52 protein-coding genes and 1 pseudogene (2 of these 53 only partly in view) are annotated in these 57671 nt (G+C 40.2%); 16 read left to right on the top strand and 37 right to left on the bottom strand.

Annotation, left to right across the window (positions count from 1 at the left end; genetic code table 11):
• On the bottom strand, positions 1-33 hold the start of the coding sequence (locus tag FC90_RS04020) for a hypothetical protein (RefSeq protein WP_226789465.1). It extends 516 nt beyond the left edge of the window; only the first 33 of its 549 coding nucleotides appear in the window; it begins with the start codon at positions 31-33; the stop codon falls past the left edge of the window.
• Positions 1-1321: the 5' portion of a glycosyltransferase family 2 protein gene (locus FC90_RS04015; RefSeq protein ID WP_057908019.1), read on the bottom strand. It extends 5 nt beyond the left edge of the window; 1321 of the gene's 1326 nt are visible here — the first part of the coding sequence; it begins with the start codon at positions 1319-1321; its stop codon lies beyond the left edge, outside the window. Before FC90_RS04015 ends, FC90_RS04020 begins: the two co-directional genes overlap by 38 nt.
• A 264-nt stretch (positions 1322-1585) precedes the next feature.
• On the opposite strand from FC90_RS04015, the pseudogene FC90_RS04010 reads away from it, so the two are divergent.
• A pseudogene (locus FC90_RS04010) lies at positions 1586-2035 on the top strand (MarR family winged helix-turn-helix transcriptional regulator); the annotation flags it as partial.
• A 15-nt stretch (positions 2036-2050) separates the two neighbouring features.
• Positions 2051-2563 carry a GNAT family N-acetyltransferase gene (locus tag FC90_RS04005; RefSeq protein ID WP_057908030.1) on the top strand — a complete coding sequence of 171 codons (513 nt, stop codon included), beginning with the start codon at positions 2051-2053 and terminating at the stop codon, positions 2561-2563.
• Between the two features lie 140 nt (positions 2564-2703).
• On the opposite strand, the gene FC90_RS04000 is transcribed toward FC90_RS04005, so the two are convergent.
• Both FC90_RS04000 and FC90_RS03995 read right to left on the bottom strand, forming a co-directional pair.
• Positions 2704-4794, bottom strand: a complete 2091-nt coding sequence (locus tag FC90_RS04000) for a cation:proton antiporter (RefSeq protein ID WP_057908018.1) — start codon at positions 4792-4794, stop codon at positions 2704-2706.
• A gap of 344 nt (positions 4795-5138) precedes the next feature.
• Positions 5139-6722, bottom strand: a complete 1584-nt coding sequence (locus FC90_RS03995; RefSeq protein WP_057908017.1) for a cation:proton antiporter — start codon at positions 6720-6722, stop codon at positions 5139-5141.
• A gap of 265 nt (positions 6723-6987) precedes the next feature.
• Here FC90_RS03995 and FC90_RS03990 point away from each other — a divergent pair, with 265 nt between their 5' ends.
• The 3 genes from FC90_RS03990 (at position 6988) to FC90_RS03980 (ending at position 11379) form a co-directional block, all read left to right on the top strand.
• The gene (locus FC90_RS03990) at positions 6988-7845 is read left to right on the top strand and encodes a PRD domain-containing protein (protein ID WP_057908016.1); all 858 of its coding nucleotides are present in this window, start codon (positions 6988-6990) and stop codon (positions 7843-7845) included.
• 119 nt (positions 7846-7964) lie between these two features.
• Positions 7965-9908, top strand: a complete 1944-nt coding sequence (locus tag FC90_RS03985; RefSeq protein ID WP_057908015.1) for a beta-glucoside-specific PTS transporter subunit IIABC — start codon at positions 7965-7967, stop codon at positions 9906-9908.
• A 19-nt stretch (positions 9909-9927) separates the two neighbouring features.
• A complete protein-coding gene (locus FC90_RS03980; RefSeq protein WP_057908014.1) occupies positions 9928-11379 on the top strand; it encodes a 6-phospho-beta-glucosidase in 1452 nt (483 codons plus the stop codon).
• A gap of 95 nt (positions 11380-11474) precedes the next feature.
• Here the strand turns inward: FC90_RS03980 and FC90_RS03975 are convergent, their stop codons facing one another.
• The 4 genes from FC90_RS03975 to FC90_RS03960 form a co-directional block, all read right to left on the bottom strand.
• The gene (locus FC90_RS03975) at positions 11475-12290 is read right to left on the bottom strand and encodes a Cof-type HAD-IIB family hydrolase (protein ID WP_057908013.1); all 816 of its coding nucleotides are present in this window, start codon (positions 12288-12290) and stop codon (positions 11475-11477) included.
• A gap of 22 nt (positions 12291-12312) precedes the next feature.
• Positions 12313-14847 (bottom strand): M1 family metallopeptidase, encoded by a 2535-nt coding sequence (locus tag FC90_RS03970; protein ID WP_057908012.1) that lies wholly within the window; start codon positions 14845-14847, stop codon positions 12313-12315.
• A 119-nt stretch (positions 14848-14966) separates the two neighbouring features.
• The gene (locus tag FC90_RS03965; RefSeq protein WP_057908011.1) at positions 14967-15713 is read right to left on the bottom strand and encodes an SDR family oxidoreductase; all 747 of its coding nucleotides are present in this window, start codon (positions 15711-15713) and stop codon (positions 14967-14969) included.
• 1 nt (position 15714) lies between these two features.
• Positions 15715-16296: a DapH/DapD/GlmU-related protein gene (locus FC90_RS03960; RefSeq protein WP_057908010.1), complete on the bottom strand. Its 582-nt coding sequence runs from the start codon at positions 16294-16296 to the stop codon at positions 15715-15717.
• Positions 16297-16405: 109 nt separating this feature from the next.
• Here FC90_RS03960 and FC90_RS03955 point away from each other — a divergent pair, with 109 nt between their 5' ends.
• On the top strand, positions 16406-17281 hold the full coding sequence (locus tag FC90_RS03955; RefSeq protein WP_057908009.1) for a LysR family transcriptional regulator: 876 nt from the start codon (positions 16406-16408) through the stop codon (positions 17279-17281).
• A gap of 253 nt (positions 17282-17534) precedes the next feature.
• On the top strand, positions 17535-18764 hold the full coding sequence (locus FC90_RS03950) for an ArgE/DapE family deacylase (protein ID WP_057908008.1): 1230 nt from the start codon (positions 17535-17537) through the stop codon (positions 18762-18764).
• A gap of 286 nt (positions 18765-19050) precedes the next feature.
• Here FC90_RS03950 and trxA read toward each other — a convergent pair whose 3' ends face one another.
• Both trxA and FC90_RS03940 read right to left on the bottom strand, forming a co-directional pair.
• Entirely contained in the window at positions 19051-19368 is a 318-nt protein-coding gene (gene trxA, locus FC90_RS03945) for a thioredoxin (RefSeq protein ID WP_057908029.1), read from the bottom strand.
• Positions 19369-19466: 98 nt separating this feature from the next.
• The gene (locus tag FC90_RS03940; protein ID WP_057908007.1) at positions 19467-20129 is read right to left on the bottom strand and encodes an ArsR/SmtB family transcription factor; all 663 of its coding nucleotides are present in this window, start codon (positions 20127-20129) and stop codon (positions 19467-19469) included.
• Positions 20130-20375: 246 nt separating this feature from the next.
• On the opposite strand from FC90_RS03940, the gene FC90_RS03935 reads away from it, so the two are divergent.
• Positions 20376-21380: an alpha/beta hydrolase gene (locus FC90_RS03935; protein WP_057908006.1), complete on the top strand. Its 1005-nt coding sequence runs from the start codon at positions 20376-20378 to the stop codon at positions 21378-21380.
• A 307-nt stretch (positions 21381-21687) separates the two neighbouring features.
• Positions 21688-22176: a DUF2798 domain-containing protein gene (locus FC90_RS03930; protein ID WP_057908005.1), complete on the top strand. Its 489-nt coding sequence runs from the start codon at positions 21688-21690 to the stop codon at positions 22174-22176.
• Positions 22177-22521: 345 nt separating this feature from the next.
• On the opposite strand, the gene FC90_RS03925 is transcribed toward FC90_RS03930, so the two are convergent.
• Positions 22522-23082, bottom strand: a complete 561-nt coding sequence (locus FC90_RS03925; protein WP_235804313.1) for an MBL fold metallo-hydrolase — start codon at positions 23080-23082, stop codon at positions 22522-22524.
• 339 nt (positions 23083-23421) lie between these two features.
• Here FC90_RS03925 and FC90_RS03920 point away from each other — a divergent pair, with 339 nt between their 5' ends.
• Positions 23422-24057 (top strand): DUF1361 domain-containing protein, encoded by a 636-nt coding sequence (locus FC90_RS03920; RefSeq protein WP_057908004.1) that lies wholly within the window; start codon positions 23422-23424, stop codon positions 24055-24057.
• A gap of 52 nt (positions 24058-24109) precedes the next feature.
• Here the strand turns inward: FC90_RS03920 and FC90_RS03915 are convergent, their stop codons facing one another.
• Positions 24110-26443 carry an ABC transporter ATP-binding protein/permease gene (locus FC90_RS03915; RefSeq protein ID WP_057908003.1) on the bottom strand — a complete coding sequence of 778 codons (2334 nt, stop codon included), beginning with the start codon at positions 26441-26443 and terminating at the stop codon, positions 24110-24112.
• A gap of 123 nt (positions 26444-26566) precedes the next feature.
• Here FC90_RS03915 and FC90_RS03910 point away from each other — a divergent pair, with 123 nt between their 5' ends.
• On the top strand, positions 26567-27061 hold the full coding sequence (locus tag FC90_RS03910) for a MarR family winged helix-turn-helix transcriptional regulator (protein ID WP_057908002.1): 495 nt from the start codon (positions 26567-26569) through the stop codon (positions 27059-27061).
• A gap of 308 nt (positions 27062-27369) precedes the next feature.
• Here FC90_RS03910 and FC90_RS03905 read toward each other — a convergent pair whose 3' ends face one another.
• The 3 genes from FC90_RS03905 to FC90_RS03895 form a co-directional block, all read right to left on the bottom strand.
• The gene (locus FC90_RS03905) at positions 27370-28095 is read right to left on the bottom strand and encodes an alpha/beta fold hydrolase (protein ID WP_057908001.1); all 726 of its coding nucleotides are present in this window, start codon (positions 28093-28095) and stop codon (positions 27370-27372) included.
• Between the two features lie 134 nt (positions 28096-28229).
• Positions 28230-30008: an adenine deaminase C-terminal domain-containing protein gene (locus tag FC90_RS03900; protein WP_057908000.1), complete on the bottom strand. Its 1779-nt coding sequence runs from the start codon at positions 30006-30008 to the stop codon at positions 28230-28232.
• Positions 30009-30022: 14 nt separating this feature from the next.
• The gene (locus FC90_RS03895; RefSeq protein ID WP_057907999.1) at positions 30023-31366 is read right to left on the bottom strand and encodes an NCS2 family permease; all 1344 of its coding nucleotides are present in this window, start codon (positions 31364-31366) and stop codon (positions 30023-30025) included.
• Positions 31367-31535: 169 nt separating this feature from the next.
• Here FC90_RS03895 and add point away from each other — a divergent pair, with 169 nt between their 5' ends.
• Positions 31536-32561 (top strand): adenosine deaminase, encoded by a 1026-nt coding sequence (add, locus tag FC90_RS03890; protein WP_057907998.1) that lies wholly within the window; start codon positions 31536-31538, stop codon positions 32559-32561.
• 76 nt (positions 32562-32637) lie between these two features.
• Here add and larE read toward each other — a convergent pair whose 3' ends face one another.
• The 4 genes from larE to larA are packed head-to-tail and all read right to left on the bottom strand — an operon-like array spanning position 32638 to position 36729.
• Positions 32638-33468: an ATP-dependent sacrificial sulfur transferase LarE gene (gene larE / locus FC90_RS03885; protein WP_057907997.1), complete on the bottom strand. Its 831-nt coding sequence runs from the start codon at positions 33466-33468 to the stop codon at positions 32638-32640.
• Positions 33468-34694 (bottom strand): nickel pincer cofactor biosynthesis protein LarC, encoded by a 1227-nt coding sequence (larC, locus tag FC90_RS03880; RefSeq protein ID WP_057907996.1) that lies wholly within the window; start codon positions 34692-34694, stop codon positions 33468-33470. The genes larE and larC overlap by 1 nt, the downstream gene beginning before the upstream one ends.
• Positions 34691-35446 (bottom strand): nickel pincer cofactor biosynthesis protein LarB, encoded by a 756-nt coding sequence (larB, locus tag FC90_RS03875; protein ID WP_057907995.1) that lies wholly within the window; start codon positions 35444-35446, stop codon positions 34691-34693. The genes larC and larB overlap by 4 nt, the downstream gene beginning before the upstream one ends.
• Before the next feature lie 5 nt (positions 35447-35451).
• Positions 35452-36729 (bottom strand): nickel-dependent lactate racemase, encoded by a 1278-nt coding sequence (gene larA, locus FC90_RS03870; RefSeq protein ID WP_057907994.1) that lies wholly within the window; start codon positions 36727-36729, stop codon positions 35452-35454.
• Positions 36730-36915: 186 nt separating this feature from the next.
• Between larA and FC90_RS03865 the strand changes: the two genes are divergently transcribed.
• The gene (locus FC90_RS03865; RefSeq protein WP_057907993.1) at positions 36916-37602 is read left to right on the top strand and encodes a Crp/Fnr family transcriptional regulator; all 687 of its coding nucleotides are present in this window, start codon (positions 36916-36918) and stop codon (positions 37600-37602) included.
• 102 nt (positions 37603-37704) lie between these two features.
• Here the strand turns inward: FC90_RS03865 and FC90_RS03860 are convergent, their stop codons facing one another.
• Complete coding sequence (locus FC90_RS03860) at positions 37705-38178, bottom strand: helix-turn-helix domain-containing protein (RefSeq protein ID WP_057907992.1); 474 nt, start codon at positions 38176-38178, stop codon at positions 37705-37707.
• A 346-nt stretch (positions 38179-38524) separates the two neighbouring features.
• Here FC90_RS03860 and FC90_RS03855 point away from each other — a divergent pair, with 346 nt between their 5' ends.
• Positions 38525-39487, top strand: a complete 963-nt coding sequence (locus tag FC90_RS03855; protein WP_057907991.1) for a zinc-binding dehydrogenase — start codon at positions 38525-38527, stop codon at positions 39485-39487.
• A 355-nt stretch (positions 39488-39842) separates the two neighbouring features.
• On the opposite strand, the gene FC90_RS03850 is transcribed toward FC90_RS03855, so the two are convergent.
• From FC90_RS03850 to FC90_RS03800, 11 genes are all read right to left on the bottom strand, one after another.
• Positions 39843-40532 (bottom strand): 2,3-diphosphoglycerate-dependent phosphoglycerate mutase, encoded by a 690-nt coding sequence (locus FC90_RS03850; protein WP_057907990.1) that lies wholly within the window; start codon positions 40530-40532, stop codon positions 39843-39845.
• A 227-nt stretch (positions 40533-40759) separates the two neighbouring features.
• Complete coding sequence (rbsK, locus tag FC90_RS03845) at positions 40760-41668, bottom strand: ribokinase (protein ID WP_057907989.1); 909 nt, start codon at positions 41666-41668, stop codon at positions 40760-40762.
• A gap of 137 nt (positions 41669-41805) precedes the next feature.
• Positions 41806-42759, bottom strand: coding sequence for a D-ribose ABC transporter substrate-binding protein (locus tag FC90_RS03840; RefSeq protein WP_057907988.1), 954 nt, complete (start codon positions 42757-42759; stop codon positions 41806-41808).
• A 14-nt stretch (positions 42760-42773) separates the two neighbouring features.
• A complete protein-coding gene (locus tag FC90_RS03835) occupies positions 42774-43748 on the bottom strand; it encodes an ABC transporter permease (protein WP_057907987.1) in 975 nt (324 codons plus the stop codon).
• Complete coding sequence (locus FC90_RS03830; RefSeq protein WP_057907986.1) at positions 43741-45231, bottom strand: sugar ABC transporter ATP-binding protein; 1491 nt, start codon at positions 45229-45231, stop codon at positions 43741-43743. The genes FC90_RS03835 and FC90_RS03830 overlap by 8 nt, the downstream gene beginning before the upstream one ends.
• 30 nt (positions 45232-45261) lie before the next feature.
• Positions 45262-45654, bottom strand: coding sequence for a D-ribose pyranase (gene rbsD / locus FC90_RS03825; RefSeq protein WP_057907985.1), 393 nt, complete (start codon positions 45652-45654; stop codon positions 45262-45264).
• Positions 45654-46670 carry a ribose utilization transcriptional repressor RbsR gene (gene rbsR / locus FC90_RS03820; protein ID WP_057907984.1) on the bottom strand — a complete coding sequence of 339 codons (1017 nt, stop codon included), beginning with the start codon at positions 46668-46670 and terminating at the stop codon, positions 45654-45656. Before rbsR ends, rbsD begins: the two co-directional genes overlap by 1 nt.
• 195 nt (positions 46671-46865) lie before the next feature.
• A complete protein-coding gene (locus FC90_RS03815; RefSeq protein ID WP_057907983.1) occupies positions 46866-47111 on the bottom strand; it encodes a YdeI/OmpD-associated family protein in 246 nt (81 codons plus the stop codon).
• 14 nt (positions 47112-47125) lie between these two features.
• On the bottom strand, positions 47126-48310 hold the full coding sequence (locus FC90_RS03810; protein ID WP_057907982.1) for an acetate/propionate family kinase: 1185 nt from the start codon (positions 48308-48310) through the stop codon (positions 47126-47128).
• Positions 48311-48452: 142 nt separating this feature from the next.
• Positions 48453-48980, bottom strand: a complete 528-nt coding sequence (locus FC90_RS03805) for a MarR family winged helix-turn-helix transcriptional regulator (protein ID WP_057907981.1) — start codon at positions 48978-48980, stop codon at positions 48453-48455.
• Between the two features lie 263 nt (positions 48981-49243).
• Positions 49244-50662 carry a C69 family dipeptidase gene (locus FC90_RS03800; RefSeq protein WP_057907980.1) on the bottom strand — a complete coding sequence of 473 codons (1419 nt, stop codon included), beginning with the start codon at positions 50660-50662 and terminating at the stop codon, positions 49244-49246.
• Between the two features lie 279 nt (positions 50663-50941).
• Here FC90_RS03800 and FC90_RS03795 point away from each other — a divergent pair, with 279 nt between their 5' ends.
• The gene (locus tag FC90_RS03795) at positions 50942-51784 is read left to right on the top strand and encodes a toxin Cry1Ac domain D-VI-related protein (RefSeq protein WP_057907979.1); all 843 of its coding nucleotides are present in this window, start codon (positions 50942-50944) and stop codon (positions 51782-51784) included.
• A 226-nt stretch (positions 51785-52010) separates the two neighbouring features.
• Positions 52011-53189 carry a C40 family peptidase gene (locus FC90_RS03790; protein ID WP_057907978.1) on the top strand — a complete coding sequence of 393 codons (1179 nt, stop codon included), beginning with the start codon at positions 52011-52013 and terminating at the stop codon, positions 53187-53189.
• A gap of 350 nt (positions 53190-53539) precedes the next feature.
• On the opposite strand, the gene FC90_RS03785 is transcribed toward FC90_RS03790, so the two are convergent.
• From FC90_RS03785 to FC90_RS03760, 6 genes are all read right to left on the bottom strand, one after another.
• Positions 53540-54163 (bottom strand): ATP-binding cassette domain-containing protein, encoded by a 624-nt coding sequence (locus tag FC90_RS03785; protein WP_057907977.1) that lies wholly within the window; start codon positions 54161-54163, stop codon positions 53540-53542.
• Positions 54157-55131: a hypothetical protein gene (locus tag FC90_RS03780; RefSeq protein WP_057907976.1), complete on the bottom strand. Its 975-nt coding sequence runs from the start codon at positions 55129-55131 to the stop codon at positions 54157-54159. Before FC90_RS03780 ends, FC90_RS03785 begins: the two co-directional genes overlap by 7 nt.
• Before the next feature lie 120 nt (positions 55132-55251).
• Complete coding sequence (locus tag FC90_RS03775) at positions 55252-56169, bottom strand: hypothetical protein (protein WP_057907975.1); 918 nt, start codon at positions 56167-56169, stop codon at positions 55252-55254.
• Between the two features lie 73 nt (positions 56170-56242).
• Entirely contained in the window at positions 56243-56557 is a 315-nt protein-coding gene (locus FC90_RS03770) for a lactococcin 972 family bacteriocin (protein ID WP_057907974.1), read from the bottom strand.
• 339 nt (positions 56558-56896) lie between these two features.
• On the bottom strand, positions 56897-57220 hold the full coding sequence (locus FC90_RS03765) for a hypothetical protein (RefSeq protein WP_057907973.1): 324 nt from the start codon (positions 57218-57220) through the stop codon (positions 56897-56899).
• 1 nt (position 57221) lies between these two features.
• Positions 57222-57572 carry a hypothetical protein gene (locus FC90_RS03760; RefSeq protein WP_057907972.1) on the bottom strand — a complete coding sequence of 117 codons (351 nt, stop codon included), beginning with the start codon at positions 57570-57572 and terminating at the stop codon, positions 57222-57224.
• Positions 57573-57671 lie beyond the last annotated feature (99 nt).

The raw sequence follows: 57671 nt of genomic DNA, 5'->3' as shown, positions 1-57671 counted from the left end.
TATCTTGATCAGTCCCCTCTTTTGACTTAGCAACAACGTCCACTGAACGTTTAGGCGATTTCCAAACACCAGCATCCTCACCCTTGATAATTTTAATCATCGTTGGCAGAATTTCGACAGCCACAGTGAAGGTGTTCACCATCCAATAAATTAAGATATACCAGGGTGCAAACGCAATATATTTCAACGAACGGCCTTGGTCATTGAAGTACGATGCCATCACTAATTGAATCAATCCCACCACAATTTCGATAGCAATAAAAATCGCTGCAAAACAGAAATTGGTAATTAGACCCACCCAGTCACCACGAATCACACAAACTGCCTGAATAATAATAAAAGCGCCCATACTCAACCAGAAAAATAATGACCAGACAACACTTAAACTGTAATCAACAATGATTGGGACCATTGCTAAATGTTTGATTGGATGCTTAAAAACATCCATTGACTTAGTCAACAACACATGGATCCCACCAGCTGTCCAACGGCGACGTTGTTTCACCAACTCATATAACGTTTCAGGTACATCCATAAAAAAGCGGATATGGGGTGCAAAATAGGCCTGCCAACCATGGGTCTGCATGTCCCAAGAAATTGCAATATCTTCCGTTGGTTGTTCGGCTTGCCATCCACCAACATCAACAACAGCTTGCTTGCGATACATCGTATTAGCACCAGAAAATGCAAATAAGCCACCATATGAAAGTTGTGATCGCTTGATTAATCCGATGATTGAGTTCAACTCATTTTGTTGTGCCTCGGCCACTAGTGACGTCTTATTAATTGACAGCATGTTCCCAGTAATCGCACCAAGTCGCTTACCGCCTTCACGCTCAAAGTAATACATATATTTCCATAATGCATCCACTTCTGGTTTAGAATCCGCATCATTCGATAATAGAAAATCTCCCCTTGAAAAACCAAGGGCAATATTAAAGCCGGCCGCTTTACCACGATTGTTAACGATAGTAATAATACGTAACCGTTCTTTACCATATCGAATCTGTAATTGATCAAGGATGGCCCCTGTTTGATCCGTTGAACCATCATTGACGACAATCACTTCATACTGGTCTGTTGGGTAATTCATCTGCTCTTCCAGATGTACAATTGTTGATTCAATCGATGCTTCTTCATTATGTGCTGGTACTAAGATGGTGATGAACGGTGTTCCCTCTTCTAAATAGTGCGGCATATCCTTTCGCTCTAAAAATAACCAGTAATATAGACTAGAAACAATGAAGGACAACCCACCAACAATTGGGTACGACACGATCGTATAAATTAAGATCTTTGTTATGTCATCCGCTAAGCTCATGTACGCCTCCCCATATATTGATTAATTTATTGATTATTGGCCTTTAATTTTATAACGCCCCTGCTTTTTCATCCAAGTAATTATTTGAATGCTACGACTAATACGATAACACACTAACTGGCGTTTATTAAATACATTGTTTGATCCTTTTTTGAAATTAAATGAAAACACCTATTTCGAATTCACAATATAATTCTAAGCAATTTTTGTTGCAAATTCAACAAAATTAAACTACACTAACCTTATTGAAATGAGGTCTTTTTTATGTCAGAGATTCTACAACCAATTGGTGTGATTGCACGTGCTCTGGAATCAATCGCCAATATTGAATTCCAACAATATCATTTAACCCGCGGTCAGTACTTATATTTAGTCCGGATTGCCGAAAATCCAGGCATCATTCAGGAACGATTGGGCGAAGTATTAAAGGTCGATCGTACAAGCGTTACCCGTGCAGTTCAAAAATTGATTAAAAATGGGTTGGTTGAACGTCAACCGGATGAACAAAATCGAAAAATTAAGCATCTCCAGTTAACGCAGGCGGGCCACGCAATTTACCCTACTATTAAGGCAGAAAATCGTTATTCCAATCAAATGGCACTGGCAGGCTTGTCGATTAGTCAGGCCGAGACACTTGAACAACTACTAATCAAAGTAAGTACTAATGTCGCTCAAGACTGGGATTTTGTCAAAAAAGGCAACATCCGTCATTATCAAGGAGGCTCATTGATGCCAATTCAACCTGTTACTACAAACCAACTCGCAGTACTCCAAGCCATCAGTCGTGAAACCTTCAGTGCCACTTTTGGCGCCGATAATTCCCCAACAGATCTTAACGACTATTTAGATCAGGCCTATAGCACGACTCAATTAACAGCTGAACTTGAACAACCGGATTCCTTCTTTTATTTCATTTATCATCATAACGATATCGCTGGTTATTTAAAGCTCAATATCAACAAGGCCCAAACAGAAGGTGCTGCCACTGATACATTAGAAATCGAACGAATTTATATCCGCGGTCCTTTTAAACGCCTTGGTTTAGGGACCCAATTGATTAACCATGCACTGACAATTGCCGCGCAAAACCATAAGACAAAGGTTTGGCTCGGTGTCTGGGAACATAATACCGCTGCATTGCACTTCTATACCAATTTGGGTTTCAAGCAAATTGGCGAGCATGTCTTTCAACTTGGGACAGACGCTCAACGGGATTTAATTATGCAAAAAACACTCCGCTAAAAATACCCCTAATATCACTGCTGATTTGATTAAAATCAAAAGACGCCTAGTTTGTTAGATTTTAACTAACAAACTAGGCGTCTTTTAGAATGTTCGCTTTCGAACCAATCCTAAATTTTTCAATCCCTCTTGGTCTCTGCCTAATTTTCAATCAATGTACTGTCGTTTGCTTGGAACTGTTGCAGTTGTAATAATTGGGCTTGGTTAATTTCAGTGTACAGTACCCCCGCAATCGATTGATTAATATAACCAGCATTAATTCCCTGTTGTACAAAATCATATTCATGTTGGAAAGCTTGAATATATAAACCATCTGGAACTGTTGTGGCACCTTTTTGATAATCATGCTTAATATGGGCACAAAAATGATTCATCGTCCGTCGAACAAGATAAACAAAATCATTATCACTATGCTTTTGCTTTAAGCGATTCGTCAAAACGGTATCCAGATATTGATCAATAACCCCCGTAATCTCCTCGTTAAGACCTAAAAGAGCGTTACGCATCACTTCACGTTGTTTAATTTGTTTAGATAATTCTGGATTTTCAGTAATTTTAGTCTCTCGAAAATACCGCTGTTGTTTACGTGAAATCACCAGATGACTAGCATGCCAAAGAACTTCTTTTTGCCAGTGCTTAATTGCGTGCTTCAGCCGTAGTCCAAAGTGGTCGCGTTTGGATTCGACTAGTACGCGCTGTAAAATTTTATCGTAGAGATTAACAATTTCTGGGCTATAGCGTTCATTAACCGCATCACAATGCAGAAAGTTATCAACGACTGCTTTGGTCTCACTCAAGAGCAGATTATAGTTAGCCGTTGCTTGAACCCGATCAACCGTTAATCGATTGCGCTTTTGTGATTGTAATTGGTCTGTCAAAGCTTCGCGGACAGCATAGTCTTCGATTTGTGGCCGCATTTGTAAAATCACGTAATCAACCATCTTGTTCCGAATATGATCTAAATCAGCTATTGTATAGGCTTCTTTTTTTTGTGGTAATTTACGTGGTAAAACCAGTGCGCTGACAATCATACTGATTAATATCACGAAGGTCGCAATCGCAATTAATTCATCGCGATAGGGAAAGGGATGTCCAGCAATCTGGTTAGGTAGCGAAAAGGCCATTGCCAAGGTAACTGCCCCATGAATCCCACTAACTGCGAATAATCTGGCAAAAAACGGCCGTTGATCATCTTGAGGATCACCAAAAAATGCCGTAATCCACGGACTATCACCATGTAGTACCCAAATATAGCGCACAATCCACATTGCCAAATAAATTAATCCACTGACCCCGAGCATCGCTACTGCCCCGCGCCACCCCATTTGAGTTACATTACGCGCGACTTGCGGTAGCGAAATCCCTAAGATGAGAAAGACAAAGTCATTGAGAATATCCGTTAAAATATTCCAAATCGTTCGTGAGGTCAGTTGTACATTAGTGGACGTTAAGCGAAGCCGATCAGCTTCCCAGTTATGTTCAATCCCAGTCGCCACAACAGCTAGAATTCCGGAAACGCCGAAATGTTCCGCGAATAAATAAACCGCAAACGGTGTCAATAGACTAATTGGAATCGTTGTTAATTCTGGGTTTTTACCATGCTGATTTAAGTTGAAGCGTAGCATTACTAAAAGCACTCCACCGACAATCCCCACGACAACGCCACCAATTGCAACAAACAGAAAATGCCCAATACCTGCAACCACCGAAAACGTCCCTTTTGAGAGCACTGACAAGGCAAAATCTAGCAACACTAAACCCGTCGCATCATTGAATAGCGATTCAAGTTCTAAGGCTTCACCGACCCCTTTAGGCATCTCATTATTCCCAGTCATCGATTTTACCGCTACTGCATCAGTGGGGGTGACAATGGCTGCTAATGCAAGTGCTAACGGAAATGTCCACTGTGCCTCAATTTGTTTTGTAATTAAGCCAACAACCACTGCCGTAACGACTGCAAGGACTACCGAAAGTAAGAAAATCCCCTGAAATCTTTTGCGAATGTTGGCAAATGATTGCTTTTGTCCATCAATAAACATTAACGGTGCAATAATTAGTAGCATGAAAAACTCAGGTTCTAATTTAAAATTGTGGAATACTGATATGAAGGATAAGCCCCATCCCATCGCAATTAGTAAGAAAGCTTCCGGTATACGTGGGACAAGTTGTTTAATTACGTTAACTACGATGACCCCGACTAATAGCAGTGCTACTAAATAAAATTCATTCATTTTCTAATCTCCAATAATCAAATCTTGACAGTTTCATTGGCCGACTTTGCACCAACTGATTACTATTTACTACTATTATAACCTAAAACACTAAATCACGTAGCGCTCGAATTAATTGGACGCTACTCTATTTTTAAATATGTTTCTTCGTTTCCAAGGCAGATCCATTATTTTGATAAATTAACCCTGAACAGCATCATCATTGATAACGCCAGCTAAGTTCTTTTTTAATTCATAATTTTTCCGCCACTCAGTTCGATGTTCTGCTTTAGCAGCGCCAACTTCAATAGCGGTAGATCTATAACAAAAGCACGATAACGACTAGCTGTTATCGTGCTTTTGCCTTATATCATCTGATTGCGTGGATCTAATACCAATGATTCCGCCAATAATATTTCACTATAAAGTTCATACACATAGTCGGAACTAACGACATGATTTTTCGCTAAATTATACAAGTAATTTCGTTCAGTATCAAAGGCCTGCATCAATGCCCGCCGCTGTTCAACACTTTGTAAATTCGTCATCATTGTTTTGTTAGCAGTAAAAATACGCCATTGTTTAAAGAATGAACGTAACGAATTTTTACGAATTTGATCGCGTAAATCATAAATAACACTCGCTTTAACAGTTGGCGATAGTGATAAATTATTCAGGCTCTTAATACCAACAGTAACCATCGCGGTCCGCATTTTTATCAACTGTTTTTCCCGAATCGCTTCATCCCCATCAATTGGTAATAACCATTTAAATAGCAGTGTTGGCACGACCATACTTAAGATAATGACCACTGTTTCAACAATAATCACAAAGTTAAACAATTGCGGGGTAATTCGATTAGCAATCGAGAACGTCATTGCTAACGTAACCGTCCCATGCACCCCACCGAGTGCAAATAAAATTGCGGTTTTGGGTTGATGATTACCAACGAATATACGAGCATAGCCATAACGGACAATTAACAATAATCCATAGACCGTTACGCCCACTATCAACCATTTAGCGGAGCCGAATAAAATCGGCGCTTGACTTCTAAAAATCCGTACTAAGCTAATCCCTAGAATGACAAAAACCGCACCATTCAAAATTTCCGTCCCAAAGCGGCCTAATTGAATCCCCAAATGCATCTGGCGCGGTGATGAAAAGCGACTTCGATTGGCTTCACTATTATGCACTAACCCGGCAATTACAACCGCAATAATCCCTGAAACCCCAACTTCTTCTGCGATAAAATAAACACAAAATGGAGTCAATAAATAAAATAGGGTTTGCGATGAAATCACATTATTAGCTGAACGAACAAAAAATTGCCGGCAGGCCATGATGAGCAAGGCAAAAACCGCCCCAATTACTAGACCGCCCACTGCTGATTTTAGTAAGGCTACCAAATTCTGTCCCAAAGACAGCTGGCCTGTTATTAACCACAGTACGCCGGCTTGTAGTAAAATAATTCCGGTCGCATCATTAAACAGGGATTCCATCTTCAAAATATTCCGGAGTGGTTGTGATATTTTTCGGCCTTCTACCACCGCTTCAAATGCGGTCGCATCGGTCGGAGTCGCAATTGCCACAATAATCAACATGCTAGGTAACGTAATCATCAATAGCTGACTGGCAAGGATTGTTACCAAGCCAGCCGAAATAACTACTAAAATCAACGCAACCCCAATAATCCGCTTGATTCTTTTTCCGACCATTAATAAAGGGGTCGTCTGCCCTTCAAAAAATAGCAACGGCGCTAAAATTAAAATCATAAAAATTTCATTATTAAATGCCAACACTAAATGGTTCGTCCACGGAATTAAAGCCACTAGTACGCCCATTAATGAATTAATGTATGGACTTGCAATCCCGCTAATATAGCGATCAATAATATTACTGCAAGCAACTGTAATCGTAATGACCAATGTCGAAATTAAAATATTCATCTAAAACTCCTCATATTCCTTACTAATTAATAGTATATCTTATTGTGTTTAAGGCAATCAATTAATCCCTGAAAAATCTTCCCAATGTTCATTGAAAAGAGCATTATTATATTTGTTGACAGCGCTTACGCAAATCGTTTATATTAATCATATCAATAGCGTGTTACTGATTCGATCAGGCATGACCTACTATCTCTTCACATCCTGATACTGTGATGGGTTTTAGTGGGCCTTTTTCATGTCATATTAAAAAAGAGGCGTCGAAATGAAATTTCAAAAAAATTTTAATAATAATGCAGCCCTTGTTGAAGATGAACAGGCGCTTGAATGGATTGTGATTGGTAATGGTGTTGGTTTTGGTAAGCATCTTGGCGATTTAATTGACGAAACAAAAATCGAACGCCGCTTTATCGCAACCGGTCCGAAGGGCTTCGATACAACACAAATCCAAGCACTAACCACAATTAACGCTAAGTTGTTAGCAATCATGGCTGAGATGGTCACCTTAGTGGAGTCAGCACTTAATACTCAGATTACCGATCACCAATATTTAATTCTCGCGGATCATCTCCAGTTTGCAATCAAGCGTACTGATGCTCAAGCGATGTTAACTGATCAATCACTTTTCTGGGAATTACGTAGTCTATTTCCCACTGAATATCAAGTGGCCCAGCGCATAATCCAATTAATTAATCAAAAATTAGCTTTACAGCTACCGGATGATGAAACCGTACCGCTCACCTATCACTTGGTAAATATTAAAAACGGCGATAGCGCAATCGAAGATACGATGATTATGACGAAGTTGGTCGCTAATATCATTAGCATTGTCCAAAAAAATTACGGTATTATACTTGATGAAACCTCTTTTAACGCCAGCCGTTTCATCTCACATCTACGCTATTTCATCATTCGGCGTTTAAAGCAATCCCCTGCGGTCAATGCGCAACTTGATCCAGAATTACTCGCCATGATGATTACTCGTTATCCACAGGCTTATCACGTTGTCCAGCAAATTACTACCTTTTTGAATCACGAAAGGGCTTGGGTTTTACAACCCGATGAAGCAGTTTACTTGCTCCTACATATCTGGCGCGTTACTCACTATCAACAATCCGAATAACCGGTGTGTTACTGATTCGATCAGGCATTAACCCAGTTAACGAATGCTGACTATTATTAGTCACCATTCATTAGCTGGGTTTTTGTTTTACTAATTATTTAATCTAAGGAGGTACTACTATGGCTTACGAACAACTTGCAACAGACATCCTGGTAAACGTCGGGGGGCCTGAGAATATCCGCAGCATTGTCCACTGCACGACGCGCTTACGGTTTAAATTGAAGGACGAAAAAAAAGCCCATACCGATATCTTAAAAAATATGGACGGTGTGGTAACTGTAGTCCAAAGTGGCGGTCAATACCAAGTCGTCATCGGTAATCAAGTCGCTGATGTTTATGATTCCCTTTTAAAGGTCGGTAACATTGCTGGTGAGGGCATTGTCCCTGACGATGATGAGCAACAACCCAAGATGAGTCTTCTTGATCAATTTATTGATTTAATTTCCGGAATCTTTGCCCCAACCCTTGGCGTCTTGGCCGCTACTGGGATGATTAAAGGACTCGTCGCGCTCTTTGTTGCAGTCGGTTGGCTCACAACTCAATCTGGCACTTATCAAATTTTATTTGCCCTTGGCGATACCTTCTTTTATTTTTTCCCAATTATGTTGGGTTACAGCGCTAGTAAAAAATTCAGAGTCAATCCATTCTTGGGCATGGTAATTGGCGCTTCATTAGTTTATCCGACAATCGTCGGGCTAGTCCCTGCAACACTAGCCCAAACAGGAGCTAAACCGCTCTACACTTTATTTGCCGGCACATTGTTCGAATCTCCCATCTATACAACATTTCTGGGTATTCCAGTGATTATGATGAGTTATGCATCCTCTGTAATCCCAATTGTCGTTGCCATTTGGTTTACTTCTAAGGTGGAACCATTCTTCAAGAAAATCCTCCCCGAAGTTATTCGCACGTTCTTAGTACCATTTTGCACGGCGCTCGTTGTTGTTCCGGTAACATTCTTAGTTATCGGCCCCTTATCAACTTGGCTCGGTAACTTATTAGGGGCCGGTAGCAATGCCCTTTATCAATTCAGCCCAGTCATCACAGGCGCTGTCCTTGGCGGTCTCTGGCAAGTACTAGTGATTTTTGGTTTGCATTGGGGTCTGATTCCATTGGCACTGCTCAATATTTCAACGCTTGGCTATGATACCATTTTAACCCTCGTCTTTGCCGCATCTTTTGCACAAATCGGCGCGGTCTTAGCAATTACCTTACGAACTAAAGATAAAAAGCTTAAAGGATTAGGTTGGTCATCATTTATCTCTGGCATTTTTGGTGTCACCGAACCAGCAATTTACGGGATTACACTTCCTCGTAAAAAACCATTTATCTTCAGCTGTATTGGTGGCGCAATTGGGGGGTTATTGATTGGGGCATTTGGTACGCGCGGTTACCTCGTTGGTGGTCTGGGAGTCTTTGGAATCCCCAATTTTATCAACCCCAAAACTGGCCTTGACATGACTGTTTATGGGGCATTGATTGCTGTTACCATCGCATTCATCGTTGCCTTATTCTTAACGTTTTTCTTCGGTAATTCTAAGGCTGACCAAATCAGCCCAGTCGAAACCAGTGTACCAAACGCGCCAACGCCACCCCCAGCTAAAGTGACTCCCGAAATCATTACCAGTCCGCTCAACGGGACTGTACACCCACTTTCAGATTTAAAGGATCCTGTCTTTTCATCAGCGGTCATGGGACAAGGAGTCGCGATTACTCCTATCGACGGGCAGCTCTTTGCCCCAGTTGCCGGTACAGTTAGTCTCGTTTTTCCAACCGGTCACGCAATTGGTATTAACTCCGAACACGGTGCTGAGCTCTTAATGCATGTTGGCATGGATACCGTTCAACTTGAAGGAAAACCATTCACGGTTCACGTAAAGCAAGGACAACCCGTCCTCCCCGGCGACTTATTACTAACCTTCGATATTGAAGCGATTCAAGCCGCTGGTTATGAAATTGCAACGCCCGTCATTATTACCAACAGTAATTTATACAATACCGTTGAACCCTTAATAACGACTGGCCGGGTCACAACCAACGATAAGCTTTTAAAGCTTAAATAACATTCAAAGGAGACACATAATGACAACCCACACACCATTTCCAAACGACTTTCTCTGGGGCGGCGCAACGGCTGCCAATCAATACGAAGGTGCCTATCTAAGCGATGGTAAAGGCTTATCACTAGTCGATATCTTGCCAGATGCGCACCATGGCCGCTGGGCGGCATTGACACACCCTAAAGAGGCTCAGGCCACGCAATATGATTTTTATCCTAGTCATGAGTCCGTAGATTTCTACCATCATTACGAAGAAGACTTACGACTAATGGCCGAGATGGGTTTTAAAACTTATCGGTTCTCAATCAGTTGGCCCCGCATTTTCCCAAATGGTGACGACCTAACACCCAATGAAGCTGGGCTCGCTTTTTACGACCGTATCATCGATCTTTGCCGCGCACTCCAAATTGAACCACTCGTGACCATCAACCATTTTGACACTCCTTTGGCGATGCTGAACAAGTGCAATGGTTGGGCAGACCGTCAAATGATTGACCACTATCTTCGTTTTTGTGATGTCCTTTTTAAGCACTACAAGGGCAAGGTTCACTATTGGTTAACGTTTAACGAAATTAATATGATTTTGCATATTCCATTTTTAGGTGGCGGCATGGATGTCTCAGATGCCGCTCATCCGGATCAAATTAAATACCAAGCTTCCCATCATCAACTGGTGGCTTCGGCATTGGCGACCAAACTTGCGCATGACATTGATCCAGACAATCAAATCGGTTGTATGCTAGCCGCTGGTGAAACTTATCCCAATACACCGAACCCCGATGACGTCTTCAAAGCACTCGAAACCAATCGTGAAGGCTACTTCTTCATTGACGTTCAATCACGCGGTACCTATCCCAACTATGCCAAACGGCTCTTTAAAGCTAAAGAGATCGTCTTAGAAATGGCGCCCGACGATGAAGCAATCCTGAAGGCCAACACGGTCGATTTTATCTCGTTTAGTTATTATTCATCTCGTTTAACCAGCGCGGACCCAGCCGTCAACAACCAAACTGAAGGCAACGTCTTTGCCTCCCTTAAAAACCCTTATCTTAAAACCAGCGAATGGGGTTGGCAAACTGATGGCCTCGGTTTACGCATTACGATGAATCAGCTTTATGATCGCTATCAAAAGCCACTGTTCATCGTTGAAAATGGCCTGGGCGCACGCGATACAGTCACTGCGGACGGTCAGATTCACGACGACTACCGGATCGCTTATCTGCAAGAAAATATCACCGCAATGGGCCAAGCAATTGCTGATGGCGTGCCTTGTATCGGCTACACCTCATGGGGTTGTATCGATTTAATCAGCGCCGGCTCTGGTGAGATGGCGAAACGCTACGGCTATGTATACGTCGATCGCGATAACGACGGAAACGGTACCTTAGCCCGCACGCCCAAAGATTCTTTCTACTGGTATCAAAAGGTCATTAAAACCAACGGAAGCGTGTTATATAAGGCAGAAACCTTTTAATTTTGGCACGCAATATTCGATTAAAGCCCCCCCCAAAGCTTGCTGGTCTTTAAACGCATCAACGCCCCTGACTTTTAGGTCAGGGGCGTTTTTAGCTATGCTTTAAAAATAAACTGGTCAAACGCTTGAGCAATCCCGTTTGAATCGTTATCAGCAGTGATAAAATCAACATGGGCTTTCGCTTCATCTGAACCGTTGCCCATTGCTACTGCGGTGCCGGCAAATTGGAACATTGGGATATCATTCCTTTCATCCCCAATTGCCATGACTTCATTCGGCGCAAATCCTAACACATTCGCGAGATATTGCACTGCTTGGCCTTTATTCACATCGGCATGCATCACTTCTAAAAAACGATCGGCAGCTCGCACAACGTAGTTATCTATCCCAAACTGCGCACGCACTTGTGGTTCATGTGCATCCAACTGTTTGCTGGTCCCCGTAAAGACCGCTTTTACCATCTGGATGGTCGACTCAACTGCGCTCGGTTTGCGAATATGAATACCAGCTTCATTTTCCCAGGCTTGTACCACTGTAATGGGATCAACGTCCAAATTACTGGTATAGATCGCACTATTTTGATCAAGCACATTATACGGTAACCCGGTTGCTTGGGAATAATCATCAATTGCTTGGTACGTTTCGCGGCTGATACCGGCTTCTTTTAAAATTTTGCCAGCCGCCGTTTCAATAACACTCCCATTAAACGTAATCACGTATTGGTCGTCACCAGTAATCCCCAATTGATTTAAAAAAGGGGTCACACCCGCTAATGGTCGCCCAGAACACAAGACAACTTTTACACCTTGTTCAAGGGCCCGCGCAACTTGTTGTTTCGTACTGACTAGCAGTTGGTGTTGTGAACTCAATAATGTATCATCAATATCAATTGCAACTAATTTAATCGTCATCTCAAAACTCCTCAAATTGAATTTAACCTACTAACTTTAAGATCACAGCATTGACTGCTGCCTTTTGATCTTCAATCAATGCAACCCGACTTTCGATGATTTTAATGTCCATCGTAATTTCCCGGGTTAAGCCTGGGGTGTTGAGCTTAGGTTCAAAGAAGGCTTTGAACTCTGCCAAACGTTCTGGGGTCTTAAAGATTGTGGCAATCGAGGTAATGTACGTTGTAAATTCCATATCACCGCCGACTGTCTCTTCTAGCCATTGCCAATCGTTGCGAATCCAATCCCAGGTTGCTTGTTGGCTCTTGTCATTGGCGAGTAAGCCGCGGAACCAAGCCCGCAAATCTTGTGGTTTGATTGTGCTGGCATCTTCAAATTTGCTAATTAAAGTGGCAATTAATTCAGGATCAGATGTGCGGGTTAAGGCCGTACTTAAGTCATTCTTATAGCTAGCATCACTCGTTTGGCGATAAGCTTCTAAAAATTGGCTGTAAAGGACAGTATTTCCAAAGTTTTGGACCTCATTCATCAAGACCAGTACCCGAATTGCGGCTGGTAAGGTGCCTAGTTTTTCTTGGTTAGCTTGGAATAAAGTATGTGCAGCATCAATGGCTGCTTGATTTTTAGCGTATAAGGCTGCGCTTAAAACAGTTGGGCGCATTAACTGATCGTCATTGCTATCAGTCGGTTGAATCATCCAACCTAAGCGCGCAACTTGTGCTTTACTCAATTGGTCGAAGAACCGACGCAGGTGTTGTTCGCTCTCTTCACTTGGTGTGACGAATTTCTTCAAGTTGCCAGCAACGGTATAGAGTGCTTCAGCGACCACATTTGAATCACTAGTAGCAAATGGGGCTAAAACAGGCACAATATCTGCGTACGAAATTTGACGCCCTTCAGCTAATAAGCGTAGGTCTTGCAGTAATTGTAGTTGTCCAATCGGTGCCATATCAGCACTATTATCCAAAATATCATCTAATAACGTTTGATCGTAATTAACAATGAAATGCGATTCGTTCCCCACATTTAAGCGGAATGGTTGCCCATTATCGGCGCGTAATTGGGCATAATCACCAAGTACCAATTCGTGGTCGGTCATCAATAATGGTGCTACCGGATAGTTGCTCTTCAATGGAATCTGCCATTTTCGCCCGACTTCTTGACCCTCACCGATAAAGAATTGTTGTTGACTAAGTGTTAATTGTCCATCAACAATTTTGGCCGTCACAACTGGATAACCCGGTTGTTCGAGCCATGAATGCATGATGGCCCCGACATCTAAGTTAGCAGCTTTACCCAGTGCTGCCCATAAGTCAGCCCCGGTAGCGTTATCAAATTGATGGGCGGCAAAATAAGCCTTCAAACCTGCACGTAGGGCATCGTCCCCGATTAAAGCGCGGACCATCACGAGCATCCGGGCCCCCTTAGCATAGACGATTGCCCCATCAAATAACGCATCGATTTCAGCTGGATTGTTGACTTGCACATGTACCGATTGGACCCCATCAGTCGCATCCCGTTGTAAGGCTGAAGCTGCTTCTGAGGTTTGGAAACTTTCCCAGATATGCCAGTCCGGTTGCAATGCATCGATTGCGACGTATTCCATCATATTGGCAAAACTTTCGTTCAACCAAAGATCGTCCCACCATTGCATCGTTACTAAATCACCGAACCATTGATGTGCTAATTCGTGTGCAATCACAGTTGCGACGCGGTGTTTCGTATCCAAGGCAGTATTATCAGGATCGAGTAATAAATAAGCTTCCCGATAAGTGACTAAGCCCCAGTTTTCCATCGCGCCGGCTGAAAAGTCGGGCAATGCCAACTGCCATGAATGGGGTAATGGATATGGTGTTTGGTAGAAGTCTTCAAAGAATTCGATTGATCGTTTAGCAATGTCCAACGCAAAATCGAGTTCGTTTGCTTGATGTGCCTTAGTAGCAAAAACGCCAACTTGCACACCGCTCTCCGTTTTTGTTTGAACCCCTTGCAACTCACCAAAGGCAAAGGCCACAAGGTACGTTGACATCCGGACCGTTGTGTCAAAGTGGTGAACACCATCGATGACTTCTTTTTCAGGCATGTTGCTAAGAATCGTTTCGCCTTCATGCTCATCGAATTTAATCGCTAAATCAAAAGTCGCTTTGGCTTCTGGTTCATCAACACATGGGAAAGCTTGACGTGCAAAATTGGTTTCAAATTGCGTCCCAATTAATTCTTTTTGCACCCCATTAACTTCATAATAAGAAGGATAGATTCCCATCATCGAATCTGTTAAAGCTGCGGTATACGAAATGACCAATGTCACTTCACCAAGCTGACCGACTTCGACGCTCAAGGTATCCGCGTCATTGTCAATTATAAATGGCACGTTCTTACCCGCGGCCGTCACTGTTTCAATCACTAGCCCCTTCTGATGGATCAAGACAACCTTCTCTTGTGCAACCCCACTAATTGTTGTCTGGCCCCTAAATTGTTTTTGGGTTCGATTAATATCGAGATACACAGCATAATGTTCGGGGCGAAAACTTTGATAAAAACGTCGTAATTCTGCCATACTCACCGCTCCAATTCAGTTTAGAATATTGTCATTATACGACTTTCCCGCCAAAAAAGCTGTTGCCATCCATTTACCAAATAAAAAAAGCCGTCCTAAAGACGACTACTTCAAACTAATTAAACTTGTTGTTTAGTGGGCCGAATCAAAACCTCACTAATTGTTACATGTTGCGGCTGGTTAATCGCGTACAAAACAGCATTGGCAATGTCTTCTGGATTTAATGCTAATGCGGATTCTTCTGGTGCGTCCATTAATTGCTTAACACCTTGGTAAACAGCGGTATTCCCAATTGTATTCACTAACTCGGTTTTAACCGCGCCTGGTGAAATGATTGTCGAACGAATACCATTGTCTTTTTCTTCTTGACGCAAACCTTCCATGATTGCACGAACAGCATATTTGGTGCCGTTGTAAACAGCCGATGCTGGATAAACAACATGGCCCGCCACCGAATCTGTCGTGATAATCAAGCCAGCTTGTTGAGCTTGCATCGTTGGTAAAACCGCTCCAATTCCATTTAGAACGCCCATGATATTAATATCAAGCATCTTTTGCCATTGATCATAATCACGTTCACTAAGATTGCCTTGTGGCATGACGCCCGCGTTATTATATAAAACATCGACCCGACCAAAATGATCAAGAGCTAATTGGACTAAATTAGCCATTTGTGCTCGATTAGTCACATCAGTTACTTGATAAATTGCGTTTGCACCGATTTCGGCCACCAAAGCTTGCAACCGCTCCTGACGCCGCGCAGCAAGAACGACTTTAGCACCTTGAGCAGCTAATAATTTGGCTGTTGCAGCCCCAATACCTGATGAGGCACCGGTGATAATTACTACTTTGTCTTGAATTGACATTTTAAAGCTCCTTTTCTAAATTAATTTTAATTTTACGAATGACCTTTGCAGGGGTCCCGGCAACAATCATATTATCTGGTACATCTTTAGTCACGGTGGCATTAGCGGCCACAATGGCATTTTCACCAACTGTCACACCTGGCAAGATGGTCGCTCCCGCCCCAATCCACGCATTTCTTTTAATATGGACCGGTTTAACAAATAATCCGCGCCGATCAGCAGGGTTTTCTAAATGATTAACAGTAATTAATGAAGCACGCGGCCCGATCAGCACATGATCATCAATCGTAATCCCACCTAAATCGACGAACAAGACATTATTATTAATAAAAATATGTTTACCAAACGTGATGTGCTTACCGTAATCTGTATAAAATGGCAAGGAAACAGTCACTGTTTCATCAATAGCTTGGTCCGTAATACTTTTTAAATATGCCCGAACTGCAGCCACATCGTGATAGCCAGTATTCATCTCCATCACTAACCGCTCATTGTTGCCTTTAACCAGGTCAATTTCTTTCATTAATTCCGAATCTGCATAGATTGGTCGTTCAGCAATTCTTGTTTGTAATGCGTAGTCCATTTCAACACCCTTTCTGAACTTGATGTTTTCAGTATAGTGCGCTACGCTATCAATAGCTAATACTTATATTGAATAGTTGTTTATAATTTATATCTATAGGAGATAAATCATGGAACTTCGTGTTTTACACTACTTTTTAACCGTGGCGCGGGAGAAAACAATTAGCAAGGCAGCCACCGTCCTACACCTCTCACAACCAACCCTTTCGAAACAATTAAAAGATTTAGAAACCGAATTGGGTACGCAACTTTTTACTCGCGGAAATCGTGAAATTACACTGACGCCGGATGGCAGCTATTTTCAAAAACGAGGCGCTGAAATCTTAGCCTTGGTGGATACCACCATTGGTAACCTCACCCAAAATACCATTGTCAGTGGCACCATTAGCATTGGGGCTGGTGAAACACAAGCTTTTCAATTAATTGCGGTAATTATCAATGATTTACAACAGCGTTATCCCGATATCAACCTGCAACTGTACAGCGGTTCTGCTGATGAGGTTAAAGAACGAATCGATCAAGGCCTACTCGATTTTGGCCTCGTGATTGACCCAGTTGAAAAGCAACGCTATGAATATGTTCGTTTACCTCTATCTGATCGCTGGGGCGTACTCGTAGCTGACGATCATCCCTTAGCTACTCAAACGACCGTTAATCCGACCACCTTGGCCACATATCCATTACTGATCTCCAGTCAGTCACTCGTCCATCAACAAATCAGTGACTGGTTTGGCATGCATCTCGAGCAGCTCGATATTATCGGCACGTATACCCTCCTATATAACGCTTCATTACTCGTTAAAACTGGTAAAAGCGCCGCGTTGTGCATCGATGGGATTATTAACACTCAAGATAATGGTCTCAAATTCATCCCCTTAGATCCTCCGCTAACCGTCAACACTAACATCATCTGGAAAAAAGACCAAGTTTTCTCAAGTGCAAGTCAAGCCTTTCATGATGCATTAGTGCCGGCCAACAAAAAATAATGTCTGCGTTCACCCCTGTTGATGCATAAATTCACAATCTTGAATTTCATAGCACTGGTTGCTAATAAGCAAGTTATTACTTCTCTTAAACATCAATCACCCATAGTGAACATCTAATCCCTTGTTACCACCTTGTAAAACAACGTTTGGCCTGTTGCAACAGATCATTTATCGAACATCACCACATATCCGCTTGCATTCTTCGGTCAGACGCTTATAATCAGATTAAATCTTATCTGGAGGTCGTTTGACAATGGAAAAAAATGAAAAAATTGCAATTTTAGAAAAACTCGTATCCGTTGATACTACAGATCAAGCAGAAAGTGTTATCGCTGATTATTTAGCCGATCTATTAGCTCAACACGGTATTCGGAGCGAAAAAGTTACTTCAAAACCTGGTCGGGAAAACTTAGTTGCCTATTTGGGTGAAGCAACCAATAAAGTGCTCGGTGTTACGGGGCATATGGACGTCGTCAGCATTGGCGACCGCACCAAATGGACCAGTGATCCATTCACCCTTACAGCGCGCGACGGCAAACTCTTTGGCCGGGGTACAAGCGATATGAAATCGGGTCTTGCAGCATTGGTGATTGCAATGATCGAATTGCATGATGAACAAGTCCCACTTTCTGGTCAAATTAAACTGCTTGCCACAGTGGATGAAGAAAAAAACGAAACTGGCGCCCAAACGTTAACTGCTCAAGGATACGCTGATGATTTAACCGCCTTACTCGTTGCTGAACCATCTGGCGTAGATAAACAAGTGTTGCACAATGATGCCCTCCCATTTCCGCAGGAAAGCATACAAAAACTACTTGCAGCCAATCAAACAAATGAACAACATTTCTTGGTTTTTGCGCACAACGGATCGCTCGATTTTAAAGTCACTGCGACCGGCAAAACGGCGCACAGTTCCATGCCGCAACTAGGCATTAATGCAATTGACCATCTATTAACCTATTACAATCGCCAAAAGGAATACTTCGCACAAGCCCATCCTACCGATGACGTCCTCGGCGATATTGTCCCCGTCACCACACTGATTAACGGCGGTGAACAAATTAATTCAGTTCCTGGTCAAGCTGAACTGACCTGTCGAGTCCGCACGACACCCGCACTCACGCCTGAACAAGTTATTGAAGACCTGAACGCCATCATTACTGAACTCAACCAACAACCTGATATGCAGCTTCAACTCACAGTGATTAATCAGCAAGCATCTGTCAAAAGCGATCCCCAATCACCTTTCATTCAACTGGTTCAAAAGATTGGCCAAGAAAAATTAGCACAAGCATATCCATTGATGCATGTTGCTGGCGGAACAGATGCCGCCCATTTTACCCAAGGCCATGCGAGTCTCCCAGTTGCAGTGGTTGGCCCTGGTAACGATTCAAGTCACATGATTGATGAATACGTTGATACTCAAATGTACCTCAAACATATTGACTTCTTCAAAGCCATCATGACTGACTATCTAAAGTAATCCCTTATAACTTCAGTGTGATACACCCAAAAGTTAAAATAAATATTTAGTCGTCTTTACTAGGCGGTACATTGTCGATTTTTGATTGATGATGTATCGCCTATTTTCATCGAATCCGTTTTGAATGGTCATAAGTTATCCTCTCTTCAACGAATGTCTTTATTTTAATTTACTTTGCAATTTTAGGCACAAAAGCCCCAATCATTAAAGGTTTTACTTTAACAATTGGGGTGTCACAGCATAAGAATTTTTAGAGTATCTTATCTATCGCTTTTACCAGTTTAAATTAAGCCAAAGCCGCATCTAATTGACTAGCCAAAACTTCTTTTCTTTGTAGACCAATCATTTGATCAACTAGTTGTCCATCTTTCATAACCAATAAAGTTGGAATTGATTGAATCCCAAATTCGGCTGCTAAATTTTGATTTTGATCAACATCAACTTTAGCAATCTTAGCTTTACCAGCATAATCGGCAGCTAAAGTTTCAACGATTGGCCCTTGCATCCGACAAGGTGGACACCATGTTGCCCAAAAATCGACTAATGTTACGCCATCTTGGACTTCCTTTTTAAAGTTTGATTCCGTTAAAATTTGTGTTGCCATAACAATCAACCTTTCTTTCAAATAATAATTCAACGATTCCATTGAATTATTATTAATATAACATCCTTTTCCATTGGGGTCAAAAATAAGCGCCCGGTTTAGCGTGTTGCAGAGCTAATCGCTGACCATTCCCAAACTGTTTGATTAAAAGTTGCCACATTAAAGCCAGCATCATGGAGTTGTTGGCTAGCGACATTCGCATAGGCACATAATCGTCCGCGACAATATACAACAATTTCTTTGTCTTTTGGTAACTCACTCTGGCGGCGTTCGAGTTGGTCGTATGGCACGTTGCGGGCCCCAGGTAAATGGCGACTCGCAAATTCATCTGCTGGTCGCAAATCAATCAAGCAGACATCCTCAGACATTAGCTTACCCCTTAAGTCTTCAATTGTTAAAGCCTTAGGCGAACCGGTTTCGGCCGTCAGTGTTTTTTGTAGTGTCGTCATTTCTGGCAATACTTCTTCGCAAATATCCACTAGCATCGTCATCAATTGTTTAACCCGCTCTGAATTCACGCGATACGTTATAAAATTCTTATCCCGTTCTATGCCAACTAAGTTAGCCTGCTTTAGAATTTGCAAATTACGCGAAGTGGTCGCAACACTTAAGTTGGCTGTACTGGCCAGCACCTCGACTGTTTTAGGCCCTTGTGCCAATAAATTTAATAGCTGTAAGCGGGTTACGTTACCAAGCGACTTACCAACTTTTACCACTTGCTCATAGACAGCATCTCGATATTGTGTAATCCGTTCATCCAAATTAGCCCACTCCTAACAAATCAATACTCTTATTGAATAGGATTAATTTAACACTTCATCTCAAAGCGGTCAACTAATAACCACTTACTTGACTGCCAACACACTAATTACCCATTAATACTATTTTACGTAGGCCGATACTAATTATATTTGTGAATTTAATATTAATTAACATTATAAAGTAGTATTTTTGATTCTTATATTTTATAATAAATATAAGTAATTAATTGTGCAGGAGGGATTCATATGCAAGATAAACGGCCGCTTTATTCAGCCGGTAAGATCAACGAACGCCGTCGCAATCCAGAATTAGCCCACGGTGATTCTCGCCATGGTGCAGACAACTGGTTCCGTAGTTCCGCGACTAAGCAGTACACCGTCACCTTCAAAAACATTTTTGAAATGCAGTTAGCTGCGAACGTTTTCGTCCCCCAAGAACCAGCTGAACAAGCTTTACCGGCACTAATTATTGGCGCACCAATCGGAGCCGTTAAAGAACAAGCTGCCAATCTTTATGCCATCAAAATGGCCGAGTACGGCTTTGTAACCCTAACCTTCGATCAATCCGCTTGGGGTAACAGCAATGGCGCATTGCGCAATGCAATCGCCCCCACATTATATGCCGAGAATTTTTCTGCCGCGGTAGATTATTTAACTACTTTAGATTTGGTTGACAACCGTCGAATCGGCGTGCTTGCGATTAGCTCCGCAGGCGGTTTTGCCCTCAACGCACTTAAATTAGAAGTGCGTATTAAAGCCCTCGCAACGATTAATCTCATTGATTTAGGCGCCATTGCCCGCCAGAAACGCACTGAATTAGGCGGAAATGTCATGCTCAATGAAACCGCCCAGTTACGCACACTGGAAATTGCCGGTCAATCAACTAGCTACACTCAAGGCGTACCAGAAGCCATTGATTCAAATGCGACCACGATTGATCGCGAATTCTACGACTTCTACCGTACTCAGCGCGGTGCTGCCAATACAACGACCCACCCCACCCGCACAACATTCACTAAGTTATTGAACTTCTATCCTTTACGTGATCTCGACACTATCACAGAGCGCGCATTACTATTCGTGACTGGTGCGCAGGCTTGGTCGCGCCACTTCAGCGAGACCGCCTTTGCTAGCGTTACTACATCTAAACAGTTACTAACTGTTCCAGCAGCCGGCCACGTTGATTTGTACGACCGTACCACCTTAATTCCATTTGAGACCTTAAATCAATTTTTTACTGCCAACCTATAACATCAGCCAAAACACCACTGACAATTTTAGTCAGTGGTGTTTTTAATATTTAGTCTTAATTAAGCAATTTTCGATATTTATAATCAATTAACCACCCCCGACAATTCAAGGGTTATTCCGTCAATTAAAAAAAATCGTATAATTTATAAACTTTTTACTTACACGTTTTTCTTTTTTTTGCTAGACTTATTAATTGACGCTTCTTAGTTGTTTAATTTAGTTCTTTTTGATGGACTATAATTATTTAGAAATTTATTATCTAATCCAAAGTAAGAAGTTCCACAAAAAATTTTTTAGGAGTGATTTAATGCCACGGAATTTAAAAGAAGAAGTGATTTTTACTGCAATCATGGCAGGATTGATGGTATTGGGCATGACTGCCTATAACGTTAGTCTTTCTGAAGGGTTTAGCAGTGGTTTAGCGTTATCAATTTTGAAAGGATATCCGCTCGGATTATTAGTTGCCATTATTTTAGATCTGATTGTGGTTGGCCCGATCGCCAAGCGCGTCGCATTTAAATACATTATTAACGATTATATCCGGAACCACGGTGCTTTAATTGGAATCACAATCTCCGTATTGATGATTCTTGGCATGGTGACATTCATGTCATTATTTGGGATTGCGGTTGAAGGCGAATTATCTGGTAATCATATATTAGCAATCTATGGTCACACTTGGTTATTTAATATCTTGATGGCCTTACCACTACAGCTATTAATTGTTGGTCCAATCGCACGTGGGGTACTTGGTAAAGTCCAAGGGTCCTCAGCTGACGTTGAAGCCGAAGATTAATAGTTAAATCAGCTGGCTTTTATTTTTAGCTGATTCTAGTAGTGCTTAAACTGCTAGATAAATTTTATATTATTAATAGGGTAGTAAGGATTTGGGAATATTCCCGAATCCTTACTACCCTATTTTGATATACTTATCTTAATTTCAATCTATGTTAACGGAAAATAAATTACCATCATCGTGGTCGATGATTAATCTCACCTGCCACATATGCCTTGATGTATTTATTAGTAAGGCAAAGTAATTACTTCTGGATGTGTATCGACATCGTGATTCACAATCGTCCGCATTACATTTGGTGAGTGTGCCATCTGATTGGCCCAACCAACCGAAATATAAGACCATTTACGATTGATTGATTGAAATGCCTTGCGTCTTACGTTCTTCAATTGATGATTGGGCATACCCCGTGTCAGATGCTAATAAGACGGATTTACCATCAGCCCCCGTAATTAATGTTGATGATAAGCCAGCGCTATGCCCTGGTGTCCAAATCATTTGAATTGAACCATCATTAAATAAATCAAACGAACGATGAAAAGGTCCTAATTGGCTATTAACATACTGGAAGGGTGTCAAAGTCACATCACGCCACATTTTGGGAATATAACGTAATTTATCTTTGCGGCCAGCTTCAAATTCTTCTTCACTGACCAGGAACTTTTTAGCATGCTTGACTAACGGTAATCCACTAGCATGGTCCGAATGCAAATGACTTAACAAAACAACCTCTAAATCAGCATCTGAATAACCAAGTTCAGCTAATTGTTCCTTAATTGACCAGCCAGCTGGCAGGTAGGCTTTATTAATCTGTACTTGCAAGCCCAATTCAGCCCATTGGCTTTTCCGCACAAGATCATTCCAACCAGTATCTAATAGAACTAAGCCCTTGGGATGTTCAATCAAGTAGCTAGATACCGGTAACAGGATCTGATTTTTATGACTCCGAAAAAGACCGGTAAAAGCTAATGGATTACGAAAATCATCATGAAACGGTAAGCCTTTATCAACTTTGACAAGCCCCGTATGTAGAATATGAATTTCAAAGGGTATCAGTCATTATTATGCCTCACTTTTGTATTTTATATCGCTCATTATAACATAATCGTTTTTTATGCACTTAAAAGCTGAGCTTTCAAGCCAGTGCCATCATCCGATTTGGACACGCTCTTAATTAAAGCTTAACGTTTAATCCCCATCTTTCACGTTATACTATTCATATTTAGGTATCCGGAGGTCCTTTTATTGAAACGAAAAATTCTACTGATTCATGCTATCATTTGTGTGTTTTTCGCCTTGATTCTGCTCTATCAAAGTCGCTTTGCCTTTTTGATTTGGAACATTATCCTAGCGTTAATCCCATTTGATCTCAGTTTACTTTGTCGCTTATTCAAAGCTCGTCCCTGGCGGTATTTAATTGCCGCGGTTTGGCTCCTCTTTTTCCCAAACGCGCTCTACATGATTACAGATTTTAGCCATCTTTCATCGATTGGAGTCGGATTGAATACTGCCTTTCAATTTGTGGAATACGCGATTCTAGCAGGCGGTGTTTTTAGCGGCGTTGGATTGGGACTTGCAAGTCTATTCATTCTCTATCCCCTGTTAATTTCCAATCATCACCACTTAATAAATCAAACGGTAACTTTTAGTATCTTAAGCGTCTGTTCCTCAATTGCCATTTATCTGGGCCGTTTTTTGCGGATCAATTCTTGGGATGTTTTCTACCAATTGCAGACAACCGTTAACAGGGTATTTAGTATCTTAAATCAGCCCGATTTTTGGATTTTTGTGCTTGCTTTTTCAATTCTCCAACTCGGTTTGATGCTCGTTGGCTACCAGTTATATTTACTCCTAAATCAGCCCTTGGATATCAAGAACTAATAAAAGCCACGATAAACAACATTATCGTGGCTTTATTTTGCATTTTTCAATTTTATTCTGAGCGTAGCGCAATGGCGGCATCTTTCTTCGCTGCCATTTTTGCTGGAATATGCCCACCTAGGATCGTTAAGACCGTACTAATAATAACAAGCACAATTGCATGAACTGGGTTTAACTGTGAGACGTTAGTAAGGTCAGTCAATGATTCTAGAATATGATTAATGGGGAAGGTTGCTAACCATGCAACCGCAACCCCAAAAATTCCTGAACCAAGTCCTAAGATCGCCGTTTCAGCATCGAATACGCGCGTAATATCTTTCTTACGCGCCCCCAAGGCTTTTAATACACCAATTTCTTTAGTTCTTTCTAGAACTGAAGTATACGTGATGATGGCAATCATAATCATTGAAGTGACTAATGATATCCCTGCAAATGCGACTAAGACATAAGTAATCGCATCCATCATCCCACCGGTTAATTTCGATACTTGCCCAGCCATATCAGTATAGATAATCTTTGCAGACTTTTGCTTACCATTATTATATTGATCTAAATATTTTAACACATTATCTTTTTTCTTAAAGTTGCTTGGATAAATCTGAATGGTACTGGCAGTTTTATCACCACCTAAAGCCGTTAATAATTGTGCCCGCGTTGCTGGATCAATTGTGGCTCCAGTGATCACATTTATGGGACTCACAGCTTGGGCTTTGACGATATCAGAATCTTTGTTAGTGTTGTAAACCGTTTTAGTTAATTGGTCACTATATGCGATACCATTAGCTAACAAGCCATCACTATTTTTTCCTTTAACGCGTAAAATACCAACGACCTTGAGAGTTTGCGTATCTTGCGCGTGCGCCATCTTATTGAAATCGGGATTAGGTAAGAAGTGCCCGTTGATTTGCTTTTGATAAAAACGGTTATTCGGAATTAATTTAACTGAAGTCCCAACCAATTCATCATAATCGAATTTCTGATTCGCTTTGGCTTTAATGCCGAGATTTTTCAATGCAGACACATTAACTTTATTATCCCGATCAGCAATCAAAACGATGTCCGTCTTTTTAGTTGGATAACTACCGGCTAAAACTTTATAATTTTTCTTTAGAAAACTCTGTTTTCCGTTACGATCAATTGGGTATACAGAACCACCAACCCCAGTCACTGATGACATCATCCCCATTGTATCCATCGTCTGGCTGTCTGGATTAACATTACTAAACTTAACCGTTCCCCACTTACCATCATTTTCTTTAATCAAGTTCATCCCGGTCCCGTAGGTTATCGCGATATTTTGCGCATCTTTTTGCGAAATATTTTTAACGTACTTAAGATAGTTATTATCAAGTTGATTAATATGTTGTGCTTTTTCTGCCTGGCTTGTATCCGCTTCTACATAATGATGCTTCGAAAAACCCTTGCTAGCACTCAACGCCGATTGAGCACCCGATGTGTCTGAAGCAACGGTGCTAATTGTAATCGGCATCGATGCCATGGTATCACTTTGTGTTTTATCAATTTGTTTTTGGAATCCATTTGATAATGCCAAAACGATGGCTATACTAATTATCCCAATTGAGGAGGCAAAAACGGTTAAGAATGTGCGCCCCTTTTTAGTCATGATGTTCTTAAATGATAATTTGAGCGCAGTTAAATAGCTCATTTTAGTATGTTTTAACTTGAAACTAGCTTCTTCATCATGTCCATTGTAAGGATTGCTGTCATTTTGAATCTTACCATCAGCAAATTCGATAATCCTGTCCGCATAACGATGCGCGAGTTCTGGATTATGGGTAACCATAATGACTAACCGTTCACGTGATAGTTCTTGTATTAACTGCATGATTTCATCAGATGTTTCTGAATCCAGCGCACCGGTTGGTTCATCAGCGAGCAATATCTCTGGATCATTAGCAATCGCCCGAGCAATTGCCACCCGTTGCATCTGCCCACCTGAAAGTTGATTAGGCCGTTTGTGCATGTGATCTTTTAGGCCGACCCGAATTAAGGCTTCTTCGGCTTTTTGTTTTTTAACAACTGTACTAACACCTGAAAGGGTCATCCCCATTTCAACGTTATCAATAATCGAAAGGTGTCCAATGATATTATAGGATTGAAAAATAAAACCAACCGAATTATTACGATAGGCATCCCAATCCGAATCTTTAAACGTATCAGTTGATTTTCCTTCAATAATTAGATTGCCAGAATCATATCGATCCAAGCCCCCAATCATATTGAGCATGGTTGTTTTACCAGAACCAGATGGGCCTAATATGGCAACGAATTCTTGCTTTCTAAACGCAATTGAGACATCATCCAGGGCTTTAGTTGTGTTCTCACCAACTGTATAATATTTTTTTAAATGTTGTAATTCAAGCAATAGTTGCCACCTCTTTCAAAAGTTACCCCAATTATAAATAATATTTAACATTTGTCAACGATTGATTAATGAAAACTTTACTGCTAAAATAGCGATATTCAATCACTAGAAAGGACGGCCTACATGTCTAATCATGAATTTCCACCTGAATTAGAAAAAATTCCTAGTAATATTCGCACAGTCGTCACCTTATTTGGCACACTAGGCCAGACTATCTTTCACTATATTAATACTGAATCAAACAAATTAACGCCATTAAATTCATTAATTGTTTTTACTGTGGCCACAAACCCCGGCATTTCGATGTCCAACTTGGCCGAAGAACTTGGCGCGGCCAAGTCCCAACTGAGTAGAAACGTTACTACTTTAGAAAATCTCGAGTTAGTTGAACGGCGACATAACCGCGAAAATCGCCGAATTGTTAATGTCTATCCCAGTGAATCCGGTTTAGCATTCATTACCGAACAGTTTAAAAAAATCGGTGAGCGCCTCGAAGATACCCTATCGGTTCTTTCACCTACCGACCGCCGCAAGCTTGATCAATCAATGGCCGTCTCCTTAACGATCCTAGCGAAAGCTGATATTGTACCCTCACCACCTAAGCATTTAGATTACTAATTGCACCTTATGTGGTACAAAAACGTCAAAGGACATGTCAGCATACAAACATTAGCTTTATCTTTTTATTTCAGATTGATGTGGGCGGTTGTATAGTGTATCTATCGGGAACTGATTAACCATGCTGAAAATGCAAAACTTCAATGGTCGAAACCAATCTCTGAAGGTCACTCTAACTTTTGCATGCTAAATATGAATATATTAGCTTAATTTAAAGTCAACCATCCTTTTCCAATCCCCAAGACAAAAAAGACAAAGTGTTACTGCGCTTATCAAGCAGTAACACTTTGTCTTTTTTTGTGTCTAAATTAGGCATGGTTTTTTGCGTTCAACCAATTACTAATTTGTTCAGCAATTATAGTTTGTTGTTTTTGATTACTAATTTTGGGCTGATGATCACCTTTTTGATGACCGTAACTACCAAATCCACCATGATTACCGCCTTTAATACTAATATATTCAGTCTGCTGCGGTAATAATTTTTTGGCTTTGGCATATTGGCTTTGATTTAAAACCCCATCGCGACTTGCAGTTAACGATAAAACGGGGATCCCGGTGTTCTTTAATGTGCCTTTTTTATCGGGGTAACTTGCTAAATAAATCATCCCCGCTACCTGGTGTGGATGTTGCGCGGCAAAGCGACTTGCCATAACGCCTCCTAAAGAATGGCCTGCTAAAACATATTCTTCATGTGGATGTTGGCTGATAATTTTTTGTGCTTTATTGGGCGCAAAAATCGCCATATTTAGCGGTAATTTCAAAATATATACTTGATAGCCATTATTTGCTAATTTTTTAGCCCACAAACTGTAGCTTTGTGGCGTCACTAATGCCCCTGGATAAAAGATCAACTTACCCTTATTAGCATTTTTACTAGATATTAAATAATAATCCTTTGTTTCTTGACTTGTTTGCGCAACTAGCTTGGCATTGACGGTTGGTTGATAAGCACTAGCTTTAAAAAAAGCACCGATTCCAACTACCACAATAACTACCAATAAGCTAATGGTGATCACTATGTTTTTCTTTTTCATGAATTCTTCCTCAATCTATAGTTGATAATTAATTTTAGCACATAAAAAACACGACGACACGTTATCAATTAAAGATCAACCACGTGCTGCCTCCAAAAACCAACTAACGATTTATTTTAGTGAGACCGTTATTGTTATTGAATGTTCAAAATTGGATCGAATAATGCTAGCGCATTACAATCAACGTTGCCCAAATCTGTGATTGCCAAATCTGGAATCGCTGTAATTGGTAAGAACGTCATGTAAAACATTGGATCGACGACCTCACTACCGATTTCCTGGCTAGCTTTTAAGATATTTTTTTCCTGAACTGCAAGTTCAGCCGGAGTTACATCGCTAACAATCCCGGCGATTGGTAAGGGTAAAAAGCTCAGAATCTGGCCGTCAGCAACTACCACTTGTCCCCCATTATGTGCGATTAATGTGTTAACCGCCAAGGCCATGTCATCCGGATTAACACCCATCACGATAAGATTGTTATCATCTGGGGCTGCAGTTGAGGCCATTGCGCCTTTTTTAAGGGTCCAGCCAGAGGTAAAACCTAATGATTGATTACCATTTTTTCCAAAACGTTCTAAAACAGAAATTAATGCAACATCTTGAGTTGGATCAATCTGAACAATCCCTTTTTTAACTGCTAATTCTTTAGTCATAGCACGCCGTACAAACGGGCCTTCACTGGCAATTGTTTGCACCGTCACGCGACTCGCATCAGGTGCTACCCGATATTCAAATTGACTAGCTTGAGTCGTTTCTCTAATAACTGTATTGGTTAAACTAGCTGGGCGTACTGGACGTTCAATAGCATGATCAATTTGTCCATCAGTAGCAACCGGTTCACCTTTAGCCAAGACACGAGTAATCTTAAAGGCTTCCAAATCAGAAACCAATAAGATATCTGCATGACGTCCGGGGGCAATTAGACCAACTTGATCATCAATCCGGTAAGCTTCGGCACTGTTAATTGTTGCCATTTGAATCGCTGTTATGGGCGCGACTCCGGCTGCAATCGCTAATCGGACTAAATGATCAAGATGTCCCAGATGCATGAGGTCCATTGCATTAACATCATCAGTACAAAAACTAACATGCCGGGCAATCTGACCCTTATTTTCAGTAATTGCACGGATATTTTCCGCCAAGAAATGTGTCACTGATGATTCCCGAATCATCACATTGACACCTTTGCGAACCTTCTCTAATAACTCTTGGTGATCGTAGCTTTCGTGATCGACGCGCACGCCACTCATCAAGTATTCATTTAATTTAGTCCCGGTCGTCATTGGGGCGCACCCCCAAATTGGTACATGATTATCTTGCGCACTCAATAATGTCTTTAACGTATCTTCGTCTAACGTTTCTACTGCTTCGCGAACCGTCTCCCAAACACCATAAACTTCAGCACGTTTTTGCAGTTGTGCTTGAACCGTTGAATCAATATTATCTGCAATTGTCGAAGCGGGAATGGTATAGGGTGTTTTAAATGGCGCTCCCCAAAATACCCGCATCGGTAATTGATCAACTTCTTTAAAGATTTCTGACAGGCCTTTTACACCAATCACTGAAATATACTCGTCCAATCCAGAAATAATACTGGTTGTTCCGTGAGGCACCACTGCTTCAGCAAAACTGGTCATACTCAATTTGCTACACTCCACATGAATGTGGCCATCAATCAAGCCCGGTACAATGTATTGTTGTTTGGCATCAATTATACGAGTTTCGGCGCCTTGATAGACCGTAACGTCAGAATCGACGGCCACAATTTTACCTTGATAAACAGCCACTTCAGCGGGATAAATTTCAGCCGTCATCACATTGACTAATTGGCCGTTTTTAATAATCAGATCTGCGGGGCGTTTAGCGCCCCCAGCTTGAATTAATGCTTTAAAAGTTGTTAATCGGTCTGACATAATTAGCGTCTCCTTTATTTCGGTAAGATATTAATGACATACAACAGGATAAGAAAAACAACGAATAAAATATACATAGCCGGATGAATCTCCCTACGCCGACCTGCAGCTAACATGGTAACCGGATAGATTAAAAACCCAAAAGCAATTCCGTAGGCAATATTGTAAGTTAACGGCATTGCAATAATCGTTAAAAAGCTTGGTAGTGCCACCTCAAAATGATGCCAATCAATCTTACTTAATGAGCTAGCCATTAAAACCCCAACGATAATTAAAACGGGGGCTGTTACTTGTGAAGTAACGACTGTTAATAACGGTGAGAACAACATTGAAAACCCGAACAATACACTAACCACTAAACTCGTTAAGCCTGTTTTACCACCCATTGCAATTCCAGCTGATGATTCAACATATGCCGCTGTCGGTGTGGTTCCCATTACCGAACCGGCCATCATTGAAACAGAATCGGCTATCAACGCTTGCCCAATGCGTGGCATTTTGCCGTTCTTCATAAAACCCGCTTGTTCTGCCAATCCAATTAAAGTCCCTGCTGTATCAAAAAATGCAACCAACAAAAAAATCAAAACAACTGCCCACAGTTGTGGTTGATTAATATCACCCAAATGTTGAATCCCCACACCAAACGTTGGTTTCATACTTGGGGCGACTGACATCAATTGTGCTGGTAATGGAATCAATTTAGTCACCAGACCTAAAATCGTTGTAGCAATCATCCCAATAAAGATGGCACCGTTAATCTTTTTCGCCATTAAAACACCAGTGACCACTAATCCAAAAATCGTCAACCAAGTCGTGGGAACGGTAAACGAGCCCATTTGAACTAAAGTTGATTTGCTAGCCACAACCAATCCGCCGCCTTGTAAACCGACAAATGCGATGAACAAGCCAATCCCGGCGGCCATCGCCAATTTTAAATCCCGCGGAATTGCATCAATAATATATTCACGCACCTTGAATAAAGTAATAACCATAAAAATTAGGGAAGCAAGCACAATCCCGGCCATTGCAGTTTGCCAAGAAATCCCCATCGCAATCACCACCGAATACGTGAAAAATGCATTGTCGCCTAATCCGGGTGCGATGGCAATTGGATAATTAGCTAAAAAAGCCATTAGTAATGAACCGATAATCGCCGACAAAGCTGTCGCGGTAAAAACGGCCCCTCGATCCATTCCAGCTTCACCTAAAACCTGTGGATTAACAAATAAAATGTAAGCCATCGACACAAATGTCGTCAATCCCGCAAATATTTCTCGTTTGAGCGTTGTCCCCGACTCTTGTAGTTTAAATATCCGATCTGTACCGATTTGTATCTTTGATTGTTCTATTGGTGCCATTCCCAATCACTCCCGTCCATCGTTAATAACACTAGTATGGCAAATTAAATCTGATTATTCAAGAACATTTTTGTATAATTAATTAAAATAGTTCGTTTTTAGCTTGAAATCTAAATTTTTTTAGGCTATGCTAGGATCACGTTATTAATTCACTAGGAGGCAGATTTTTATGACGCAATTGGCGACACGCGAGTTTATTAATGGTTTACCTAAAGCAGAATTACATCTTCATTTGGAAGGCACCCTCGAGCCTGAACTTAAATTAGCGCTTGCGCAAAAAAACGGTATTGACATTGGCCAAAGTACAATTGCTGAAATTCGAGCAAGTTACCAATTTGACTCACTCGCATCATTTCTAGCGGTTTATTACCCTGCTATGGACGTCTTACAAACAGAAGATGATTTCTATCATCTCGCTTTTACTTATTTACAAAAAGCACACCAGGAAAATGTCCGCTATGCTGAACTATTCTTCGATCCTCAAGCCCATATGGCACGGGGGATTGCTTTCGAGACCGTTGTGAATGGCTTTCATCGTGCCTGTACCGATGCTCATGCATTCAATCTTGATGCCCATTTAATTATGTGTTTTCTCCGTGACCTTTCCGCAGAATCAGCACGTCAACTGTTGGCAATTGCCAAACCTTACCAAACCAAAATTCTCGGCATCGGGTTGGACTCCGATGAACATCACAACCCACCATTGAAGTTTCTTCGAGAATATGGCGAGGCAGTGGCCCAAGGTTATCGAATTACTATGCACGCTGATATTGATCAAGTTGATGCTATTCAACATATTCAACAGGCACTTGAAATCATCCGTGTTGAACGCCTCGATCACGGAACCAATATTGTTGAAAATCCAGACTTAGTTGATTGGGTCGCCCAACTTAGAATCGGTCTCACTGCATGCCCACTCTCTAACCGTCTTGTTGCTGATGATATGCAAGATCAGGAAATTCTCCAATTAATGGATCACAATGTTAAAGTGTCAATTAATTCCGACGATCCAGCATACTTCGGCGGTTACATCAACGATAACTACGCAGCAATCGCCGTTAAGAATGGTTTAACGATTGAACAAATCGTTCAGTTCGCCAAAAACTCATTTGAAACAGCCTGGATTAGTGATGCCCAAAAGCAGGTCTACCTCGCTGAAATAGATACCTATGTAGCCGATTATTTTAAAAAATAGTCCGCTAAAAAAACCTGTTAAGCTAAATTAGCTTAACAGGTTTTTTTAATTTTAGCCTACCAATGATTGCAATTTTTTATCCGACTAATGCCCTGCTTTTTTCAGTTTCTGATAATGTTTGGTTCATTCTACCGCTTTCAAAGCCTTGCAAATCAAGGGTTACATGTTGATAACCAATTGCTTGAAGTTTTTGGAAGACAGTTGTGCTTTGTGCCACCAATGAACTTAATTGTTCAATCGGCACTTCGATGTCAGCAATATCATTATAGACACGTACGCGTACCGTTAAGTATCCAATTGAGCGCAGATATGCTTCAGCAGTCATAACTTTTTTAATTTTTTCGGAGGTTAACTCTGTATAATACGGAAATCTAGATGAGACAGAACATGATGCAACTTTATTCCAGTTGGTTAAGTTTAATTTTTGCGCTATTTGACGGACCTCATCTTTGTATAAATCCGCTTGTTGTAAGACTGAAATAGCACCTTCTTCATCACGTGCTCGTAACCCAGGCCGGAAATCACTAACGTCATCCATAATCATCCCGTCTAAAACAACGGCATCCTTGTGTTGGGCGGCAATTTGATTTAAAGCTTGGTAAAATATTTTTTTCATGGCGTACCACGAATTAGGAGTATTATTGGCAATGTCTGTTTCACTTAAGTAATCTAGGCGAACGCCTTCAACAGCTACACCGAGTTCTTTAGCTAATGCAACAGCACGTTCATATTCAGCATCTGCAAATAATTCAGAATTAGCAACTACTGCTAAAACATTCTCGCGACCTAAGACTTGAACAGCCTCAGCTAATACGACTGTCGAATCAATACCGCCTGAAAATCCAACAATCACTTGTTGATATTCGGCTAGTTTAGCCCGTAATTTCTTTTCTTTTTCATTCATCATTATATATCCTGCTCCTTAATATCGGTTAAAATATTGTTTTGAATTTCGTTAATAGAGATTTGATGGGTGACTGCTAACTCGTGCAATTCAGCATGTTCGAACGTTACTTTTTCAACGCCTTGATACCGCAATGCTTTCAGATGAACACTCCCATAGCGCGTAGATACCTGTTTAATATTTCTTTGCATCACCGTGCGCTTCATCAATTGATGCCGAACGCCGATCACTGAAGTATTGGTAAAGAGAGCCCGTTCGACGGCTGCTTGCTGCTGCAAGTCAATTAAGATGCAAAGCTTGTAGGCAGGGCGTCCTTTTTTCATCAAGATCGGTTCAACCCATGCATCTTTAGCGCCTAGCGTTATCATTTCTGTTACTACATCCGCCAATTGTTCCCCCGTCATATCATCAATATTCGTTGCTAGCAACATCACTTGATCTTGTTCCTGAGTAACATCTTGCTGACTAAGCAGTGAATTATAAAGACTGGCTCTTAAAGCGTTTAAACTCCCGGTTTCCCGCTGACCAAAGCCATAACCAACCTTTTCAAGTACGCCCGTAACAGAACGATCATAGGCATTCGCTAAACATTTTACGATGGCCATCCCAGTCGGCGTAATTAGTTCGGTTTTTACGTCAAACCGTTGGCGAATTGGAATCTGAGTACCGACTTGCATTTGCGCCACAGCTGGAACCGGAACTGGGACAACACCGTGGGCAATCTTAATTGTCCCACTACCGTCGGTTAATTCGTTAACAATCATCTGATCAATGCCTAATAAATCTAAACCAATTGCTGCGCCGATTAAATCGATAATTGAATCTAGCGCACCAACCTCGTGAAATTGGACCTCCGCCACTGATTGACGATGCACAACCGCTTCGGCCTCCGCCACTTGCGTAAAAAGAGCAAGAGCATTCTTTTTAACAGTTGGACTTAAAGCACTATCTTCAATGATTCCCTGAATCTCGTGAAAATTGCGCCCATGCTGGTGGTGACCTTCTAAAATCCCAATATCCTTGAGCTGATGCTGTGCTAAATGCACTTCAAAACTGATACCTTGAATACTGGAGCATGTTTTTTCTTGAACTTCAAGCTGATAACCATGTAATCCCAGTTTTTCCAATTCTGTTTCCAACGCTTCTTTGGATAAGCCCACTGCACATAAGGCGCCTAAAAACATGTCGCCGCTAATCCCTGAAAACGCGTTTAAGACGAGGGTCTTCATTGGTTAGCCCCCTGTGCTAAATGATTAATCATACTTGCGTTATAGCCAGCTCCAAAACCATTATCAATATTAACGACACTTACTCCGGCCGCGCAACTATTGAGCATGGCTAGTAATGGTGTTAGGCCATTTAGATGGCTGCCATAACCAACACTGGTTGGCACAGCAATGATTGGCTGACTAATTAAGCCACCCACCACACTGACCAAAGCCCCTTCCATCCCAGCAATCACAATCACTACATTTGCCCGGCGAATTGCAGGTAGTTGCTTAAATAATCGGTGAATCCCAGCAACCCCCACATCATAAATTCGCGTGACCTGATTTCCAAAGAACTCAGCCGTCACTGCAGCTTCTTCCGCAACGTTTAAGTCTGACGTTCCCGCGGTGACAATTGCAATTTCTCCGATCGCCGAGCCTTTATCAACTGATAAACTTAATAGCCGTGCTTGCTCGTGATAATGGAGCACTGGGATTGCTGCTTGCACTTGTTCTGCTTTAGTAGCGCCGATTCGCGTGGCTAAAACTGGTTGTTGCTCAGCTTGTAGCCGTTTAATGATCGCAATAACTTGCTTAGCCGTTTTATTTTCACCATAAATGACTTCCGGATAACCGGTTCTGGCTTGCCGTGCCAGATCAACCTTTGCATATGCTAATTCAGCATCTTCAACTTGTAATTTGCCAATCGCTTGCTCAGGCGTTAATTCATGCTTTGCCACCTGTTTTAAAAATTCTAAGTTATTATTTATCATTTTTATTAATCCTCCACAATGACGCCAAGACCATCTGGAATCACTGTAACTTTCGCCAAAGCCCCTTCTCTTGCGTAAGCTAGTTTCAATGCTTCATCAATCGTAGTGGCCAATGTCATATGCATGTCAGTCACTAATTTAGGCTCTACTAGGTCAGAGACTAAAATCACATGATGATGGACTAAAATACGGGCAAAGATTTGCGCTGTCCATTGATCCGGAATCGTTTTTAACCGTGGCGTATGAATCGCTTTTTCCAAAAAAGCTTTGGGATCATCAACATCAGCTAAATTATGATAAAAACCTTCGCCACCATGGCCATCGCGACATCCGGCAACCATAATAATCGTACCGCCTTCAGCATTGCTGGCTTCTGCTGCAGTCATCCCTTTAACCGCTTGATAAATATTTTGATCTAGCGGATAGCCACTGTTCGTGGCAATTGTAATCGGACTCTTAATCGCCTTGACACCTGCTAACTCGGAGACAAATTCAGTTCCTTTTTTGTGTGCTAATTCTAAATCACCAGCAAAAGAACCGATGATTTGTTTTTCTTCATCTAACACAACGTTCAAAATAAATTGTAAGTTTGCCTTTCTGGCGGCATAGACCATATCTTCATGAATCAAATTATGGTCTAAATTACCGGTTCTTGAATGATGATCATTAATAAATTCACCAGAATGATTCGCCATAATTGTTTTATAGGACGAAATCCCAGGTAACACTGATTTGCGTCCACCTGAAAAACCGGCAAAGAAGTGCGATTCAATAAACCCCTCTGAAATTAATAAATCGGCTTCAGCCGCGACTTTATTAATGATTAAATCGCCACCTGAGGGGAGTTTACCAATTTTAACCATATCTTCATCTTTTTCTGAAAAGTGCATCACGATTTCTTCGTTAGCAACAATCTCAGCCCCATATTTCGCAACTAATTCTGCATGTGTTGATGGCCGATGAAAGCCGGTTGCGATCAAAATCCGAATTCGTGCATCGGGTGCCACCGCTTTTAAATGTTTTAACAGAATTGGTGTAATGATGTGTGATGGAACAGGTCGCGTATGGTCTGAACTAATAATCACAATATTCTTTTTGCCCTTAGCCAGCGTTGTTAATGATTCGCTGCCAATTGGATGTGCTAATGACTCCTCAACCAATTCTTTTTCTGACATTGTTGCTTGATATGTAGCCGCTTTTGACACTAAAGATCCCACAAAATTTTTCGCTTGAATCTCGGCGGTTAACACAGATTTATCATATGGTAATTTTATTTCGACGATACGCCATCACTCTTTCTTACTTTCTTTTACAACAATCACATATTAATCCTTTAGTAACCTGAATAACTTGCCATTTCCCCCTAATAAAAGTAAAAAGAAAATGCTATAATCAATTGGCATTATCATTTGGTAATGCCAATTGTCTAAAACCATGCGTTAATAGAGTGTAACCAGGAGGCGAATTATTTGTCTAATCAAGAAACAGATTATCTCGTACATTTTTTAAAAGATAAAAAAATTCCGATTATTACCAAGGATTATCATACCTATTTAACTTTCCACGGATTAAAAGACGCCAACGTCTTTATTTTAAAGGAAGGTACCATTAAGACATCCGTTATTTTACAAGACGGGCGTGAATTCAATATCTCCTACATCAATCAACCTGACGTCATTTCTTTACTCCATGACGAAGCACTCCAATATGACGAACAGCCTTTCAATGTACGAATTGAATCTAACATAGCTACTTTTTATCAGATTAATCGTGTTAAATTCTGGCACTACGTCAACCATGATCCGCAACTGCAAAATTATATTAAGCAATATTACCGTCACCGTCTATCTGAAGCCCTCTCGCGGCTGCAACGACTGACAATGAATGGCCGAGTTGGGGCCCTAGCAAGCTTTTTGCGCGAAATGTCCATAAATTTCGGTGTGCCTGTGCCTAATAGCTCATCCATCCTAATTGATTTCAACGTTACCAATGAAGATCTTGCCGGTTTTTGTAGTATCGCCAACTATACTAGTGTTAGTCGCATGCTCCGCAAATTAAAAACCGAAAACGTGATTGCGTTTGATACTAGCGACCAAAATAAAAGACGGATTATTATTACAAATAGTCATAAATTGGATGACTACATTGCCTACTAATCATCAACTCCGTTTTTTATCATTTGCTCAGCTAATACCGTTTTTGCATCCACAAATAGGCTATCCCTGTGAAGGGATAGCCTATTTGTGGATCTTGAATTGTCAAATTAAGTGCGATACTTTCTGAAAAAAAATCTCGTACGGTGTTTTCCAATCTAAACATTTTCTGGGTCGCTTATTTAGTTTTTCTGTCAATTCACGAAGATAGTCATCATCTAACGGATCGATATCCGCTGCTTTAGGTAAATATTCGCGAATTAAACCATTTATATTCTCACTTGTACCTCTCTGCCGGAGCGTGCGAATTGGGAAAATAAAATTCTGCTTTAAATTCACTAGTAATCTGACTGTATTTTGAGGTAATACTTTTAATAATTCTGTAATAGCTCGAGTAATTGGTTCAGAGCTTTTCTTGTTGGTCTTACGGCCGCAGCTTGTTTTACAATTCTGATAACGTCTTTGAGCTTTAGAAGGCGAGTATATCGGGTTATTTCGCTTCAGTTCTCTCGAAAGGGTTGCTGGACTTCTGTGAATCTTGTCAGCAATAATATTAATTGGGAGACCACCGTGTCTCATAATTAATCTCCTCCAGTGGCTGTCTTCGCAAACACCATTTTACAGGATTTTAATTATGCGTTTTTTGTTGCACTTAAAGTGTAAATTCAAGCTTCCAATCGCTCCCAAAAAGATGTTTTTTTAAGCAGCTATCACCGTAGCAATTAGACCGAATCACGGTCCCAATTAGTGATCCGCAAGCTAAAATGCCAATTTATGTCAATTATTTGAAAAGCCCAAAGCGTCAGCTATTACTGCTCATTGATGCGATTAGCGCAAACTGGCCTGCATAATTATCTGTATGAATTAACAAACAAAAGCTTTAGAATGAAATTAACTATTATATGTACATTGGAGGAAATTTTTGATGAAAGCAATCATTGTCTCAAAGTCTGGTGGACCAGAAGTCCTCACATATACCGACGTTTTGAAACCAGTAATTAAACCAGGTTGGTCACTCGTTAAAGTGATGGGTTTTGGCATTAACCGCTCCGAAATTTTCACGCGGGAAGGCAAGTCGCCCGCGGTTCAATTCCCCAGAATCCTCGGCATTGAAGCCGTTGGCATGATCACCGAATCCTCCAATCCCGAACAACTGCCGGTTGGTCAAAAAGTGATTTCAATTATGGGCGAGATGGGCCGCGCCTTTGACGGTAGCTATGCTGAATACGTCTTACTACCCAATGAACAAATCTATCCAGTTGAATCGACTTTAAGTTGGGCTAATCTCGCCGCGATTCCCGAAACCTTCTATACCGCCTTCGGAATTTTCAAAAGTTTACAGATTACTAAAAGCGACCACATTTTAGTCAGAGCGGCCACTAGTGGTGTCGGTATTGCCGTTATGAAACTAATCAAAGGATATGATGCTAGTATCCCCGTAACTGGGACCACGCGCTCTGCGAATAAATCTGATCAACTATTGGCAGCCGGGTTCGATGATGTCCTCGTAACACCTACACCCAACACCCTCCCAAATGAGTCCGGCCAATTCGATAAAATCGCTGACCTCATTGGACCTGCAGCTACCCGTGACTCATTACAACATCTAACTGAGTATGGAATTTTGAGTGCTACCGGCGAACTGGGTGGCGTTTGGACGATCGATGCCTTAGATCCAATTATCGATATTCCGAATAATCGCTACCTAACTGGCTTTTATTCTGGCGATGTATCTAGCAGTAAGGTGCAAGAAATGTTAACCTTTATCAAAAAATATCGTATTGATGTCACTCCCGCACGGATTTTCAGCCTCGCACAAATCCAGGCGGCTCATCAATATCTCCAAAGCCAACATAGCTTTGGTAAAGTGGTTGTAACCCTCGATTAATAGAAAGACGTACGCCCCTATATCTGATTCTTACTTCATGGTGTAACTGAAAATGGTGCTTAAAACTATCAAATTTAGCCGAAGTGTTCTCGTTGCACCCTAACGTATCATTTTTATGCAAAAAATAGGCTAGCCCTTTACGGGACTAGCGTATTTGAGTAAGTTTATTAAATGTGCTTTCTAAAGCTGATTCCTATGCTTAGCTACAATCACCCCGCTTTAAACACACTCTTTTGAATTATGCTCCTGGTTGCAACAACTTCCGCTTAATCTAAAAATCACCTTAATCTTAAAACCAAGATTAAGGTGATTTTTTATTAATGCTCAGTTGCTAACCGCAACCATCCGCACTATATTAGTTTAATTTCTTTTTGCTTACGACGTTTAAGTTTTCGTCTAAATCGTAAACAACTGGTTCGCCAGTTGCCATTTCAACGTCCATGATGTCTTCATCAGAGATGTTTTCAATGTATTTTGTTAAGGCGCGGAGTGAGTTACCATGAGCTGCAATAATGATGTTTTTACCGTCGATTAATTTTGGTGCGATTTCGTCTTCCCAGAATGGAATCACCCGTTCCAAAGTAACTTTCAAGTTTTCGCCACCAGGAATTGCTTTGGGATCTAAGTGGGCATAACGGCGGTCGTTAGCTGCTGAGCCTTCATCACTAGCGTCCAATAATGGTGGTAATGTATCGTATGAACGGCGCCAAATGTGAACTTGTTCGTCGCCCCATTTTTCAGCGGCTTCAGCTTTATTTTGGCCTTGTAATGCCCCATAATGACGTTCGTTTAAACGCCATGATTTTGTTTCAGGAACCCATAATTGATCTGAACCTTCAAGTGCATAGTGTAATGTCTTGATAGCCCGTGTCAATACTGATGTGTAAGCTTGGTCAAATTCGATGCCTTCTTTTTTCAATAAAGCACCAGCGTTTTGAGCTTGGCGTACGCCTTCTTCGCTTAAGTTAACATCAACCCAACCAGTGAATTGGTTTGATAAGTTCCATTCACTTTGTCCGTGACGAATAAAAACTAATTTAGCCATGTGTAAGTAACCTCACTTTTTTTATTTTTACTCTGTTCATTTTACACTGTTTGTTCCATAATTTACAGTCTAATCTTTTCAGTAAAAAGAACAGCACTCTGCATCGTAGTAAAATAAGCCTAAACTGCTATCAAGGCGGACACAATGCTGCCAGTCAATCCTTCACACGATATCCGTACTGAACTAACTGTTCATTACGAAGGCTTGGCTAGTTGTTCCAGCAGTTGTTAGACCATAACATCTTTAAGATATGGAATTGAATTCTGCGCACCTTGTGTTTGAACAGTAATTGAAGCGGTTTTATTGGCAAAAGTCATCGCTGCTTCCAAATTACTATAGTCCAAAGATAATTTCGTGCTTAATGCACCGATAAAGGTATCACCAGCAGCTGTTGTATCAACCGCCTGAACTTTAAAAGCCGGGATAAAACCGTCCTTATCCGCAGTTGCATAAAATGAACCTTTGTCACCGACCGTAATAATAACGACTTTAATCCCTAGCTTAAACATTGCTTCTGCGTTTGCTTTCATCGATGCTTCATCAGTCACTTTAATGCCCGTAATAGTCTCCGCTTCTGTTTCATTGGGAATAATCATATCCGTTACAGCTAACAGCTCAGTAGGAATATCTTTAATTGCAGGCGCTGGATTAAGAATTGTCTGAACACCATTTTCTCTAGCAATCTTAAATGCCGCAATAATGGCCGGGATTGGTACCTCAAATTGCGCAATAATCCGGTCTGCCGTTTGAATTGCTACTTTAGCCGCTTGAATATCGTCAACCGTTATCGCTTGATTAGCTCCCCCATAAATCAAAATACTATTTTGACCATATTCATCAACCATAATATAAGCTTGTCCAGTTCCAGCTGTTTCAGAATAAGTCACATGTTCGATATTCATACCATCTTTTTTAAACGTATCGAGCATGAAATCCGCTGCACCTTCACGACCTACTTTTCCAATGAAATTTGTTTTTGCACCCATTCGTACTGCCGCAATAGCTTGGTTAGCTCCTTTACCACCGCCAGCAGATGATTGCCTACCCATTGCTAAAGTCTCTCCAGGTAACGGTAACCGTGGTATTTGTAATATTCTATCAACATTAATCGATCCTAAAACTATGACATTTACCAAAACAATTCCTCCTCAGTCCCGTTTTAATCGTTTCATTATAACGCATACAACATGCTATTGCATCGGGATTTTAAAATTTCAAACCAATACAAAAGCATCAAACGGACAGCGCCGTTTAATGCTTTTCAACAACTTACTTATTTCTTTAACGAATCCGTTGTTACTAATTCTAATGGTGAATCAATCTTCACTTTTACTTTTTTACCATTGAAGTGATCATATGCTGCTTTAACAGCTAATCGACCCATTTCTTCGGGTTGTTGTGCTACAGTTGCTGCCATTTCACCGTTTTTGACGGCTTTTAGTCCATCAGTTTCACCGTCAAAACCAACAATCATTAAATCCTTATTAGCACTCTTAGCAGCTTGCGCAGCGCCTAATGCCATTTCATCATTTTGAGAGAATAACCCTTTAATTTCAGGATTTCCTTGTAAAATATTTTCTGTAACTGTTAAACCTTTAGCGCGATCGAAACTAGCCGTTTGTTTTGCGGTAATATCTAATTTACCTTTAACTGCATTTTCAAATCCTTTACCACGTTCACGCGTTGCAGATGCGCCTGGGACACCCTGTAATTCAGCAATCTTCGCACCATTACCTAATTTTTCTAACATATATTTAGCAGCCATTTGTCCACCTTTTGTACTGTTAGAAGATACTAAAGTTAGTACTTTACCACTGTCACTGCTACGATCAACTGTGATAACTGGAATCCCAGCATCATTAGCATCTTTAACTGATGACGAGATAGCTGATGAATCAACTGGGTTGATAATCAACACATCCACTTTCTTTTGAATCATATCTTCAATATCATTTGATTGCTTAGCGGTATCATTTTGAGCATCAAAAATTTGAACATTACTTTTCTTTTTAGCAGCATCGTTAATTCCTTTTTTAACTGAAACAAAGAATGGATTATTCAAAGTTGAAATTGATGCACCAATTTTAACTTTATCAGCTGTTTTTTTCGTTGTTTTTTCACTACCGCCATCATTACCACCTAAGCTAGCGCCACCGCAACCAGCCAATGCTGCACTTAATAATGTAACAGCCATAATACCAACTAATACCTTAAACTTCTTTTGCATGATAAAACCTCCAGTTAATTATTTTTTGATTCTCGACGATCAAGTAATACGGCAACGATGATGACAATCCCTTTGACGATTTGTTGATAAAAACTAGAAATCCCCAATAGATTCATCCCATTATTCAAAGTACCAATGATTAAGGCCCCGATTAATGTTCCAAAGATTCTTCCCTTACCACCAGCAAGACTTGTTCCACCTAAAACAACAGCCGCAATAGCATCCATTTCATAAGATGTCCCTGCATCTGGTTGTGCAGAGCTCAATCTAGAAGTTAAAATAACGCCGGCAACTGATGCCATTAATCCTGAAAGTGTATAAATAATCATTGTTACTTTTTTAGTATTCACACCAGCAACGTATGCGGCTTCTTCGTTCCCACCTAATGCATACGTTTTTCGACCAAATGTTGTCTTGTGTAACACAACATATAAGATTCCAAAAGCGATTAACATGATAATAATTGGGAATGGAATGCCAAATAGATAGCCGCGACCCATAAACTGAAAGAGAAAGCTTTCATTAATTTTTGTCCCAGTAATTGGATTCCCATTAGTAAATACATAGGTTCCACCACGAAAAATCGTCATTGTTGCTAACGTCGCAATAAATGGTGCTGCTTTCCCGTAAGCTACCAGAATCCCATTAATTAACCCGAACAACGCTCCAGTTAGCATACCGATAGCGATAGCAATAGCTGGTGATACACCTGCCTGAATCATATAGGCTGAAATAGCGCCACTCAACGCTAAAATTGAACCGACAGATAAATCAATCCCACCAGTTAAAATAACGAATGTCATCCCAAAGGCGATTAACGCATTAATCGAAACTTGGCGTAATAAGTTCAGTAAATTAGATGGTGCTAAAAAGCTCATATTCATAACACTTACTGCCACAACCAATACTAGTAACGCTAATACCGGCCCTAGTTTTGAGATGAACTTCTGGGCTGAAAACTTTTCACCTTTTTTTGCTGCATCATTCATTAACTTGTCCTCCTGTTGCTAAAGTCATTACAGATTCTTGAGTCGCCGTTTTTGTAGGAATAATACCTGTAATATGACCTTCATATACAACTGCAATTCGATCACTCATTCCAAGCACTTCATCCAAATCACTTGAAACCATAATGATGGCCACACCACGATTCGTTAATTCATTCATTAAGTCATAGATTTCCCGCCGGGCACCAACATCAACTCCTCGAGTCGGTTCATCTAGTATTAGAACTTGAGTACCACTACCAATCCATTTAGCTAAAACAACTTTTTGCTGATTCCCGCCAGATAAACTACCTGCCGATTCAGATGGACCGGTCGCCTTAACATGTAACCGCTTCATTAAAAGCGCGACAAAATCTGCCACGGCTTTGTCATCCACCAACCCATGTTTCACAAAACCGCCAATACTTGGCAATGCAATGTTATCTGCAATACTATCGTTCAGAATCAGTCCTTCATCTTTACGATTCTCCGTTAAAAAGCCAATATTATTTTTAATTGCCTCTCCCGGAGTCTTATTACTGATGGTCGTTCCATTCATCTGAATCTGACCACTGTCTAACTTATCGATACCAAAAATGGCACGCATAATTTCGGTTCGCCCAGCACCCATCAATCCAGAGAACGCTAAAATTTCACCAGCATGAACTTCAAAATTAATATGGTCAAAAACACCTTTTCGTTCAATATCAGTTACTTTTAATGCAATATCACCTGGTTGCGTACTTCTTTCCGGATAAAAATCTCCCATTTCACGCCCAACCATATCCCGTACAATCTGTGCCATATTCGTTTCGCTAGTTGGATAACTATTAACTGAAATCCCATCACGCATTACCGTAATGTGGTCACAAATTTTCATAATTTCTTCCATACGATGAGAAATATAAATAATGCCTACTCCTCGCTCTTTTAAGCTCCGAATAACATCAAATAACTTTTCGATCTCCTTTTCAGTCAAAGCTGCAGTTGGTTCATCCATAATCAATACTTTAGCATCAGACATTAGTGACTTTGCAATTTCGATCATTTGCTGACGCCCAACACTTAACGATCCGACCGGTACATCTAAATCAATATCAGTCCCTAACTTGGCAAGATTCTCCTTCGCAATCTTACGCATCTCAGCTTGCTTAAGAACTCCCAAAGGTCCTTTAATCTCACGGTTTAAGAACATATTGTCTAAAACCGTCATTTCAGCGAAATTATTCATCTCTTGATGAATAAAACTGATACCATGCTTCTCAGCGTCAAGGGGTGTTTCATAGTAAGTCTCTGCGCCATCAATTAAAATCTGCCCAGCATCACGCTTATACAAACCCGTTAAGATGTTCATCAATGTCGATTTACCCGCGCCATTCTCGCCCATTAAAGCATGTACCTGTCCAGCTTTAACAGTCACATCGACCCCTTCAAGAACGCGGTTTTTTCCGAAAGCTTTTTTAATGTCTTTCATTTGCACTTCCATCTTTACCATCCCTCCTTCGACATTAAATAGCTAGAACGTTACACCACTTACCAAAATGATATTAGCATATGGTGTCATTTCACCCGTCCTAACAAAAGCTTTAGCATTTGATAAATCCGCTTTCATTTTGTCGTGTGGTATAAATTTAATCGGTACGTCAATTATTTCTTTAATAGCCGCTAATTGTTGGGGATTTTCTGTCTTGATTTCTTCAGCCAAATAAACCTCTTGAAGTTGCAACTCACTTAAAATATTTTTTACAACATCAACCAAACTAGGTAGTCCATTTGTAACAGCTAGATCAATTTTTTCAGTTCCCACTGGTACTGGCATACCTGCATCGCCAACACCTAATGTATCGTAATGTCCCATTTGTGCGATTACTCTTGATAAATTCGAATTAATAACTGTTGTTTTCTTCATTACTCTACCTCCTGATAATCAATAACGCTCGCGCGCTCAACCAATTTGGTCGCCATTTTAATTGTTTGCGGTTTTGCATCGGGTGTTTTTAAACGATTCAACAATAGACCGGTTGCGACTCGTCCCAATTCAATAATTGGTTGTTCAATTGTGGTTAACTGCGGCTGAACATACTGACACCATTCAATATTATCGTAACCAATTACGGAAATATCTTCTGGCACCCGTTTGCCACGTTCTTGCAAGCCACGGTACAAACCAATTGCCATTTCATCATTAATTGCAAAAACAGCACTGACCCCACTCTCAATTACCTCTGCAGCTGCTTCATAGCCACCTTTTTTAGTTAATTCATGTTCAATTAGCCAATCTGAATCAACCGTAATACCCGCATTAATCATTGCTTTTTGATAACCTTTTAATCGTTTGTCAATATTATTTGAATGTTGCCGTGGTAGAATCACCGCTACTTTTCGATGATGATGATCTAATAAGTATTGTGTTGCCTTTTGACCACCCTCAAAATCACCAGCAATTATTCGATCACCGTTATCTGAAGCGGATTGATCCATTAATAGATACGGCACTTTATTTTGATCCAAATACTGATGAATAATATCTAATCCAACATTGGGTGCCGCAATTATAAAGCCATCAACGGTTCGGCGGACAAGTTCTTGCAAATAATTTGTACTCTGCGTATCCTGCGTCCCAACATTATAAATCAATGGAATAAAGCCAGCACGTGATGCTACTTCCTCTATTCCTTGGCTAAATTGACTAAAGAACGGATTCGTAATATCAGGTACTAATACACCTAGCGTTTTAGTTGCCTTGATAGTCATCCCTTGTGCAAAATAGTCAGGTACATATCCCAGTGATTCTTGCGCAGTACGGACATGACTGATAGTTTCTTTGCTAAAACGATCACCTTTATGATTTAAAATCAAAGAAACCGTCGTTACAGAAACTTCCGCCAATCTTGCAACATCCTTGATTGTTGCCCTTTTTGGCATATCATCACCTTCAATTAAGAATTTAGTAAACCGGTTTACTTAATGGAGATAATACTAACATTAAAATGTATGCGCTGTCAATGCTGTTATATAAGCATTTAGCCTTTCAATAACTATTGTCTAATAAAAAAATAGACTAAACATTGATTTAGTCTACCTTTGATTAATCTTAAAAAAACACTATCTTCTTTTAATTTATTTTTTCTTTGCTTGTCCATAACCTCGTTTAGATTTATAACCTGCATCTAAAATTTGACACATTTCAGCATAATGTCGCTGCTGTGTTTCTTCAGCTTTAGCGCCGTAAACATAACGTGCCCATTCACGTTGATAGCCCGGTGTCAGTGCGTCGAAAAAATTTTTTGTGGCTGGTTTATCTTCTAATCGAGCACTCAAACGGGGGATTTCAATTTCATATTCTGATAATGGTTTTTGTGGCATAGTGCATAACTCCCTTATTTTAACCGCATGACATCTCTGGCAATCATCAACTCTTCATTAGTTGGCACAATTAGGACCTTAACGCGTGATTGATCACTGCTGATAATGCGCTCTTGGCTGCGGACATTATTTTTATCTTCATCTAATACTACACCAAAGCAAGCGAGTTGTTCACAAATGGCGGCCCGTAATTCACTGCCGTTCTCACCACTGCCGGCAGTAAAGACCAGCGTATCTACGCCATTCATTAAAGCCACGTAAGAACCAACATACTTCACAACCCGATTGACAAAAATATCAAGCGCCAATTGAGATTGTGGCCGTGATTCAGCGGTTTCTTCTAAATCACGCATATCAGGCGACAATTCAGAAAGTCCTAATAAACCTGACTTATGGTTCAAAATGGTGATCATCTCTGGCATTGTTTTACCTAATTTTTCAGCTAAAAAGGCTACCAACGAGACATCAATATCACCAGATCGCGTGCCCATCGTAATGCCGGCCAGCGGTGTGAAGCCCATTGATGTATCGACTGCATACCCGTCTTGAATCGCGGTAATTGATGCCCCACTGCCAAGGTGCAACGTGATCATTTTTTGCGTTTCAAGCGGTTGTTCTAAAATTTCGGCTGCTCGGTGGGCAACGAAACGATGACTTGTCCCGTGTGCACCATATTTTCGCGCACCGTATTTTTCATAATAAACTTGGGGAATGCTATATAAATAATTTTCAGCCGGTAATGTGCTATAAAATGACGTATCAAAAACAGCCACTTCTGGAACCCCCGGTAATAAGGTTGTAAATATTTTAATATAATAAGCTTGGGTTGGATTATGTAACGGCGCATATTCCGCCAAGCGATTAATTTCGTCAAGCCCGACCGGATTGATCACTGTAGAATCCTTAAACACTTCACCACCAGCGACGACCCGATGGCCGACCCCTGTGATTTCATCAAGGTGGGCCACAATCTTTAATTCTTTTAGCTGCGTTAGTAATAACAGACCAGCTTCTTCATGGGTTGCAATATCTCGCACGCTTTTATATTTTTTTTGATCGCCATATTTAACAGTGAAGACCGAATCTGGTAAGCCTAACCGATCAATCATCCCTTTGGCAATCACTCGTTCAACAGGCATTTCAAATAACTGCCACTTTAAGGTTGAACTACCTGCATTTATCGCCAGAATTTTTTCCATACTATCGTCTCCCACTTTCTATAATCCACGCTCACCTTGATTGTAAGCAATTTCATGATAAGAAACAAGTTTGATTATAAAGCATGGGGGATTACGCTCAATAAAAAAAGGCCCGCTATAAGCGTTCCCTCCCAGATTACTACTATTCGATACTTGCTTCGTTCATTTGTTTAACTTTATTTAAGAATGAACGACCCATCTTATTATCTTGATACTCACTCGGTTCGATGATGTTTAAGTAGAATTGATCAATAAACTCAATCAAACCTTCTACCTTATCCCGACCCATTTGTGATTCAATTTCACGATACTTTTCAACGTAACGGCTCACCAAGCGATCCAAAACATCTTGGCCTTGCTTGGTGAGACTTAAAAATTTAACCCGTTGATCCGATTGCAAATGTTCTTCAACAACGTAGCCATTTTCTTTTAATAACCGACATTGACGCGAAATAGCTGATCGACTAACGCTCATCGTCTTCGCTAATTTGCTCCCTGTTAAGTTTTCGTTGGTTGAAATTTCATACATAATCAAAAATTGATCAAAAGAAACTTTGTAATTCAAACTCTCTCCACTCACAAAATCACTTAAATTACTAACAATCCACCGATAAATCAATGAAAGATGCGTAATTACTTCCCAGTCATCGGAATACTTATTTGTTGTCATCGTTTTTCCCCTTTTTAAACTATCTAATTTATTGTGCATAGTAACAATTAACGGATTCAATTTAATTAACTAACAATATATTAGCACATTTTAAATAAAAACAAACCAGTTTGCTCCATTAATTAAATGCGGTTAAATTTAATATTTAGCAATTCAATTGTTGCCTTACTACTATCTAAATCAATGCTGCCAAATTCAAAAAAAGCCGCTAAGGATTGCTCAACACGATCCTTAACAGCTCTTTTTTTGAACGCAATCCCTTGTTAAAGATTACGATCCATATTAAAAGTTAATTTTGATAAATTAATGCCGGCCATCACAAGTTCACCAATCATTGCGTTGGCTTCATTTGCCATTTGTTTAACGATTGCATGATTTTGCGTCGTTAAATATTCGGTCAATGCCGAACCTTGATAATGCTGTGCTTTTGTCTGAATAGTATCAATCGTACTCCGGAGTTCTTGGCGACAACGATTTAAGTAATCAATATTGCCTTGAATGTGTTGGCTGTAATGACCTTCAACCAATACCGAAATCGTCCGATATAGCCAGTAAGCACTCTTTAAATCCCACTTCGTTGGGGTTTCACTGAAGCTCGGATCAGTATCATTAGCATTCGTAAAAAACGGAATAAACGGCGTGTACGTCGGCATTCCCATGGTAATCCACATAATTGCTGCTTGTTCTTTGGGCACGTCATTCCGTAATTGTAAAATATGCGCATTTTGCGTCCGATTCAAACCAATTGGCCGGTAACGGTACTTGTCTTCATCAACCCCATGCCCCATCGGATCAAATTTCGTTTCATTATAATGTGACCCTAATAAAAATTCGATGTCTTCCACGCTGATTTTATGTTCAATCCGGCGAATGAATGGTAATTCAGCCGATTCAGGTGACATATCAAAGTCAGCATCAAATAAATGATGCGCGTACCAAACTCGTGGTGTGTTATAATGTCGGTCTTTTTCGTTCATCGTGCCAAAAATATGGCGGAAATTCCAACCCGTTTTGTCCGGGTTTAAATGATGCGTTTCAACGTAATCTTGAATTCCTTCTGCCCACATAAAATGATCGGGATCATTGAAATCAACTTGTTGGATTGCGACTTGGTTAGCGGCAACTGCATAAGCATCATCTGGAATCCGTTGAGCAAGCCACAAATGACCGGTCACAATTTCCATATACCATACTTCGTTATGATCACTAAAAAGCACACTATTGCCAGCTGGCGAGCCATATTGTTTAATCAAATTACCGAGATAGCTGACCCCTTCGCGCGCCGAATTAATATAGGGGGCAACCATCGCCTGCATGCAATCTTCATCCAAGCCATCCTTGACCAGTGGATCATAAGCAAGGGCTTTTTCGTTCCCATATGTACTTTCCGTACAACTCATTGCCACGTTCACTTCATTGATACTACTTTCATCATAGTAACCATTATGCTTGTAATCAACATTCGGAACGGCTGGCCAACGATAGCCATTTTCTGGTAATTCTGCTTCAAAACCGTTTAACCAAGATTTGATTTTAGCCCCCTTACGATTCTTGACGGCTGGATTGATGTGAAACCGTTGGGGTGTTAAAGGTAAGAAAGTATCGTCGTTGCGCGCAATCATTGTTGAACCGTCCAATGATGCGTTTTTACCAACTAAAATTGATGTACATGCTGATTCCATAAGTTGCACTCCCTCTGATGATCGCCTTAGTCGAACTCATCGATCATATTTGATTAAAATTTTCTCATAATTAATATCCATAGTGTACGCTTATCTTTTCTGAATGTATAGTCTCATTTACCAGTTATTCCTTTAGTACCCACATTTATCACTACTTTTATTTAACTACTAATTGTATTACAACCCTTGATTCTAAGATTATCACAAAACTACCATGTTAGCGCTCCTAATTTCATGATATATTATAGAGTGTATATCTAACAACAAGGTGGTCTCCTAATGAAAAAAATACCGTTTGCTCTTTTGCTGGCCATGACCAGCTGTTCTATGGTGCTAGCTGGCTGTCAGAACAAAACAACAGTCCCACCGGCAGCAATTAAAACCGAACATAAAATCGATCAATACGTTCAAAAGGTTAACCAACTCTATCGTGACAGTGCCCATCAAAAGCCAGCCCAATTAACAGCTACTAAGCAGCAACAAATTATCACAACGGCCACTAGACTTGAGCAACAAATTAAGCCCAACCTTTATATGAGTGGGATTACTGGTGATGCCAAAACAGATTATCATGCTGCTCAAAAAGATCTCGCTAAAATAACTGGCAACTCATCAACAACGAGTGAATCAGACAAGCCAACTACTCAAAAGCAACCCAAAAGCAAAATTAAAACAAGTGCTTTCTTCGATAAGAATGGGATTGTTAAAGCGAATGCCCAACTTGGTAAGGCATCCGACTACACTGGTCATCCCAAACAATTAGCTGACTATCAAGAGGCCCAGAATCAATTAGCGGCCATGACAGCTGTTGGTAACTTATTTACAGATGATAATTTTAATAATATCCCGGCTACCTTATCTGCTAACGACTTTCCTTACGCTCGGTCTTTAGTCAACAAAGCAACCCATTCTGGTTTTAAAACAAAATATTTGGCCTACATTCAAAATGCTGAAAATCAATTCAACACCTATTCAGCTAACACCCAAGCATCGACAAGTCAAGGTGATGTGTCATCCAATTCTCAAACGATAACCGACACAGAAACAACTACTGAAACCAATTCAACAACGAATAATGTCTCAACCGACACCGATCAGACCTCAACTAATGCCTTATCGTAATTCTTAATTTTCTCGCCTAAAGTACGCTATCTGTTTGATTTGCGTACTTTTTTGACGTTCGCATCCATTTAGTCTTTTACGCGCTGATATCTTAAGAAACATGTAACAGCGCGCTAACTATTATGTAACATGTTTGTTACTTTCAAGTGCTATGCTAATCAACGTACTAAATTAATTCAAAATTTAAATAACTTAAAAAAATTTCTTGAAGGAGCACACTATACACATGAAAAAGCAAAAAATGACTTACTTATCTTCTGGGATTGTTGGCCTTGCTGGCTTAGTATTAATGGGTCTACAAACAAACGACGCCCAGGCAGCCACAAGCGGAACAGTTAATTATACTGATGGGGCCACAACCGTTTGGACTAGCCCTGAAGTCGGTCAAAAACCGACTCATTACTTGGCAACTAACCAACACGTTACAATCCAAGCAACTAAACAAGTTTATGGCCAAACTTGGTACAAACTTGGTAATGACGAATGGGTTTCAAGCCAATTCATCACAGCCGGTGATACAACTGCTCAACCAGCTACAACAACCCCGGCTGTTAAAAACACAGTAACAGCTAACTTCCAATCAGGTGCAACAACGGTTTGGTCTGACACAACTGCTACTCAACCAACTGGCGAATATTTAACCTATGGCACAACTAAAAATGTCATTAATCAAAAAGATTTAAACGGCACCACTTGGTACCAATTAGAAAGCAAAGGCTGGGTCCCTGCTAGCTACGTTGTTTTAAACAACCCTAACTTGACAGGTGTCACACCAATTACAAACGCACCGGCAGTAACACCAGTTGCTGCAACAACGACTACGACTGAAGTGCAAGCACCTGCTGCACCTCAAGCAACCACTCCGGCTCCTGCCACAAAAACCCCAGCGCCAGCTACAACAACTGAATCAACAACGCCGGCTGCTGCAACAAGCACGCCAGCCGCAACAACACACCCTGCTCAAACACAAACAACAACTCAAAGCAATCAAGCTACTGCTCCTGTTCAACAAGCACCACAAGCTAATACTAATACACCGGCACGTGGTAATGCCCAAACTGTTATCAACGCTGCTTTGTCACAAATCGGTACCCCTTATGTATGGGGTGGCACAACACCAGGTCAAGGCCTTGACTGTTCTGGTTTAGTTCAATATGCATACGCACAAGCTGGTATTTCATTGGGGCGTGTCACAACTGCTCAAGAAGGCGCTGGTCAACGTGTCTCACTTAATAACTTACAACCTGGCGATATCCTCTTCTGGGGTGGCGCTGGCGCTTCATATCACGACGCAATCTACATCGGTGGTGGCCAATACGTCCACGCACCACAACCTGGCGAATCAGTTAAGACAGCAAGTATCTCAAGCTACTTCATGCCTTCATTCGCAGTCCGCGTCCTTTAGTCTAGAATACGACTATGACATAAGTCACAAAAAAGCGGTAGTTGAACGAATCTTACGATTCATTCAACTACCGCTTTTTGTATTATGATTTAAATAGATCAATTAACCACATATCAGCTAAAGAAACACTGTTTGTTATATCAATCCCGCATTGTATGTTTAGAAGCTAGCGGCCCTTGTTCGAACAATTACTGGTGCCTAAATTGCTGACGATATTGAAGCAATCATTAATTAGGGCTTAGAGATTTTAGTTACCTATTTACGACAGAAACAAATGATTAGCAATGTGCAGTAATCCTTTTTATTTTAGATTTATATCACGGTCTCTTTTTATCATAAGAAATACATCTTCAGACCAAATTTATATGTTTAGTAGCAAACTGAATAAATTCGGGATTATGTGTGACCATTACAACCGCATGTTGATCCTCCATACTCCAATCTTTTAACAATTTGACTAGACTAATTGCATTTACTTTATCCAAATTTCCAGTTGGCTCGTCAGCAAATATGATTTCATTTCTTTTAACCATTGTCCGTAACAATGCTATTCGCTGCTGTTCCCCTCCACTAAGAGTACTAACTTGCTGTTTGAGTGATACGCCTTTCAAATCAACACTTATCAAAAGGTTATTTATCTCTTCATCGCTTAACTTTTTATTAAATTTTGCCCCTATCAAGATATTCTTTTTAATGGTTTGATTTTCCAGAAGTAAATTATCCTGAAAAATAAAGCCGATTTTATTTCGCCAAATATTTTGCATATGTTTACCGATTAAAGCATCATCTAAATATATCTCACCGGAATCTCTCCTAGTTAACCCACTAATTACATTCAGTAATGTTGTTTTACCAGTTCCGCTTTTACCCGTTATGATGACGAAATCGTTGCTGTTGACTGTCAACGAAAAGTTATCAATTATAGTTTTCTTTTCAATTACTTTTACAACGTTATTAACCTGAAGTTTTACCATAATTGATTCCTCCTAAATATCTGATTAAATAATGAACTATACATGACTATGCTTACAACAATGAGGACTAATGCAAAAGCATAATTGGTAATACTATAATTAATCAGTTGATAAAATACCGAGATCGCTAATATTACTAATAGTGGCCAAAAAATAGTATCGAACAAAAGACCGATTCTTGAATAGCCCAAAACCCATTTAACAATGAACTGCTTTTTGTTGAGCTCAAAGAATAATATAATAATTTCTTTGATTAGTAAACAATCTATTAATAATAATAAGAAGAAATGTAATGTTTGAGCTAGCAAGGTAGACCGTTGTTTTGCTAAGTATCTTGAAAAATCTTTGTACACTGAGACAGACATATTTAAGGTATTGCTGAGACCTACTTTCTTAATAGTTGGTTTCAGTAGGTTAAAGACGTCTTGGGCTTCACTATTTTTCTCAAAGAAAAGTCCACCATCGATGGTGAGCATATTCCCGAAAGTTTGCAAATCCACCAAGTTTTTATTAAATACAACTGCGATAGGATCCACCAAGTTATTCCCAGTAGCTGGATCACCTAGATTTATATTGTAAGTGAAATACTTTTGATTATTGAACGTATGAATAATTTTAAACTTTGGCATTTTACTGTAACCAATTTTTTCAATTGCATTAGCACTGTAATTCTTAATGATCTCTGTATCAGATCTTTGATATTTATCGGGGACTAGAATGTAGACAATGCTCCTATCAACCGAACGTTGAAAAAAATTTGAATCATGAATTTTTATGTTTTGTCGTTTTAGATAGTTCTTATCAACAATTATTGAATTACCAAAGGGCTCAGTATTGTAGTCCCGTACGGTCTCATTCGGCATAATCTGTTGACCAATATAAATAGGTTCTTTTGTATCCGGATCACGATCAATCATCGTAAAGTTATTGGCAATAATGATAAAAGTTGATAGCTGACTGGTAATCATTTTATAGTAAGACTTAGCTTTTTCAGAATAATTTTTCTCTTCGAACTTATTATCTCTATTAATTTGATTTGTAATGTTTGTTTTATATACATCTTGGGTTTCTTGCCACTGTCGAGATGTTTAACTGTCTAAACTAATCTGATTTAATGTTAACGCAATGGGGTTAATTGTCTGAAATGAGAACCAGATACTGATACCGAAAATGACTAATAAAAATGCAACGAACAGCTGTCGATAACGCACTGATAGTAGGTTTCTTAATCTACAAAAATGATAACAAAAAATCAAAAAGATAGTCTGGATGGTTAAAATTAAAATACCAACAATAATAATTCCAAGCACAAGTAATACATAAGATTTAACATCCAGTAAATAGCCTAAAAAGATACTGAAAAAAATGCCCAACACGGCTCCAACAAAAAAGCTTATGATAAAATCTATATTTTCTCTCATGGTGTAAATCCAAGTTTGTAAAATGCCATATCCTAACGTTTTTTGTATGCGTATCATCTTTTTGTTAGCTTGTAAGTATAAAAACATCAACAAAATTAATATCATTACGATGAATATAGATAATGTAATCATCGTTGAATTAAGGGTAAATGCGCTAGTTTTAACAAGATTAACAGCGTGTAGCGTCATATTTTTACTGAGTGCAGTTGCAATTTTTCTCGAGTCACCACGTACATAAAATGTAGTACCCAATCCAATATTCTTTACTTCTTTAAAGTCGTAAACAGAAACTTTTAATTGCCCACCACTACTTTTTTTATAAGTTTTCGGCCTATTTGTATAAATATTTAATGTATCTTCACTTGTATAGGTATATTGCGAAATCGTTAGATTATGTTTGCCTAATTTTTCGACTTCTTTAATAAAATCCTCATAATCAAACTTATTTGAATCATATGTCGCGTTTAATTGATTTGTATCTTCATACAGATATTCTTGTGTTAACTTCTCACTCATTAACCCGGCAAGAATTAATGTTACAAAAAATATCAACAACGTTGCAAAAATATTTTTTGCCCATCTCATGAATGCACCCTCTCTCAACATAAAAAAGCTGCTAGACTAATATTGGTCTAGCAGCATAGTAACTTTTATCCGATTAATAAACAGCCCAATATGTCTTGTTACCCGTTAATGTCGAATTTACAGATGAGTAAGCCCAGATACCGGCTTTTTGTGTGTTTCTTACACCAGCACCCCATCCATTTTTAGCTGTTGCACTATGTTTTTTACTACCATGATAATATTGTGAATATACTTTTGTTCCACTGAATCCCGAATACCATGTGCCGCCACCCTTACTTATACAGGACATAATAGGTGTTTGGCCTTGTGTTAATTCCATTTGACCACTTGCAATAGGAATATCTGCACTAGCTGCTTGTGCAGATGCCATACCGATAGTTGGTAACAAGAGTACAACGCTTTTAACGCAATCTAATATCTTTATTTAAACCCCTTGCGAATGATCCATTGGTATAGATGATATATATGAACTTTATCAATTAAATCCGGGCTTCTAATACATCGACAGCGGTCACTTGCTTAAACTTAGTTTTCTATGAAAAGAACCACCTTAATCGCCGGTGAAAACATTCATCACCCCCACGTTCCCCAGGGACTGTTTAGATAAGTATTCGGATAGAACGATTTTCTTTAATTCGAAAGAAATTTAGCCATAAAAGGGCTCCAAGTCAGTTAGATTTTTGTCTAACTTTCTTAGGGCCCTTCATTTTGGCTCAGTAGCGGGGATTCACTTTAAATTTCGCCCTTTAATTAACTTTCGATTTTCCTTTTGATAGGCAGCCTTCATCTTATCCGCCATTTTCCCTTTAATAAATACCTCTACTTGATCTAGGCCACCTTTTAGTTCAGACACAATCACTTCTGCATTTTCATTTGCCTGTTGTTTGGCCTGTTTCTTTTTGCGCTTAACTTTCGCTAGAACGGTATGACCTAAATCACTTGAAATACTATGCTTTTCAAGTTGCTTCATTTGTTCAATTCTTTGTTCTTCTAATGCTTTGACTCTTCGGTCTAAGTCCGCTTTGCGACTTTCTTCTAGGAAATCTACCATATTATTTCTCCAATAATTTTTCTGATAAAACATTTTGAGTCTTACGATAATCCGCTTCGTAGTCCATTAAACAGTCATCAATTGCGATTCGTGTTTGTTTGACGGTATTCTCAATCGCGTCTTTTGCACTCTCCAACTCGCTTCTGAATGCTTGATTATCTGAATAATCCTCGTCAATCTGTTTAATGGCATAGTCATGTCGCTGATACAGATTCTCTAAATCATTATCAGACCGTCTACGCTCAACATCAACTGTTTCAAAAAGTTCTTCTACAACCTGTCGCGTATGGCGGTATTCACTATCAATGGTTTCTTGCTGCCTTAAGATTCGTCTCTTATCAGTCTCATCCATGATTGAACATCTCCGCTAATTCATTGTCAGTCGCCATCATATAATCAACGGCAGTTTTAGTCTGTTGGGCTAACGCTAGATATTCATTGCCAATATCCC

This window comes from Latilactobacillus graminis DSM 20719 (assembly GCF_001436415.1).
Taxonomy (GTDB): domain Bacteria; phylum Bacillota; class Bacilli; order Lactobacillales; family Lactobacillaceae; genus Latilactobacillus; species Latilactobacillus graminis.
The sequence above is the reverse complement of the archived record's forward strand: the minus strand, read 5'-3'. Positions and strand labels throughout refer to the sequence as shown.

Bases quoted from the DNA above. Each gene is read 5' to 3' on its own strand.
- FC90_RS03900 (WP_057908000.1), bottom strand. From the start codon at position 30,008: ATGTCAGACCGATTAACAACTTTTAAAGCATTAATTCAAGCTGGGGGC.
- FC90_RS03800 (WP_057907980.1), bottom strand. From the start codon at position 50,662: ATGGAATCAGCATGTACATCAATTTTAGTTGGTAAAAACGCATCATTG.
- add (WP_057907998.1), top strand. From the start codon at position 31,536: ATGACGCAATTGGCGACACGCGAGTTTATTAATGGTTTACCTAAAGCA.
- FC90_RS03905 (WP_057908001.1), bottom strand. From the start codon at position 28,095: ATGAAAAAGAAAAACATAGTGATCACCATTAGCTTATTGGTAGTTATT.
- rbsR (WP_057907984.1), bottom strand. From the start codon at position 46,670: ATGCCAAAAAGGGCAACAATCAAGGATGTTGCAAGATTGGCGGAAGTT.
- FC90_RS04000 (WP_057908018.1), bottom strand. From the start codon at position 4,794: ATGAATGAATTTTATTTAGTAGCACTGCTATTAGTCGGGGTCATCGTA.
- FC90_RS03965 (WP_057908011.1), bottom strand. From the start codon at position 15,713: ATGTCAATTCAAGACAAAGTAGTAATTATCACCGGTGCCTCATCAGGT.
- FC90_RS03955 (WP_057908009.1), top strand. From the start codon at position 16,406: ATGGAACTTCGTGTTTTACACTACTTTTTAACCGTGGCGCGGGAGAAA.
- FC90_RS03830 (WP_057907986.1), bottom strand. From the start codon at position 45,231: ATGGAAGTGCAAATGAAAGACATTAAAAAAGCTTTCGGAAAAAACCGC.
- FC90_RS03840 (WP_057907988.1), bottom strand. From the start codon at position 42,759: ATGCAAAAGAAGTTTAAGGTATTAGTTGGTATTATGGCTGTTACATTA.
- FC90_RS03860 (WP_057907992.1), bottom strand. From the start codon at position 38,178: ATGAGACACGGTGGTCTCCCAATTAATATTATTGCTGACAAGATTCAC.
- FC90_RS03805 (WP_057907981.1), bottom strand. From the start codon at position 48,980: ATGACAACAAATAAGTATTCCGATGACTGGGAAGTAATTACGCATCTT.
- FC90_RS03970 (WP_057908012.1), bottom strand. From the start codon at position 14,847: ATGGCAGAATTACGACGTTTTTATCAAAGTTTTCGCCCCGAACATTAT.
- FC90_RS03960 (WP_057908010.1), bottom strand. From the start codon at position 16,296: ATGGACTACGCATTACAAACAAGAATTGCTGAACGACCAATCTATGCA.
- FC90_RS03985 (WP_057908015.1), top strand. From the start codon at position 7,965: ATGGCTTACGAACAACTTGCAACAGACATCCTGGTAAACGTCGGGGGG.
- FC90_RS03815 (WP_057907983.1), bottom strand. From the start codon at position 47,111: ATGCCACAAAAACCATTATCAGAATATGAAATTGAAATCCCCCGTTTG.
- FC90_RS03895 (WP_057907999.1), bottom strand. From the start codon at position 31,366: ATGGCACCAATAGAACAATCAAAGATACAAATCGGTACAGATCGGATA.
- FC90_RS04005 (WP_057908030.1), top strand. From the start codon at position 2,051: ATGCCAATTCAACCTGTTACTACAAACCAACTCGCAGTACTCCAAGCC.
- FC90_RS03795 (WP_057907979.1), top strand. From the start codon at position 50,942: ATGAAAAAAATACCGTTTGCTCTTTTGCTGGCCATGACCAGCTGTTCT.
- FC90_RS03910 (WP_057908002.1), top strand. From the start codon at position 26,567: ATGTCTAATCATGAATTTCCACCTGAATTAGAAAAAATTCCTAGTAAT.
- FC90_RS03930 (WP_057908005.1), top strand. From the start codon at position 21,688: ATGCCACGGAATTTAAAAGAAGAAGTGATTTTTACTGCAATCATGGCA.
- FC90_RS03850 (WP_057907990.1), bottom strand. From the start codon at position 40,532: ATGGCTAAATTAGTTTTTATTCGTCACGGACAAAGTGAATGGAACTTA.
- FC90_RS03760 (WP_057907972.1), bottom strand. From the start codon at position 57,572: ATGGATGAGACTGATAAGAGACGAATCTTAAGGCAGCAAGAAACCATT.
- FC90_RS03935 (WP_057908006.1), top strand. From the start codon at position 20,376: ATGCAAGATAAACGGCCGCTTTATTCAGCCGGTAAGATCAACGAACGC.
- FC90_RS03980 (WP_057908014.1), top strand. From the start codon at position 9,928: ATGACAACCCACACACCATTTCCAAACGACTTTCTCTGGGGCGGCGCA.
- larE (WP_057907997.1), bottom strand. From the start codon at position 33,468: ATGATGAATGAAAAAGAAAAGAAATTACGGGCTAAACTAGCCGAATAT.
- FC90_RS03995 (WP_057908017.1), bottom strand. From the start codon at position 6,722: ATGAATATTTTAATTTCGACATTGGTCATTACGATTACAGTTGCTTGC.
- FC90_RS03765 (WP_057907973.1), bottom strand. From the start codon at position 57,220: ATGGTAGATTTCCTAGAAGAAAGTCGCAAAGCGGACTTAGACCGAAGA.
- FC90_RS03975 (WP_057908013.1), bottom strand. From the start codon at position 12,290: ATGACGATTAAATTAGTTGCAATTGATATTGATGATACATTATTGAGT.
- larB (WP_057907995.1), bottom strand. From the start codon at position 35,446: ATGATAAATAATAACTTAGAATTTTTAAAACAGGTGGCAAAGCATGAA.
- rbsD (WP_057907985.1), bottom strand. From the start codon at position 45,654: ATGAAGAAAACAACAGTTATTAATTCGAATTTATCAAGAGTAATCGCA.
- FC90_RS03780 (WP_057907976.1), bottom strand. From the start codon at position 55,131: ATGATTACCAGTCAGCTATCAACTTTTATCATTATTGCCAATAACTTT.
- FC90_RS03835 (WP_057907987.1), bottom strand. From the start codon at position 43,748: ATGAATGATGCAGCAAAAAAAGGTGAAAAGTTTTCAGCCCAGAAGTTC.
- FC90_RS03785 (WP_057907977.1), bottom strand. From the start codon at position 54,163: ATGGTAAAACTTCAGGTTAATAACGTTGTAAAAGTAATTGAAAAGAAA.
- FC90_RS03855 (WP_057907991.1), top strand. From the start codon at position 38,525: ATGAAAGCAATCATTGTCTCAAAGTCTGGTGGACCAGAAGTCCTCACA.
- FC90_RS03775 (WP_057907975.1), bottom strand. From the start codon at position 56,169: ATGAGATGGGCAAAAAATATTTTTGCAACGTTGTTGATATTTTTTGTA.
- trxA (WP_057908029.1), bottom strand. From the start codon at position 19,368: ATGGCAACACAAATTTTAACGGAATCAAACTTTAAAAAGGAAGTCCAA.
- larC (WP_057907996.1), bottom strand. From the start codon at position 34,694: ATGAAGACCCTCGTCTTAAACGCGTTTTCAGGGATTAGCGGCGACATG.
- FC90_RS03950 (WP_057908008.1), top strand. From the start codon at position 17,535: ATGGAAAAAAATGAAAAAATTGCAATTTTAGAAAAACTCGTATCCGTT.
- FC90_RS03810 (WP_057907982.1), bottom strand. From the start codon at position 48,310: ATGGAAAAAATTCTGGCGATAAATGCAGGTAGTTCAACCTTAAAGTGG.
- FC90_RS03990 (WP_057908016.1), top strand. From the start codon at position 6,988: ATGAAATTTCAAAAAAATTTTAATAATAATGCAGCCCTTGTTGAAGAT.
- FC90_RS03790 (WP_057907978.1), top strand. From the start codon at position 52,011: ATGAAAAAGCAAAAAATGACTTACTTATCTTCTGGGATTGTTGGCCTT.